Annotated in this window: 45 protein-coding genes and 6 pseudogenes (2 of these 51 running past the window's edge); 26 read left to right on the forward strand and 25 right to left on the reverse strand. The window is 69.1% G+C overall.

The window, feature by feature from the left end:
* A protein-coding gene (locus IEZ20_RS08720; protein ID WP_189296064.1) for an NAD(P)H-quinone oxidoreductase crosses the window boundary here: on the forward strand, nucleotides 1–329 show its 3' end. 631 nt of this gene lie to the left of the window's left edge; 329 of the gene's 960 nt are visible here — the last part of the coding sequence; its start codon lies off the left edge, out of view; it ends in the stop codon at nucleotides 327–329.
* A 99-nt stretch (nucleotides 330–428) separates the two neighbouring features.
* Here IEZ20_RS08720 and IEZ20_RS08725 read toward each other — a convergent pair whose 3' ends face one another.
* From IEZ20_RS08725 to IEZ20_RS08730, 3 genes are all read right to left on the reverse strand, one after another.
* The gene (locus IEZ20_RS08725) at nucleotides 429–2228 is read right to left on the reverse strand and encodes an alpha-amylase family glycosyl hydrolase (protein WP_229895963.1); all 1800 of its coding nucleotides are present in this window, start codon (nucleotides 2226–2228) and stop codon (nucleotides 429–431) included.
* Complete coding sequence (locus IEZ20_RS39565) at nucleotides 2225–3214, reverse strand: hypothetical protein (protein ID WP_229895964.1); 990 nt, start codon at nucleotides 3212–3214, stop codon at nucleotides 2225–2227. Before IEZ20_RS39565 ends, IEZ20_RS08725 begins: the two co-directional genes overlap by 4 nt.
* A 188-nt stretch (nucleotides 3215–3402) precedes the next feature.
* On the reverse strand, nucleotides 3403–4029 hold the full coding sequence (locus IEZ20_RS08730; protein WP_189296066.1) for a LysE family translocator: 627 nt from the start codon (nucleotides 4027–4029) through the stop codon (nucleotides 3403–3405).
* A 686-nt stretch (nucleotides 4030–4715) separates the two neighbouring features.
* On the opposite strand from IEZ20_RS08730, the gene IEZ20_RS08735 reads away from it, so the two are divergent.
* The 4 genes from IEZ20_RS08735 to IEZ20_RS08750 all read left to right on the forward strand — a co-directional run bounded on the left by IEZ20_RS08735 (nucleotide 4716) and on the right by IEZ20_RS08750 (nucleotide 8412).
* On the forward strand, nucleotides 4716–5258 hold the full coding sequence (locus tag IEZ20_RS08735) for an EF-Tu/IF-2/RF-3 family GTPase (RefSeq protein WP_229895965.1): 543 nt from the start codon (nucleotides 4716–4718) through the stop codon (nucleotides 5256–5258).
* A 239-nt stretch (nucleotides 5259–5497) separates the two neighbouring features.
* Nucleotides 5498–7468 (forward strand): lamin tail domain-containing protein, encoded by a 1971-nt coding sequence (locus IEZ20_RS08740; protein ID WP_189296070.1) that lies wholly within the window; start codon nucleotides 5498–5500, stop codon nucleotides 7466–7468.
* A gap of 231 nt (nucleotides 7469–7699) precedes the next feature.
* On the forward strand, nucleotides 7700–8191 hold the full coding sequence (locus IEZ20_RS08745) for a DUF2975 domain-containing protein (RefSeq protein ID WP_189296072.1): 492 nt from the start codon (nucleotides 7700–7702) through the stop codon (nucleotides 8189–8191).
* Nucleotides 8191–8412 carry a helix-turn-helix domain-containing protein gene (locus IEZ20_RS08750; protein ID WP_189296074.1) on the forward strand — a complete coding sequence of 74 codons (222 nt, stop codon included), beginning with the start codon at nucleotides 8191–8193 and terminating at the stop codon, nucleotides 8410–8412. Before IEZ20_RS08745 ends, IEZ20_RS08750 begins: the two co-directional genes overlap by 1 nt.
* Nucleotides 8413–8571: 159 nt before the next feature.
* Here the strand turns inward: IEZ20_RS08750 and IEZ20_RS08755 are convergent, their stop codons facing one another.
* Entirely contained in the window at nucleotides 8572–9900 is a 1329-nt protein-coding gene (locus IEZ20_RS08755) for an MFS transporter (protein ID WP_189296076.1), read from the reverse strand.
* 85 nt (nucleotides 9901–9985) lie between these two features.
* On the opposite strand from IEZ20_RS08755, the gene IEZ20_RS08760 reads away from it, so the two are divergent.
* A complete protein-coding gene (locus IEZ20_RS08760) occupies nucleotides 9986–10888 on the forward strand; it encodes an ArsR/SmtB family transcription factor (RefSeq protein WP_189296078.1) in 903 nt (300 codons plus the stop codon).
* A 182-nt stretch (nucleotides 10889–11070) separates the two neighbouring features.
* On the opposite strand, the gene IEZ20_RS08765 is transcribed toward IEZ20_RS08760, so the two are convergent.
* Nucleotides 11071–11619, reverse strand: a complete 549-nt coding sequence (locus IEZ20_RS08765; protein ID WP_189296080.1) for a hypothetical protein — start codon at nucleotides 11617–11619, stop codon at nucleotides 11071–11073.
* A 47-nt stretch (nucleotides 11620–11666) separates the two neighbouring features.
* Between IEZ20_RS08765 and IEZ20_RS08770 the strand changes: the two genes are divergently transcribed.
* Entirely contained in the window at nucleotides 11667–12674 is a 1008-nt protein-coding gene (locus tag IEZ20_RS08770; protein WP_189296087.1) for a tetratricopeptide repeat protein, read from the forward strand.
* Between the two features lie 5 nt (nucleotides 12675–12679).
* Here the strand turns inward: IEZ20_RS08770 and IEZ20_RS08775 are convergent, their stop codons facing one another.
* Nucleotides 12680–15070, reverse strand: coding sequence for a hypothetical protein (locus IEZ20_RS08775; protein ID WP_189296089.1), 2391 nt, complete (start codon nucleotides 15068–15070; stop codon nucleotides 12680–12682).
* Between the two features lie 181 nt (nucleotides 15071–15251).
* Between IEZ20_RS08775 and IEZ20_RS08780 the strand changes: the two genes are divergently transcribed.
* Nucleotides 15252–15830 (forward strand): hypothetical protein, encoded by a 579-nt coding sequence (locus IEZ20_RS08780; protein ID WP_189296091.1) that lies wholly within the window; start codon nucleotides 15252–15254, stop codon nucleotides 15828–15830.
* Nucleotides 15831–15873: 43 nt separating this feature from the next.
* Here the strand turns inward: IEZ20_RS08780 and IEZ20_RS08785 are convergent, their stop codons facing one another.
* A complete protein-coding gene (locus IEZ20_RS08785) occupies nucleotides 15874–17334 on the reverse strand; it encodes a serine/threonine-protein kinase (RefSeq protein WP_189296093.1) in 1461 nt (486 codons plus the stop codon).
* Nucleotides 17331–19349, reverse strand: coding sequence for a protein kinase family protein (locus tag IEZ20_RS08790; protein WP_189296095.1), 2019 nt, complete (start codon nucleotides 19347–19349; stop codon nucleotides 17331–17333). Before IEZ20_RS08790 ends, IEZ20_RS08785 begins: the two co-directional genes overlap by 4 nt.
* Nucleotides 19350–19571: 222 nt before the next feature.
* On the opposite strand from IEZ20_RS08790, the pseudogene IEZ20_RS39570 reads away from it, so the two are divergent.
* Nucleotides 19572–19726 (forward strand): annotated as a pseudogene (locus tag IEZ20_RS39570) (IS5/IS1182 family transposase); the annotation flags it as partial.
* 95 nt (nucleotides 19727–19821) lie between these two features.
* Here the strand turns inward: IEZ20_RS39570 and IEZ20_RS08800 are convergent.
* From IEZ20_RS08800 to IEZ20_RS08810, 3 genes are all read right to left on the reverse strand, one after another.
* The gene (locus IEZ20_RS08800) at nucleotides 19822–20868 is read right to left on the reverse strand and encodes a trypsin-like serine peptidase (RefSeq protein ID WP_189296099.1); all 1047 of its coding nucleotides are present in this window, start codon (nucleotides 20866–20868) and stop codon (nucleotides 19822–19824) included.
* Nucleotides 20869–20945: 77 nt separating this feature from the next.
* Nucleotides 20946–21782, reverse strand: coding sequence for a hypothetical protein (locus IEZ20_RS08805; RefSeq protein ID WP_189296101.1), 837 nt, complete (start codon nucleotides 21780–21782; stop codon nucleotides 20946–20948).
* Between the two features lie 34 nt (nucleotides 21783–21816).
* Nucleotides 21817–22911, reverse strand: a complete 1095-nt coding sequence (locus IEZ20_RS08810) for an alpha/beta hydrolase (protein WP_189296103.1) — start codon at nucleotides 22909–22911, stop codon at nucleotides 21817–21819.
* 220 nt (nucleotides 22912–23131) lie between these two features.
* On the opposite strand from IEZ20_RS08810, the gene IEZ20_RS08815 reads away from it, so the two are divergent.
* The 3 genes and pseudogenes from IEZ20_RS08815 to IEZ20_RS08825 form a co-directional block, all read left to right on the forward strand.
* Nucleotides 23132–24103, forward strand: a complete 972-nt coding sequence (locus tag IEZ20_RS08815; protein WP_189296105.1) for a LuxR C-terminal-related transcriptional regulator — start codon at nucleotides 23132–23134, stop codon at nucleotides 24101–24103.
* Nucleotides 24104–24608: 505 nt separating this feature from the next.
* Nucleotides 24609–25592 carry a helix-turn-helix transcriptional regulator gene (locus tag IEZ20_RS08820; protein ID WP_189296107.1) on the forward strand — a complete coding sequence of 328 codons (984 nt, stop codon included), beginning with the start codon at nucleotides 24609–24611 and terminating at the stop codon, nucleotides 25590–25592.
* A gap of 65 nt (nucleotides 25593–25657) precedes the next feature.
* Nucleotides 25658–25880, forward strand: a pseudogene (locus IEZ20_RS08825) (ribose-phosphate diphosphokinase); the annotation flags it as partial.
* A gap of 72 nt (nucleotides 25881–25952) precedes the next feature.
* Here the strand turns inward: IEZ20_RS08825 and IEZ20_RS08830 are convergent.
* The 4 genes from IEZ20_RS08830 to IEZ20_RS08845 all read right to left on the reverse strand — a co-directional run bounded on the left by IEZ20_RS08830 (nucleotide 25953) and on the right by IEZ20_RS08845 (nucleotide 31161).
* On the reverse strand, nucleotides 25953–26375 hold the full coding sequence (locus IEZ20_RS08830) for an RICIN domain-containing protein (RefSeq protein WP_189296109.1): 423 nt from the start codon (nucleotides 26373–26375) through the stop codon (nucleotides 25953–25955).
* A 387-nt stretch (nucleotides 26376–26762) separates the two neighbouring features.
* The gene (locus IEZ20_RS08835; RefSeq protein WP_189296111.1) at nucleotides 26763–27026 is read right to left on the reverse strand and encodes a hypothetical protein; all 264 of its coding nucleotides are present in this window, start codon (nucleotides 27024–27026) and stop codon (nucleotides 26763–26765) included.
* Nucleotides 27027–28319: 1293 nt separating this feature from the next.
* Nucleotides 28320–29567 carry an S-methyl-5-thioribose kinase gene (gene mtnK, locus IEZ20_RS08840; protein WP_189296113.1) on the reverse strand — a complete coding sequence of 416 codons (1248 nt, stop codon included), beginning with the start codon at nucleotides 29565–29567 and terminating at the stop codon, nucleotides 28320–28322.
* Nucleotides 29568–29622: 55 nt separating this feature from the next.
* Complete coding sequence (locus IEZ20_RS08845) at nucleotides 29623–31161, reverse strand: flavin monoamine oxidase family protein (protein WP_308434650.1); 1539 nt, start codon at nucleotides 31159–31161, stop codon at nucleotides 29623–29625.
* Between the two features lie 112 nt (nucleotides 31162–31273).
* On the opposite strand from IEZ20_RS08845, the gene IEZ20_RS08850 reads away from it, so the two are divergent.
* Both IEZ20_RS08850 and IEZ20_RS08855 read left to right on the forward strand, forming a co-directional pair.
* Nucleotides 31274–31942 carry a hypothetical protein gene (locus IEZ20_RS08850; RefSeq protein ID WP_189296116.1) on the forward strand — a complete coding sequence of 223 codons (669 nt, stop codon included), beginning with the start codon at nucleotides 31274–31276 and terminating at the stop codon, nucleotides 31940–31942.
* 38 nt (nucleotides 31943–31980) lie between these two features.
* On the forward strand, nucleotides 31981–33030 hold the full coding sequence (locus tag IEZ20_RS08855) for an acyl-CoA dehydrogenase family protein (protein ID WP_189296118.1): 1050 nt from the start codon (nucleotides 31981–31983) through the stop codon (nucleotides 33028–33030).
* Nucleotides 33031–33087: 57 nt separating this feature from the next.
* On the opposite strand, the gene IEZ20_RS08860 is transcribed toward IEZ20_RS08855, so the two are convergent.
* Nucleotides 33088–34467, reverse strand: a complete 1380-nt coding sequence (locus IEZ20_RS08860; RefSeq protein WP_229895967.1) for an APC family permease — start codon at nucleotides 34465–34467, stop codon at nucleotides 33088–33090.
* A 293-nt stretch (nucleotides 34468–34760) separates the two neighbouring features.
* Here IEZ20_RS08860 and IEZ20_RS08865 point away from each other — a divergent pair, with 293 nt between their 5' ends.
* Together IEZ20_RS08865 and IEZ20_RS08870 are read left to right on the forward strand one after the other, a co-directional pair.
* Nucleotides 34761–35135 carry a hypothetical protein gene (locus tag IEZ20_RS08865; protein ID WP_189296120.1) on the forward strand — a complete coding sequence of 125 codons (375 nt, stop codon included), beginning with the start codon at nucleotides 34761–34763 and terminating at the stop codon, nucleotides 35133–35135.
* A gap of 629 nt (nucleotides 35136–35764) precedes the next feature.
* Nucleotides 35765–36370, forward strand: a complete 606-nt coding sequence (locus IEZ20_RS08870; protein ID WP_189296122.1) for a DJ-1/PfpI family protein — start codon at nucleotides 35765–35767, stop codon at nucleotides 36368–36370.
* A 163-nt stretch (nucleotides 36371–36533) separates the two neighbouring features.
* On the opposite strand, the gene IEZ20_RS08875 is transcribed toward IEZ20_RS08870, so the two are convergent.
* Nucleotides 36534–37262: an SDR family oxidoreductase gene (locus IEZ20_RS08875; protein WP_189296124.1), complete on the reverse strand. Its 729-nt coding sequence runs from the start codon at nucleotides 37260–37262 to the stop codon at nucleotides 36534–36536.
* A gap of 477 nt (nucleotides 37263–37739) precedes the next feature.
* Here IEZ20_RS08875 and IEZ20_RS08880 point away from each other — a divergent pair, with 477 nt between their 5' ends.
* Nucleotides 37740–38861, forward strand: coding sequence for a PP2C family protein-serine/threonine phosphatase (locus tag IEZ20_RS08880; protein WP_189296126.1), 1122 nt, complete (start codon nucleotides 37740–37742; stop codon nucleotides 38859–38861).
* A 481-nt stretch (nucleotides 38862–39342) separates the two neighbouring features.
* Here the strand turns inward: IEZ20_RS08880 and IEZ20_RS08885 are convergent, their stop codons facing one another.
* Nucleotides 39343–39750 carry a hypothetical protein gene (locus IEZ20_RS08885; protein ID WP_189296128.1) on the reverse strand — a complete coding sequence of 136 codons (408 nt, stop codon included), beginning with the start codon at nucleotides 39748–39750 and terminating at the stop codon, nucleotides 39343–39345.
* Between the two features lie 41 nt (nucleotides 39751–39791).
* On the opposite strand from IEZ20_RS08885, the pseudogene IEZ20_RS08890 reads away from it, so the two are divergent.
* Nucleotides 39792–40211, forward strand: a pseudogene (locus IEZ20_RS08890) (nSTAND1 domain-containing NTPase); the annotation flags it as partial.
* Nucleotides 40163–40475 (forward strand): annotated as a pseudogene (locus IEZ20_RS40680) (IS5-like element ISDge16 family transposase); the annotation flags it as partial. The pseudogenes IEZ20_RS08890 and IEZ20_RS40680, both read left to right, overlap by 49 nt.
* Nucleotides 40476–40497: 22 nt before the next feature.
* Here the strand turns inward: IEZ20_RS40680 and IEZ20_RS08895 are convergent.
* Nucleotides 40498–40881: a hypothetical protein gene (locus IEZ20_RS08895; RefSeq protein WP_229895968.1), complete on the reverse strand. Its 384-nt coding sequence runs from the start codon at nucleotides 40879–40881 to the stop codon at nucleotides 40498–40500.
* Between the two features lie 36 nt (nucleotides 40882–40917).
* On the reverse strand, nucleotides 40918–42219 hold the full coding sequence (locus IEZ20_RS08900; protein ID WP_229895969.1) for a phosphatase PAP2 family protein: 1302 nt from the start codon (nucleotides 42217–42219) through the stop codon (nucleotides 40918–40920).
* A gap of 390 nt (nucleotides 42220–42609) precedes the next feature.
* On the opposite strand from IEZ20_RS08900, the gene IEZ20_RS08905 reads away from it, so the two are divergent.
* Complete coding sequence (locus IEZ20_RS08905; RefSeq protein ID WP_189296134.1) at nucleotides 42610–43080, forward strand: hypothetical protein; 471 nt, start codon at nucleotides 42610–42612, stop codon at nucleotides 43078–43080.
* Between the two features lie 54 nt (nucleotides 43081–43134).
* Here the strand turns inward: IEZ20_RS08905 and IEZ20_RS08910 are convergent.
* Nucleotides 43135–43267 (reverse strand): annotated as a pseudogene (locus tag IEZ20_RS08910) (TerB family tellurite resistance protein); the annotation flags it as partial.
* Between the two features lie 109 nt (nucleotides 43268–43376).
* Nucleotides 43377–44477, reverse strand: a complete 1101-nt coding sequence (locus IEZ20_RS08915; RefSeq protein WP_189296136.1) for a hypothetical protein — start codon at nucleotides 44475–44477, stop codon at nucleotides 43377–43379.
* Between the two features lie 1102 nt (nucleotides 44478–45579).
* Here IEZ20_RS08915 and IEZ20_RS40685 point away from each other — a divergent pair.
* A pseudogene (locus IEZ20_RS40685) lies at nucleotides 45580–46269 on the forward strand (patatin-like phospholipase family protein); the annotation flags it as partial.
* 560 nt (nucleotides 46270–46829) lie between these two features.
* Nucleotides 46830–47861 (forward strand): DUF3376 domain-containing protein, encoded by a 1032-nt coding sequence (locus IEZ20_RS39580; RefSeq protein WP_229895970.1) that lies wholly within the window; start codon nucleotides 46830–46832, stop codon nucleotides 47859–47861.
* A 254-nt stretch (nucleotides 47862–48115) separates the two neighbouring features.
* On the opposite strand, the gene IEZ20_RS08930 is transcribed toward IEZ20_RS39580, so the two are convergent.
* Entirely contained in the window at nucleotides 48116–49468 is a 1353-nt protein-coding gene (locus IEZ20_RS08930; RefSeq protein WP_189296140.1) for a WD40 repeat domain-containing protein, read from the reverse strand.
* A 258-nt stretch (nucleotides 49469–49726) separates the two neighbouring features.
* Between IEZ20_RS08930 and IEZ20_RS08935 the strand changes: the two genes are divergently transcribed.
* Genes IEZ20_RS08935 through IEZ20_RS08945 form a run of 3 tightly spaced genes read left to right on the forward strand, consistent with a single transcriptional unit; the run spans nucleotide 49727 to nucleotide 51846 of the window.
* Nucleotides 49727–50089: a MarR family winged helix-turn-helix transcriptional regulator gene (locus tag IEZ20_RS08935; RefSeq protein ID WP_189296274.1), complete on the forward strand. Its 363-nt coding sequence runs from the start codon at nucleotides 49727–49729 to the stop codon at nucleotides 50087–50089.
* Nucleotides 50086–51519, forward strand: a complete 1434-nt coding sequence (locus tag IEZ20_RS08940) for an MFS transporter (protein ID WP_189296142.1) — start codon at nucleotides 50086–50088, stop codon at nucleotides 51517–51519. The genes IEZ20_RS08935 and IEZ20_RS08940 overlap by 4 nt, the downstream gene beginning before the upstream one ends.
* 33 nt (nucleotides 51520–51552) lie before the next feature.
* Complete coding sequence (locus tag IEZ20_RS08945) at nucleotides 51553–51846, forward strand: DUF1330 domain-containing protein (RefSeq protein WP_189296144.1); 294 nt, start codon at nucleotides 51553–51555, stop codon at nucleotides 51844–51846.
* A 408-nt stretch (nucleotides 51847–52254) separates the two neighbouring features.
* Here IEZ20_RS08945 and IEZ20_RS08950 read toward each other — a convergent pair whose 3' ends face one another.
* Together IEZ20_RS08950 and IEZ20_RS08955 are read right to left on the reverse strand one after the other, a co-directional pair.
* The gene (locus IEZ20_RS08950; RefSeq protein WP_189296146.1) at nucleotides 52255–52935 is read right to left on the reverse strand and encodes a class I SAM-dependent methyltransferase; all 681 of its coding nucleotides are present in this window, start codon (nucleotides 52933–52935) and stop codon (nucleotides 52255–52257) included.
* A 309-nt stretch (nucleotides 52936–53244) separates the two neighbouring features.
* Complete coding sequence (locus tag IEZ20_RS08955; protein WP_189296148.1) at nucleotides 53245–54663, reverse strand: hypothetical protein; 1419 nt, start codon at nucleotides 54661–54663, stop codon at nucleotides 53245–53247.
* A 1168-nt stretch (nucleotides 54664–55831) separates the two neighbouring features.
* Here IEZ20_RS08955 and IEZ20_RS08960 point away from each other — a divergent pair.
* Nucleotides 55832–57260, forward strand: the 5' portion of a protein-coding gene (locus IEZ20_RS08960; protein ID WP_229895986.1) for a helix-turn-helix transcriptional regulator. Its footprint extends 1358 nt past the window's final position; 1429 of the gene's 2787 nt are visible here — the first part of the coding sequence; its start codon is at nucleotides 55832–55834; the stop codon falls past the right edge of the window.

Genomic DNA, 57260 nt, shown 5'->3' on the forward strand with positions numbered 1-57260 from the left:
GCGACTACCTCGAACGCAACGTCCGGTCCCTCGCAGCGGACGGGCGTTTGGTCGTCATAGGCCTGCAGAACGGCCTGGAGGGCAACCTCAACCTGGCCGAGCTGGTGTTCAAGCGTATGTCCGTGCACGGCACCACCTTGCGCACCCGGTCCAAGGAGCAGAAGGCGGCCATCGTCGCCGAGGTGCAGAAGAACGTCTGGCCGATGATCGAGAGCGGAGCCGTGCGGCTGGTCGTCGACCGGACCGTGCCGATGGCCGAGGCCGCCGAGGCGCACCGACTCATGGAGGCTGGTGGGCACGTCGGCAAGATCCTGCTGGTGAACAGCTAGAGCGCGAGCAGCTGCCGGGGGAGGGGGCTGAGCCGGGCTTCGGCCATGTTCAGCTGGGAAGGGGGCTCCGCGATCGCGCTTACGGCCGGCGCTGCTTGCTCAGGCGTCCTGCGACAGGGTGACGGCGCTGTAGGGGCCCACGCCGATGACGCCTGACCATGGCTGCCCGTCTTGCGCGATTCCGTCCGTGTGGGTGTCAAGGCTGGGTGCGTTGTCGAACTCCGGGTCGTAGCCCGCCCAGTCGCTGTTGAACCGGACGCGCCAGACTCCTGCACGCGGCAGCCCGATGCGATAGCCGTCGTAGCGGCGATTGCCGAAGTTCAGGACGACGATGGTGCTGTCGCGTGGGCCGCCGTACGCATATCGGTGGAAGGCGACGACCTTGTCGGCGTCGTTGCAGTGGTGCACGTTGACCTGGTCGCCACGCAGGCCGGCGGTGGTGTGGTCGCGATTGCGCCGGAGTGCGATGAGGTCCGTATAGAGCTGGACGATGCCCCGGTGGCGCCGGCGCTTGTCCCAGTCGAGCGGAGTGCGGTCGTCGAATGGCTGGTCTTCCAGGAACTCCTGTCCCTGGAAGAGCATCGGTATCCCTGGTGCGGTCAGCAACGCCGCGGCGCCGAGTGTGGAGCGCTTCTTGGCGTACCAACTCGTGGCGTTGCCTGGCCAGATCGCGTGGGGCAGACGCCCCTGGGCATCGGCCGCGGTGTCGTGGGAGTCGGTGTAGACGACCCGGGCCAGAGCCGTGCCGCCGAGCCGGTGCTCGATCGCGGCACGTACCTGGGCCATGCTGCGTTCGTCGTCCTGTACGACGGTGAGTGCCGAGCGGAGAGCGTGGGCGAACCCGGCGTCCCACTGGGAGTCGAAGCCGGCGCCCGTCGGGGTGGCGGCAGTGATGGCGGGGTCGTCCTGCAGGTCCTCCGCGATGCTGATCTTCCATGGCTGGCGGGTGTTGATTTCGTCGTTGACCCAACGCATCAGGGCCCAGCCGTCGGGAAGTTCGACGGGCCCGCCGGCGCCGTCGTCGCTGCGGATGCGCGCGGTGGCGTCCCAGCGCAGGCCGTCCAAACGGTACTCCTCAAGCCAGGACAGTGCGCTGTCGCGCAGATACCGGCGGACTTCGGCCCGGCCGTAGTCGGGGCGCGGACCCCAGCCCGACTCGCGGCGCCGGTCGTTGTAGAAGTAGATGCCGTCGCCGTCGTTCTCGTACCAGCCGTCGAAGCGGCGCAGCCCGTCGTCTAGGTCGTCCGGTCCGAGGTGGTTGTAGACGACATCGACCAGCACGGCCAAGCCGTGCGCGTGGGCCGCCCTGACCAGTGCCTTCAGCTCGCTCGGGCGGCCATAGTCGGCCGCCACCGCACACGCGGACACCGGGTTGTAGCCCCAGGATGACTCGCCGGCGTACTCGGTGATCGGCATCAACTCGATTGCTGTCACTCCGAGCTCGGCCAGCTCATCCAGCCGCTCGACCACGTTGGACAGCCGCCCGGGTGCTCCGCCGGGGCCGCGGCCGAAGGTGCCGACGTGCAGCTCGTAGATGACGAGCTCGTCCCAGCCCGGGCTGTGCCAGGGGTGTGCGCCCCAGTCGAAGTGCGAGAACTCCGTCGTGTCGATCACGGCGTTGCCGACCGAGCTGGTCAGCCTGCGTGCGTACGGGTCGATCTTCCACTTCGCGGCGCCTTGGGCGGGGGTGACGAGGTACTTGTACTCGTCGCCCGGCCGAGCCGCCGACAGATGTGTGGACCAGTAGCCGCCGTTCTCGGCGGTCATCGGATGAACCACGGCCCAACCGTCGAACGATCCGGCGACGCCCACGGCCTCGGCGTGCGGAGCCCAGACCCGGAACCCGGTGCCGTGCGAGAGGACGGTGGCACCCATGCCGGGCGGTGGGCCGGGGCTCATGCGGAGGCGCTCAGCTGCTCAGGGGGCTTCAACTCAGGGGGCTTCAAGTGGTCCGGGGGTCTGCCTTGCAGATCCTCCCAGGAAGGCTCGCTCATCAAGCCGGCTTGGGAAGCGAAGTCCACGATCTCCCGCCAGTCCTTGGCCGGCCCGTAGTGCTTCCCCCCGATCCTCACCTCGCCTGCGGACGTGACGTATATTCTCGGAGCCCAGCTTGCGTAGAGTTCCAGGTACTTCCGACCCAAGGGGGTAATGCGCACATAGTCCCTGAGGTGGAGCTCCGCGCCTTCCCGGTGTTCGAACTTCTCCTTCATGTCTGTTAGCCCCTGCGAACCCTCGCGTGATTTCAGATATCCGAGAGCTCGAAGGTGGTCCAGTTCCCGGTACATCGAATCTCGATACTCTACGTAATCGCCCCTTTCCTCCATTGCCAGTTTCTCCAGATGACTCCGTTCATGGCAGGTGAGGAGGCTGAGGACGGCCAACTGGAGTGATTGCACTCTGGTTTCGAGTTCCTTGATCCGCCATTTTGCTTTGAACGGGCCGAACGAGAGTTCCTCCAGCGCGCCTGGGCTCGCCAGCGCAAGAAATGCCAGAGCCAGGGTGCCGAACACCGCGATGACCGACGCGACCAGGTTCTGGGTGTGTTCTATCGCGCTGACGTAGAAGGTATCCGCGAGCATGGCAAAAAGCAGGACTGCGAACAAGACGGTCAAGGCGCGAAGCACTCTCACGGGGGTGAAAGTGCGCTCCAGAGCTTTTCGGGTGAGACGCAGATCTTGTCTCGTGATACAGAGACGTTTCACCAGCTTGCGCGACTTGCTCTGTGGCTTGGGTGTGCTGTCGGTGATCCGGACGGGCCTCTCGACGAAAAATTGCGCGCGACACATCGTCGACACCCTCCCCTCACTGCCGAGCCGGCGAATCATCAAGGCCGGCAGAAGGATCTTCCAAGATCCAGTATCGCACCTGGGGCCTTCGACAGCCACAGAAGCACCAGCGCCCTAGGGAGCGTATGTGGTTGTGATCAAGGAGTGGTTCGTGTGAGTTCCTCGATCCAGATCGTCGCGGCGCGGAGGTGGGGCCGGCGAGGTAGCTTCCCGGGGTCTCGTAGCGGGTGGCGATGCCTCGCCATGTTCGCCGGCCGGCTTTTGGTGGGGCGTAATGGGCGGGAGCTCTACGAGCGGTCGGCGAGGAGGTCGGCGGCGAAGCCGAAGAAGGCCACGCCGGTGATCTGTTCGAGGCGGCGGCGGAACGCGGGGCGTTGGATGCGTTCGCTCAGCGCCGAGGCGGTACGGGAGAGGAACCAGTACCAGGCAGCCAGCTCGATCACATCAATGGCGGTGAAGAACAGCGCCGCGCTGAACATCTGCGCATCTTGGGGGACGAACTGCGGGATCAGGCTCATGTAGAACACGCCTGCCTTGGGGTTGAGGAGATTTGTTCCCACGCCAGCGCGGAACGCCGCCAGGCGACTGGCCAGGGCGGTGGGCTGCTCGGCCGGTTCGGGTCCGGTCGGCTTTCCGGAACGCCAGAGTGCCGTGGCCCCCAGGACGGCGAGGTACGCGGCGCCGCACACGCGGAGTGTGTCGTAGGCCAGGTGGGATGCGGTCAGCAGGGCCGTCAGGCCCACGGCTGTCGCGATGCCCCAGCCCATGCAGCCGGTGAGGATGCCCAGGGCGGCGGCCCATCCGCCTGTCCTGCCCTGCGTCACGGAGGTTCGGACAACGAGCAGTGTGTCGGGACCGGGTGCCACATTGATGAGCATGGCCACGCTGGCAAAGGCCAGCCCGGCAGTGATCATGGCGTGCGTTCAGGGGCTCCCAAGGGGACGGGGCTCAGGTACGAACGGAGTTCAGAAGACCACGGTCACGAAGAACAGGCAAGCACTTTGCCATCGGCGTCCGAGCCAGGCTCCCAGGGCCGCGATCCCCAGCCCGGCGCCGATCACCTCGGTCGCATCCATGCGTCGCGGCCACGATCCCTCCGGCAGCGGCACGCACCTTTTGGGGGCGGCGGCCGGGAGACGGTGGGCGGCCAGGTCCAGCGCGGCCGGTCCCTGGTGCGGGAGTCCGCCAGGGGCACCGGTAGACCCGCGACCGGGTCGAGCAGCAGGTACTCCTCTTCGACACCGATCGTCGTCATCGATGGCCTCTTGTTCCGCCCCGGCCGTGCTGCCGGACTGGCTCCCGATGTGCCTGGTCGGTACATCGCACGGCCAGGACCGTCGGAAGTGTCACTCGCGGTGCCCGAGTGACCGCACGCACTTCGAGGTGAACGCCGGACAAGAAGATCGGTGACGAGGCCGACATCGCGGTGGAGACCGACGGTACGGGAGGCAATAGCATCCGTACGGGCAGTACGGGCAGTACGCGCTGTTGGCCTGCCATGGGAAGTCGCCGCCGTGGGCAGTCACGTAGGGGGCCATGGGGGCCCGTGAGTGGGACCGTAGGTCTGTCAGTGGTGAATGCGGTGGAGAGGCCATTCCTGATGTCCGTCGAGGACGTCTTTTGCCTGCAACAGGGCAGGATGGTCATGCTGACGGGTCGGATCGAGCGTGGCAGGGTGCGCAAGGGTGACGAGGTGGAGATCGTCGGCCTGGGGGGTGGCGCGACCGCTCGTGTGGCGGGCATCGACGCGAGTCACGTACGCATGGACGAGGCCGGTGTGGACATGAACGTGGGGGTGCTGCTGCGTGGCATTCCAGCGGGCGCGGTCGAACGGGGCCAAGTGCTTGCGGCACCGGGTTCGATCAGTGCCCACGCCTGCTTCACCGCGGACATCACCCTGCTGTCCGAGGAGCAGGGAAGTACGGACGTAGTGTCCGGCGACCGTCTTCGCTTCCACACCCGCAGCGCCGCGGTGTGGGGCACTGTCACGCTTCACGGGGCCGATGTGGTGCGGCCCCTGCACGGGGCTGAAGTGATCGTCACCCTCGAAGAATCCGTCGCTCTTGAAGAAGCCCAGCCTTTCGTGTTCCGTCACCACGGTCGTGCCGCCGGCTCTGGCACCGTGACTCGGCTCCCGCGCTGAGCATCACGAACCGAGCCGGAGCGGGATCGCTGCACACCGTCGAGTGGGACCAGCCTGCACTGGGAAGGGGCCAGGGCCGACAACCCAAACCGTTCCCGGCAGACAAGCAGAACTGGTGAGCCGCCGGGCGGTTTCCACGGCATGCGGCGGCGATGCGCGCCTGGCGTTCCGGTGGTCAGCAGCTGGCATTCAGCCGGAGTACACGCTGCTTCAAAGTCGTTTCACCAGAGTTCCGCCTCGTGCCTACTTCACACTCACGCGTCGGCGTCGCCTCGGGATGCGCCGCGGCTCTGACGTTCTCAGGTCTGGTCGCCACCGGGCTCCTTGCCGCTCAGCCTGCGGCCGCCGCTGACCCGGTCGGCTACCAGAACGTTCGCATCAACGAGGTCACCTCCTCGAACAACGACACGGTGGAGCTGTACAACGCCGGTTCCACCGCGGTGAGTATCAGCGGCTGGAAGATGTCCGACGACAGCTTCTCGCCGCAGCCGTTCTCCCCGTCCTCCAGCACCGTCGGTCCCGGCGGTTTCGTCACCTTCAACTCGCCCAAGGGGCTCGGCGACTCGGACAAGCTGGTGATCTACACGGCCGGCGGCGCGGTGGTCGACCGCGTGGAGTGGGCCACCGACAAGGCGAAGCCGGCGATGGCGCGCTGCGGGGGCGACGGCACCGGCGCGTGGGTGACCACGACCACCGCGTCCACGTTCGGCGCCGCGAACGCCTCCGCCTGCCCGTCGACGCTCCCGTCGACCGGCCAGGTCCGGATCAACGAGGTCACCTCCGACGGCTCGGACACCGTGGAGCTGTACAACGCCGGTACGAGCGCGGTCAGCGTCGGGTCGTGGAAGTACGTCGACAACGACACCAGCCACTCGCCGGTCTCGCTCTCGTCCTCTTCCCCGAGCGCAACGAGCATCCCTGCGGGCGGCTACATCACCTTCGACTCCACGCTCGGTCTGGGCGACAGCGACTCGCTCTTCCTCCTCGACGGCAACGGCAACTCCGTCGACTCGGTGACCTGGGCCACCGACGGCGCCAAGCCGTCGGACGAGCGCTGCACGAACGGCACCGGCTGGTTCCGTACCTCCATGGCCGCGACGCTCGGCAGCGCCAACTCCTGCTCAGGCGGTGGTGGCGGTGGCGGTCAGACCGGGCATCTGTGGGGCGGCGGGGGCTCGCTGACCAGTGGCTGCACTCCCGAGGCACCGTCCGGCACGGGCGCGACCCCGGCGGGCACGTCGGCGTGGCCGGGCGGGCCGGACGTCACGATCACCGACAACGTCTGTGCGTTCACCACGTCCACCGGCCCGGAGGGCCGCGACGTGAGCGGGCTGGCGTTCGACCCGGCGAACCCGTCGGTGCTGTGGGCCGCGAAGAACAAGAACTGGCTGTACAAGTTGGTCAAGAGCAACGGCAAGTGGGTCCCGGACCCGTCGTGGAGCGTGACGGGCAAGCAGATCCGCTTCGCGGGTGGCGCGGGCCAGCCGGATTCCGAGGGCGTGACGGTCGGCGGCAACGGCCACATCTACGTGACGTCGGAGCGTGACAACGCCAACAACACGGTCCCCAAGGACACGATCATGGAGTTCGACCCGGCCGCGACCGGATCGACGCTGACGCCGGTCCACCAGTGGGACATGACCTCGCAGTTCCCCCAGCTCGACACCGGCAGCAAGGACGACGCCAACCTGGGCTTCGAGGGCGTCGGCTACGTGCCCGACAGCTGGCTGACCGCGAACGGCTGGGTCGACCCGCTCACCGGGGCTGCCTACGACCCGGCGAACTACCCGCTGCACGGGTCGGGCCTGTACTTCGCCGGTCTGGAGTGGGACGGCACGCTGCACGTCTACGGCCTGAACTCCGACGGCTCGTTCACCACGTTCGGCACGGTCCCGACCGGCAAGGCGTCCGTGATGGACGTGATGTTCGACGCCGGAACCCAGCGCATCGTCGCGACCTGTGACAACACCTGCGGCGAGACGCACACCTTCATGAAGGTCAACGCCGCCGGCGCGATCGTGCCGGATGTGACCTACACGAACCCGGCCGTCATGCCGATCGACAACCTGGAGGGCTTCGCGATGGCCCCGACGTCGACCTGCGTCAACGGGGCGCGCGAAGCGGTCTGGAGCGATGACGGCATCTACGGCTTCGGTTCCGGAAGCTCCTCCTACGGACACGCCCTCTACAGCGGCACCTTCCCCTGCTGATCCTGTCCCGGGCCCACCGTTTGCGGCAGGGCTTCCGCGTAGTCGGGCGGCGTCCGGGTTTTGCGCAAGTGAGGTCGGCTTCGACAAGAGCAAGAAGGCGTGCGTAACCGCCGCGCCAAGGGCACGGCGACGTCCCGCCCCTGTGAAACTGCCGCCCGCTCGCCGCCCCACCCTTGCTCAACCTATCGAGAAACGATAGATTCCCATCGTGATTCGATGGAAGGGTGGGTCATGGGAAAGCTGACCGTGCGTGCGCTGCGCGCCGTGCTCGTGGTGGTGCTGGCCGGCACCGTGTTCGTGCAGGCAGGGATGGTGTGGACACTGGTCAGCGGGAACGACCCGGAGGACGGGTCGCTCCCGCTGACCGCACTGCGCCTGATCACGATCCTGGGGATGCTGTCGGTCCAGGTCACCGTGGTCTGCGTAGGGCGGCTGGTGACAATGGTGCGACGCGGAACCGTGTTCTCCCACGCCGCCTTCCGGTACGTGGACGGCGTGATCGGCGCGATCGTGGCGGCCGCTCTCCTGTGGTTCGCCGTCACGGGCATCAACGCGCCAGGCCAGCGGGACGACCCGGGCGTCACCGTCATCATGGGCGGGGTTGGCGTGGCCATCCTGGGGGTCGCGCTCATCGTGCTGGTGCTGCGGATGCTGCTCGCCCAGGCCGTCGCGCGCGACGTCGAAGCGGCCCGGATGCAGGCCGAGTTGGACACGGTGATCTGATGCCGATCGCCGTCGACATCGACGTGATGCTGGCCAGGCGGAAGATGTCCGTGGGAGAGCTCGCGGACCGCGTGGGCATCACTCCCGCCAACCTGGCGGTACTCAAGAACGGCCGCGCCAAGGCGGTGCGCTTCGCGACGCTCGCCGCGCTCTGCGAGGTGCTCGAGTGCCAGCCGGGCGACTTGCTGCGCTTCGAGGCCGAGGACGCCGCAGGCGAATGACGGGAAGGCGGGGGTGCAAGTCCCGTCCGGTCTCGAATCTTGCTCTGCTCGGCCCTACCGGCTTGGACCGTGGTCCAGGTGGTCATACCGGACAAGGCAGCGGTCGGGCCGGGCCTGGTCCTGCTGGGCCGCGTGCTCCGGGAACGGTTCCCATGCCGTCTACGGGCCGTCGTGCGAGGGGCCGGTGAGGGCCGTCGGGGCGTCGTCGTCCGCATCCGCCGCCGTGCCGGCCAGTTCACGCATCGTGCGCAGAGGCGAGAGCAGCATCGGCAGGACGGCCAGGAGTTCACCCGAGGCGCCGACCCACATGGCCTGCCGTACACCGATGCTCTGCCCCAGCACACTGCCCGCGAGTGCGCCCAACGGCATCCCTCCCCAGACCACGAACCGGACCGACGCCGTCATCCGGCCGAGCAGCGGTCTCGGGCACAGTTGCTGACGGAACACGACCGAGTTGATCTTGAACGTCATGAACGCGACCCAGCCGAGTCCCTGGAGCACGACTCCGACGGCGAACCGCCAGTCGGACTGGAACATCGGCAGTGCCAGCAACCACAAGACGCCGCTGACGATCACCGAGAGGCACATCGCGGGACCCTGCCCTACTCTGGCCGCGATCCTCGTGGTCAGCATGCTGCCGAGCAGGCCGCCCACCGCCTCCGCGGTGAAGAGCAGACCGCACAGGGACGGCGACAGCCTCAACTCGCCGTTGAGCAGCACCAGCATCATCGACGCGCCGATCATGGCGGCCAGGTTGGAGATCGCGGCGGTCAGGGTGATCGCCCGCAGCAGCGGGTTGCCGAAGACGAACCGCAGCCCCTCGGCGATCTCGGACCCCAGTCCCGCCCCGGGGCGGCGGCCCCGGGGTTCGCTCTCGCTGCTTCGGATCCGTGACAGCAGGAGCGCCGAGGCCACGAAACCGGCCGTGTCGACGACGACAGCCACCGGTGCCGTCAGCGCCCCGACCAGCACACCGCCCACGCCTGGCCCACCGACCTGAGCGATGTTGCGGGTGGCCTCCAGCTTGACGTTGGCCTCCAGCAGCCGGCCGCCGTCCCCGACGAGATGGGGCAGATAGCTCTGGTAGGCCACGTCGAAGAACACCGTGCACACCGAGATGCCCGAGGCGGCGAGGTACAGCTGGCCCATCGTCAGCACGTCCAGCCAGTAGGCGACCGGGATCGAGGCGAGCAGGACCGCCCGGGTCAGAACGCAGGCGGTCATCACCGGACGGCGACGGACCCGGTCCACCCAGGCACCGGCGGGCAGGCCGATGACGAGGAAGGCCAGGTATTCGAAGACGGTCAGCAGACCCGTTTGGAAGGGAGTGGCGTCCAGCGGGCCGATGGCCACCAGGGGGAGGGCGACGAGCGTCACGGCGGCACCGGCCTGGCTGACGGAGTCGGCCATCCAGAACCTGCGGAAGTCGGAGTGGCGGAAAAGGCTGGAACGGGACGGCTCGGAGCCGGGCGACCGGGATGGCGTCATGGCGGAAAGGATCACCAGCGTGCTTCCGCGGCCGCCATTGTTTTAGTCTGGGCGAAATCCTCGGGGACCGGCGGGAGGAAACGGCATGGGGGCCGTGCGGTTCGGCGTGGACGACATCGTCAACGTCAGGTTCGCGATATCACCACTGTGGGAGACGCTCGCCAGCTACCGGGCAGTTCTGGATCCGGGCCTGCACGTGATTCACCTGCCGTGGCTCCGTTCGGCGTCAACCCTGCTGCGGGATGCGGACCTGGCCGAGCGGACCGCACCCCTGAAGTCGCTGGTCCGCACACCGCCGCCGCGCTGTCCGCTCGCCGAGATCGAGGAGGAACTGGCTCTTCTGGCCCCGGCCCCTGGACTTGCGGACGCCGTACGGGCCTGGTGGGCGGCCGGGGTCCAGCCGTACTGGCCGCGCATCCGTGCCGTTCTGGAGGCGGACATCGCCTATCGGGCCCGGCAATTGGCGGAGGACGGCATCCGGGAGGTCTTCGCCGGCCTGAATCCGGCGCTGACCTGGTCCGGGGACACCTTGCTCTCGCCGCACCTGCCTGAGCCCGCCGCCTGCTTGGACGGCGCCGGGATCACGCTGGTGCCCACGGCGTTCGCGGTCGGCTGCCGTTTCCTCACCGGGGACGGCCCGGGTCAGCCCGCCCTCCTCTACCCGACCCGTGCCGTCGGCACCCTGTGGGAGCGGCGGGAGCCGGCCGACGACAGCCTGGCCCGCCTCCTGGGCCGGAGCCGAGCGCGGTTGCTGGCCCTCACCAGCTCGCCCGCCACCACGACCCAGCTGGCCGCTCGTACCGGTCTGAGCCCGGGTGCGGTCTCCCAGCACCTCGCGGTCCTGCGCGCAGCCGGCCTGGTGACCAGCCACCGCTACCGGCGCGAGGTCAACTACGTGGCGAGCGACCTGGCGGTCGCCCTCCTCGAACGGGGTGGAGGTCCCGTTCGAGAAGGGCAGGCTGACCGAGAGGCGACGGGCACGGCGTGAGACGGCGGACAGCCACGAGGCCACCCGCTCCTTCGGCCTAGGCCGTTTCCTTCAGATCATCGGATCGTTGGTTGATGTGTGTCGTTGACTGACGCCCAGTGGCTGAGGATCGAGCCGTTGCCGGTAATTCCCGCACTCGCACAAGCGCACAAGTCGGGCGTGTGCGGACGTCGGGCAGGGCTTCACCGTGGCACTGGGACGCCTTCCAGGAAGAGATCCCGGCCGTCGGGCCAGAACGCACCCCTGAGGTTGAAGGTCAGCGTCCGAGCGCCACCCTCCTGAGGGACCGCGAGTACCTGAGCCTCGGTTCGGCGGTGCATGGGCGGGTCGAAAGTACCCCTGTTCGAGAACGGGTCGAGCCCCAGGAGCCGGTTGCGGTCGTCGAAGACGGTGACCTCCATGTCGCGGTGGTCGTCCTCGGCGAACCGCTCGACCCGCGCGACGACCCGCAGGCACCGACGCCCCTCGTTGGGCCCGAACGGCCCGATCTCGTGTGAGATGCGTACGACGGTGAACTCGTACCCGTAGCCGCGGACTGTCCAGGGGCCCGTGCCGTGTGCGTGCACGGTGATCGCCGTCGGCTGCGGATCCGGGCCGGCCGAGTCACGGGGAGGGCCGTGCAGGTCCGGCAGGTCCAGGTGCATGCCTCTGAGCCAGGGCAGTGCCAGCAGGACGGTCACCACAGCGATGACGACGGCCGTGGTCCGGCCGAGCGGGGTCATGCCTTTCATGGGCGCAAGCCTCCACAACTCCGTCCAACCACCCCATACTTGGAGCCATGGTAGATGTCGGGGACGATGCCTCCTCCCTGTTCGGCCGAGCGAAAGTCCACTTCCACGCCGGGCGTCCCGCCGAGGCCAGAGACCTTCTCGAACGCGCCCACGCCGCAGCCCCCGCCGATCGAGCCGTACGATTCGCCCTCGCGGCCTGTCAGAACGCGCTCGGCGAGTGGGCGGACGCCGAGACCCATCTGCGACTCGTCCTCGACGTCGAGCCGGAGTACCACTTGGCCTGGTACCAGCTGGGCTGCTCGTTACAGGGGCAAGGCCGCCTGGACGAGGCCGCCGCGGCCTACCGCCGAGCGCTCAAGGGGGACAGCATCCCTGATGCCTGGAACCGGCTTCGCACCTGCGAGGCGCCTCACCTCAACACGCCCGCCCCGTCGACGGGGCGTGTTCCCCGGGAGGTGCGGGGGGCCGACGAGCAACAGGTCGCGGAGGTGCTGGTCGGCCAGGCGGTGGCGCCCCCGCCCAGCGGCGGAACACTGGCCCAGCAGATCGATCAGCACGGTGTCGCCGAACCGGGGCACCTGTTCCCGGGCGGACGTCGGCACCTGCTGGCCCGGCACGTCGCCCCACCGGCCGTCGCCGTCACCGTCTTCTTCGTCGTCGTGGCGGCACTTGGCGGCGGTCCGGCCGGGTACGGCCCGCTGGTGATCGCACTGCTCCTCCTCTTCGTGGTCGGAGCCTGGGCTGCCGTCTGGCTCCAGTCCGTCCGCTACCGGTACTTCTTCTACGAACGACGGATGGATCTCCACCTCGGCGCACTCACCCAACGGCGCCGGGCGATCTGGTACTACGAGATCACTGAGGTCAGGTACGTCCAGGGACCGGTCAACGCGCTGACCCACACGGCATCGTTGGAGATCGACTACAAGCCGGGCGACCACGTCCTGACCGAACTTCTACCGGGACTGGGCACCCCCGACGAAGTCCACGCACTGTACGAGATGCTCCAGCCGCCCAGGGTCCGTGAACGCCGCGGCATGAAGGGCATCGTCATCTGACGGTCTCAGAGCCCGGCGGCCGCGGTAACGTGATCCCCGCCGTCCGGACCGTGCTCGGTGGCGGCGGCCGCGTGTCCCGCGTCGAGGAACGACGCCCCCGACCCCGCGGCCGGAGCCATGCTCTCGACCTGCAGCACATGGCTCACCAGCGCCTGAAGAGCCGGGTCGGCCTGGGCTGGATCCGCGTGGGACGGCTCGGCCACGGCCGGTGGTGCGAACCAGTCCCCATGCCCGTGATTTCCGTCCACGGACGTCTCCTGGTGGCTCTCGTTGTAGGTGATCCTGCCTAGTTCGTCTTGGATGGCATACAAGTTCCCGGCGTCATCACGGAATTCCGTCCACGGAACGTGCGTCTGCGCAAACGCAGTCGCAGTGTCGGCTCCGCCGGGATCCGCGGGGAGGATCGGGCCGGCCTCCCCGTCCTGCGCGGCTCCGGGCCCGTCCTGCACAGGTCCGCCTGCACTTCCTGCGGCGCCGCCCGGTTCCCCCGTGTCCGTCCCCGTTCGTGGCTCGTCCGCAAGGGCAGGAACCGGACTCGACGTTACGGCCGTGGACGAGTCGGCAGACGCCGGAGCCGACGGCTGCGGTTCCGTCAAGTGGCCGGGTGCCACCTGTACGAGGGCCGCCTGACCGGCGGCGGTGGTGTCGCCGGGACCATGTGCGGCGGGTGTCGCCAAGTGGGGGTGGATCCCCGTGGCTTCTGCGTGTCCTGGGGCGGTGGACGCCATCGCGTGAGAGTCGTCCGGTGTGGTCCGAACCGAGACTGCCTGGTCCGTGCCCGGGGTGTGTGCGGGCTCCGGTGCAGCGGTCGGAAGCACGGCGGAGGGGTGGTCCGTCGACTGCGCGGAAGCCGCATGGTCGGTTCCCGTGGTACCGGTGTGTTCCGGGAGGGCGGGTCCCGGTCCGTGTGCATCGTCAGATGGTGCCTGGGCGAACGCCGCCGGAGCGCTGTTCGCGAAGACGCCGGATCCTGGCGACAAGAAGTCGGCACCTGAGCCCTGGGCAAGAGCGGCAGGAGTGTCATCGGTGCGGGTGTGGGTGTGCGGGTGGGTGTGGACGTGCTGCGGTGCGGCGTCCTTGTGGGAGCGGCCGCTCGGCCCCGCGGTCGCGTCGTGGACGTGGAGGGCGGCTCGGACGGCGTCGGCGAGTTCCTCGGCCAGGTGTTCGGCGGCCGGGGCTGCTCCGACCACCGCGCGAACACCGGTGCGGCCGGCCGTGGCCGAGCCACGAGCCAGGCCGTTCAGCCTGCTCAGGGTGGCCAGGAGATCCAGAGCTTGTTCGGCCAGCCAGGCCGGGCTGGTGAAGGCGGCCCGCCAGGCGCGCAGCCAGGCGTCGAACGCCTCACCCGGACGGTTCTGATGGACGTGACGCAGGCTGCGCGTGCTCTCGATGTCCCACTCCGACTGCAGATGCTCCATCAGGAAGTCGGCCAGGTCCCGGTGTTGCGCGGAGCTACGGGCGAACTCCTCGACGAGGTGAGGGGCGATCGCCCACTCGTCCACACCGGTCTGCCGGTTGCGGGCCAGGTAGTAGCCCGCCTGCCGGGCACCGGGAGCGGGAACGTACGGCACGAGGTCGTACTGAGGTGTCCGTAGGAAGCCCCGATGGTGCGGGTCGGTGCTGCGCGCCATGCCCCTCGGCAGCTCAGGGGCGATGATCGGCAGCAGTTCGACCTCCCGCCATGCTCCGGTGGCCGGGGGGAGCGCCCGGGTCACGACGTGTTCCGCGCTGCGCCGCAGGGCCTCCTGCTCGAATGCCTCCCTGATCCGTGCCAGCGCCGGGTCCGCAGCCCGCGCGGGGTCGGTCTGCGCATGCCGGCGCAACCGGTAGATCTCCTGATCGAGCAGCCAGCCCCGAAGGCCCGCCGGGTCGATCGACCGCTGCAGACTCAACGGCGCGCTGCACGGGGCGGGTCGACCCGCCGCGGCGTGCGTCCAACGTCCCCGCGGAGCCAGCACGATCGGGTCGGCTGTTCCTGGCCGGACCGTAGGATCGGTCGCGTGTGGTGTCAGGTACACGTGCGGCGTGATCTGGTGGAACCGGAGGAGGTCGGTGATCCGGTCGTCGCAGTTGCGTTGGCTTGCGTCGCCTCCATGAGGCCTGCCGCACGGAGGCCGGTTGACGGCGATGACCGCGTGCCCGCCGCGCGCCTGCTTCAGCGTCAGTTGGTCCAGCGCGTCGATCTCGGCGTGGCGGGTGCCCCCGCGCAGATAGAGCCCCGTCGAGCGGTCGACGAGTCGGCCTTCCGCGTCGTACAGCTCGATGATCGCGTAGGTCGCGTTGTTCCCGACGAAGTTGCCCAGCATCGTGCGTAACTGAGGCAGCTCGTCCTGTTGCCACGCCCGGATCTGCTCGACGAGAGACAGCCCGATGAAGTCCGCCTGCTGGTCGTCCACCCCTTCAGCGTAGGCGCGCACGCCACCGGACAGGGAGGGAGTCGACGGGAACGGCTCCTCCGGGAGGCTCCTGCGGAGGCAGCAGGGTGCTGCACAAGTCAGCGCGGTTGACACCTCTGCGGTGTCCCTGGAGATCGGTTAATGTGCCCACGCTCCTGAGCGTGAACGAGCTGCGGGCAGGATGGCCGGCGTCGGACGGTGTGAGTCGTGGGTGGAACGGGGTGGGATGGACACAGCACTACTCGGGGTGGTCTGCGGCGCCGCCGGAACGGTAGCGGGAGCCGCGGTGGCTTACTTTGGTCCGCTCCAGTTGGAACGACGACGGGAGCGGCGGGAACGCGAGGTCCGGACAGAGGACAGAGCGGCCGCTGACATCGCGCGATACGTCAACGCGCGGACCGCCGCCGACCAGTGGCTGGATCTCCTGCGCAGGGCATACCAGGCCGCGCTCGAGAACCGCCTGGACCTCGCACGGTTCGACGACGACGTCGTGCGTTCCTCCGATGAATTGCGTCTGCGGCTCACCGAACTCGCCCACCTCGGCCTGATCGAGTCGAACACGAACCCCGCGTTCATCGCGTTCCGCCGGACCGCAGTGGAGATCAGGCGACTGGCAGCCGACGGCGACAGGACGGACAGTGACGACAGAGGAAGCGAGGTGCTTCGCTCCTTGGAGGCGTGCGCGGCTGAGCGGACCGACTGGGCCAGGTGCGTGCTGCGCAGGCTCAGTGCACGTACGGGGCTCGACCTCTCTTCCTGAGAACCCCCGGAGTGGAGGGCACGGTTGCGCCACCTGTACGGGGCTACGTGGGGACCTTCGGGAAGACCGACCTCGCGAAGCCTGCCACCCGGTCGCAATCCACACCCAGGAGGACGTTGGGCGGCACGTCCGCGTAGACAGAGGCCCGGCCGAACGAGGTCCGCCAGGTGACCTCGCAGTCACTCGGATACTCGGAGGTGTTGGCGTAGGCCTGTGCTCCCGGGAGGCCGTCCAGGTTGACCGGGTAGCGGCGGCGGTCACGCTGGACCAGTTCCAGAGAGGCGGGGCCGTAGGCGAGGGTGTAATACCCCTGGTAGCCGTCTTCGGTGCTGCCGATCTCGGCCGTGGCCCACTTGCAGGTCCGCACTCGCATGGAACCGCTGTCGTAGCCCCCTGGGCTGCCGATGTCAGTGAGCTGATGCTGCTGGACGATCTCGTTGTCCAGCACGTCGCACGGATCCATGGAACGAGTCGTGGTGGAGTCGCCCCGGCCGTGGCTGTGGTCTGGCCAGGCTGTCGCGGTCCATGCGCCCGCGCCCGCGAGCAGCACTCCGACGGCGCCGATCACAAGGATGCGCTGACGGCGCCCGGCTCCTCCGGGAGGCTCCTGCGGAGGCAGCCGGGCTGCCTGGGCGCGTCGCTGTTCGATCATTACCCTCACGGGGGCGGGGAGCCAGGGGGCGTCTGCGGCAGGCGCGCTGAACGTGGCCAAGGCCTCCTGGACGGTGGGCCGGCGGCTCGGGTCGTGATCCAGGCATCGCGTCAGGAAGGGCAGCAAGTCTTCCGGGACGCCGGTCAGATCGGGTTTCCCGTGGACGGTGCGGTACTGGAGGGCCAGTCCGTTCCCCTCCCCGTAGGGGCTGTGGCCGCTCACCGCGTAGACCAGGACGCAGGCCAGCGCGAAGACGTCGGAGGCGGGTCCGGTCTCCTCGCCCTGGCACTGCTCGGGGGACATGTAGCCGGGTGTGCCCAGGATCGAGGTGGTGGCAGAGGCCCCGTCGAGGGCGCGGGAGATACCGAAGTCGATCACCCGTGGCCCGTCCTCGGCGAGGATCACGTTGCCGGGCTTGAGGTCACGGTGGACCAGCCCGCTGCCGTGGATCGCGGCGAGCCCCTCGGCCAGCCCGGACCCGAGGACTCGTAGTGCGTCCGCCGGGAGCGGGCCGTGTTCCTGCACGGCCTGCTGCAGGGAGGGGCCGGGGATGTACGCGGTGACCAGCCAGGGCCGTGCGTCTTCCGGCCCTGCGTCGACCACTTGGGCGGTGTAGAAGCCACCGACGAGGCGGGCCGCCTCGGCTTCCAGGGCGAAGCGACGGCGAAACTCCGGGTCGTCGGCCAGTTCTGGCGCGACCACTTTCACCGCGACCGGCCGCCCGCCCGGCGAACGAGCCAGATAGACCTGTCCCATTCCGCCCCGGCCCAGCCTTGCCACCGTCCGGTACGAGCCGATCCGCCGCGGGTCCCCGGCGCCGAGCCGGGAGTCCGCGTCTTGCCAGTCGCTCATTCCACCGTCCACAGCTGTACGGCGCTGACCATCTTCGACGTGGTCACCGCCCCGGCGAGGATCCGTCCGTCGGGTCGGAACGCAAGGTCGGAGGTGGCGCTGCGGCCGGACGGCACGGTGACCTTTTGCTTCCGGGTATGCAGGTCGTAGAGCGCGATCTCGCCCCCGACGGCATAGCCTCCGCCGCCCAGGGCGACGCTACGGCCGTCCGGACTGACGGCGAGGGTCTGGTTCTGGTCGTCGGCCGTGCCGAACCGAGCGGTCAGCCTCCGCCCGGATACGTCCCACAGCGCCAGCCCGCCGAAAGCCCCGACAAGGGTGCTGCCATCGGGGGTGAAGGCCAGCGCAGTCACCCCGAAGGCATCGGTGTTCTTCAGAGGCATCTCCGCAACCTGCTGCCAGTCGCCGGTACGGAAGAGAGTCGCCCCGCCCTCCAGGTTCACGCCCCAGCCGACGGCGAGCACATGCCCGTCGGGGCTGAAGGCGAGGGAACGAGCTGCACTGCTCGTGTTGCCCTTCCCTTTGCCGACCAGCAGGTCTGCCACCCTTCGCCCGCTGCGGACGTCCCACACCTGCGCCTTGCCGATGGCGTCTTTGGCGTTGCGGGCCCCGGCCACAAGCCGTCCGTCGGGACTGAAGGCGACGGCCATCATGCCCTGCAACGGATGGTTCTCGCTGGGCGACTTCAACTGTGCGACGCGCTCCGCCGTGCTGACGCTCGTATCCCAGACAGTGATGCCGCCCTGGTCGGTGTTGGGATCGGACAGGTCGAACTTGCGGTTGTAGCCGAGGGCGAGCAGCCCGCCTCGGCCATAGGCGACGGCGGTAGTGGTCAGGATCTGCTCATCGGTCAGGTCGCTGAGCCGGCGGTTGGTGACGGCATCCCAGACCGTGACCCGGTCCTGCAAGGTGACGGCGAGCCGCTTGCCGTCCGGACTGTACGCAATGCGGTTGCTGTGCTGGGACTTCCCCAGCCCGAGGGTGACCGAGGGGGCCAGCCCGACGGAGCCGGGAGCCCGCGTGCCGTTCTGCTTCTGCTTGCCTCCGGACCCGTCGCCGGAACCGGACAGCAGTACGGCCGCCGTACCCGCGGAGGCGAACACCGCGGTGCCGCCCACGGCGAGCAGGAGGGTCCGTCGCCGGGACCAGTACCGTCCGGCAGGGGCCGCCGCTTGCGCGGCGAGGGGAGGCGGCAGCCAGGCGGTGGCGTTCGGCGTGGTGGGGGCGAGCCGTCCTACGAGGACCTCCGGGCCGGGCCGTTGCTCAGGGTCCTTGGCCAGCGCGGCGGCGATCGTCGAGCGCAACGGTTCCGGTACGGCGCCCAGATCCGGCGGGTCCTCGACGATCGACCGCAGTGTCTCGGCACCCGGCCCGTCCCTGAACGGCGGGCGCCCGGTGACAGCGAAGACCAGCAGTCCAGCCAGCGCGAAGACGTCCGATTCCGGCCCGGCATAGTGCCCACGGGCCTGCTCGGGAGTGAGGAACCGGCCGTCGGCCGCACTCACCGTGCGGGAGGGGTCAGCGGCGACGAACGCACGGGCGGCGGCAAACGGAGTAAGCCTGGGGCCCTCAGAGGCGAGCACAACCTTGTGCGGTTGGAGCACGGTGTGCACCAGCCCGGCGCCATGCAGTGCGGCCAAAGCCCCGGCCAGCCCTGTGCCCAATACCCGTACCGAGTTGGCCGGCAACGGACCATACGTCCGCACCGCTTCCGCAAGGGAGGCACCGGGGACGTACAGGGACGCCACCCAGGGCTGGTCGGCGGCCGGATCGGCGCTCACCGTCTCCGGCAGCCCCGTCCCCGAAGCCCGACCCAGCACGTTCAGTTCCTCGGTGAAGCGCCGTCGGAATCCCTCGTCCCTCGCGAGATGCGGAGCGATCACCTTCACTGCGACCGCGCGGCCGCTCCGGGACCGTCCGAGGAACACCGCACCCGTACCGCCCTGCCCCAGCCGCCCCTCCAGCCGGAACGCACCGATCTGTCGAGGGTCACCCAGACCCAAAGGCTGCCTCATACCTGAAGTCCTGCCTCATTCCCGTTCACCGACACCCAGTTGAAAGGTGTGTATGAGTGTGCTTCGAGCATTGCCGGGATTTCTTTCGGATCATCTGATCGTCGGTTGATGTGTGTCGTTGACTGACGCCCAGTGGGCGAGGATCGAGCTGCCCGAACACTTCGGCTCGTGGAAAGGCGCTCACCGACCACCAAGATCCACCTCGTCGCGGACAGCCGCTGCCGCCCGCCCGCCTTCGACCGCGAGGCGTACAAGCGGCGCAACACCGTCGAGCGGGGCATCAACAAGCTCAAGCAGTGGCGTGGCCTCGCCACCGATATGACAAGACCGCCGCCGACTACCTCGCAGGACTCCACGTCGCCGCCATCTTCATCTGGTCGGCGCGGTGGTCCGGAAGAAGCGCCCTAGGCCACGCCCGCCGCCTGGGCGGCCTCGTAGACCGCCTGTTCCTCGGTGCCCAAGTGGGTGGCACTCATGTTGGGGCCCTGCACCCAGCCGAGCAGGCCGATGATCTGGGCGGGGCGTCGTAGCGGGAGAAGACCCCGACCTGGACGCCCGCGCCGGTGGCAGGGTCGAAGTCCTGCAGCACGGCGCCGCCGCTGCAACCGGGCGACTGCGCGCCGGCCATCACGTCGTTGTAGTAGACCGGGTCGCTCCGGGCCGTTCCCTGGGTGACCATCAGCCTCCGGCCGTCGAAGGTCCGCTGGAGGGCGGTGGGCACGTTGCCGGGGCGGTAGTAGTTGCGCTCGTTGATGGTCGGGTAGCCGAAGATGTGGTCGATCCGGTTCTGCGGCTGGTTGAAGGCGACCTCCTGGCCTCCGGTGACCTCGCCGACGGGGCGCGGATCGTCGGGGTTGTCCACCAGGACGGCGGCCATGTCCCGCCCCAGCAGCCAGTCGGCGCTCTGGCTCCAGGTGTGGGTGATCCACTGACGGGTCACCCCCCAGACCCCGTACGGGGCGATGTCCCTGCCGGGAAGGCTCGTGCCGGAGGGGTCGCGCGGGAGGTTCGTCCCGTCGAAGCCCGGTACGAAGACCATGTTGGTGGCGACGACGTTCCCGAAGCCTATGTCGAGCGGTGTGTGGACGCGCAGGCAGTGGGCGGCGGTCAGCACGACGCTGCGGTTGGCGCTGGTGACCACGTTGCCGGAACACGAGGACGTCGAGACGGCGCCGGTGTCCACGTCCGTGTATTCCATGAACAGCTTGCCGGCGGTGCGTGAGACCAGCCCTTGTCCCCGCGGCCACGGCTTGCTGAGATCGTCCCAGCCGCCGGGAGGCGGGGTGGCGTCCACGTCCTCGTTGTTGAGGCCGGCGTCGGCCATCTTCCCCAGGGTCCAGTAGTCCACCTCCGCCCTGAGCCTGTCCTGATAGCCCGCACCGGCCGGTACCAGCGGGCGGAGCTCGGACGGGGCGACGTCGGCGCGTGCGTCGGCGCGCGCCGGGGACGGCGTGGCGAGCAGTGCGGCCACCAGCGTGAGCAGGCCGATGACCGTGGTGAACGCACGTCGTGAGGGCATGCCGGTGAGCAATGTCTTCCCTTCCTCGGGAGGGGCCGTTCGGACGGACGGAGGGATGTCCGGGCCGACGGCCGGACTCACGGGTTGGTGGTCACCTCGAACCCCGCGCCGTACACGCCTTCGGGGGCGGCGGCGTCCCGGGCACGCAGGTCGGCGAGGATGTTGGCCGAGCTGGTGTACTCGAACGGTGGGAAGGACAGGGTGATCGCCTTGGTGATCCCGGCCCAGGGGCCCGATGCCTGGAAACCGTTGTCCTGGGACGGGAGCTCGCTGCCGGGTACGTGCCAGACGGCTGGCCCGCCCGAGTCGCCCGTCAGGTTCGCGGCCGCCGAGCGGTAGATGCCGCCGGTGTTGTCCATGACGGTGCCGAACCAGACGCCCGTCTGACCCGATACGACGAGTTCGTTGTCACCGGTGGCGAGCAGCCGCTCGGTGTCGAGCGCGGGTCCCGGGGCGTTCGGGCTGGCGGTTCCGCCGGGGACCTTCAGGACACCGGTCTGCTTCAGGTAGGGGCCCTGCGAGGAGAGCGTCACCTGCGGGACCAGTTCGATGATCATGTAGTCCTTGGTCATGTGGCCCGTCTGCGAGCCCTCGGGATCCTTGAAGTAGCGCACGTACCCGATCGGACCGAAGGCGGTGTCCGCGCGGTCGTAGACGGGGGCCACGTCGTCGTGGATCTCGCGGTCCGCGTAGGCGGCGTCCCTGATGCAGTGGCCGGCCGAAATGGCGATCCGGTGCCCGTACTTGTCGGTGCCCACCGCGCCGATCGTGCAGAAGGGATACGTCATGGACGGGCTGAAGACGATCTGCATCGCGTTGTGGACGCGCTTGCCTTCGTCGGCGTGGGCGGCACCGGCCCCGACGGCCCAGAGGACCACGAGGCTCAGCAGCAGAGTGCACAGTCGTCTGTTCATGTACGGTTGCCTGTCTGTCGTAGGACCGTGGGGATCAGGCGGACGCGAACGCCGCCTCAAGACGCGGGACGAAGTCGACGAGGTCCTGCGCCCAGCAGCCGCTGGTGTGGCCGCCGGCGCAGTCGTCGCCCCAGCCGGATCCGTCTCCGTAGTCCACGAAGTGCACCGGGTACCCGAGTGCGTCCAGCCGTTCCTTGGCGTGCTGGGACGCCGACTGGACCCAGAACTCCGGTTCGGCCGGGTCGCCGGCACCGTTTCCGGTGTAGATCGTGACGCCGGTGCCCGCTCGGGCCAGGACGTCCATGTGCGCGACCGGGTCCGCCTCGTCCCAGCGCCAGTCCGCCCCGAAGACCGGGTAGGGCGTGCCGAAGATCGCGTCGCTGGACACCGTGGGACCGAAGTCGAGACTGCACGTGGGGTTCGAACTTCCGCACAGCGGGGCGCCGACGTTCGTGAGCGTGGCGACGACGGCCGCGCGCATGACGGCGTGGCGGATCGAGAGTTCGTTGGCGCCGGACAGAGTGGCGACCTGACCGAACAGGTCGGGATGTCTCTGGGCGTAGTGCAGGGAGCCGAAGCCGCCCATCGAGAGGCCGGCGACGGCCCGCGCCTTCCTGGTGGCATCGGTGCGGAGATTGGCGTCGATGAACGGGATCACCTGGTCGATGTGGAAGTGCTCCCAGTTCTGCGCGCCGGCGGCGGTGCTCTGGTCGAGCCAGTCGGTGTACCAACCCCTTCGGCCCCCGTCCGGGATGACCGTGATCATGGACCGGGCCGCGGTGAGGGCGGGATACGCCACGTTCGGGTTGCCGGGATCGTCGGACGCGCCGTGCAGGAAGTACAGCACCGGGTAGCGCCTGTCGGGATGTTGGGCATAGTCGCTGGGCAGCAGGATGCGGATGTGGTGCTCACCTGCGACCTCGGGCGTGGTCACCGTGATGACGAAGTTGGTGGCGGAGCCGACGGCGTCACCGGTCTGCGTGAGGCCGAAGCCGTCGGTCATCTCCGGCGGGCGCGGAGCCGAGGCCTCGACGGGCGCGAACGACGCGCCCATGAGGAGGATGGTCGCCACCGCGGCGACGCCAGCCGCCCTCCATCGTCTCAGCCGAGCGGGCAGAGCTGGTCTCATCGTGGGTCCTAGGGGGACTGGTCGCCATGGTCGCCATGGGACGGTGGGTCGGCCGGTCACGTGGAATCACATCGCACCACCTGGGCGTGACACCATAGGGACGGTCTGGCGCAGTTGCGCCACTGGCGCCAGTGCGCCGAGCATCCAGTAGGCTCCGGGGACCGGAGGCTGGACGGCCGGGCGGACCTGGACCGTCGCTCCGTGAGGCGAGGGGGCGGTCGTGCACGAGGTGCTGAACCCGGACTCCGACCGTGGCCGGGTCTATCAGTCTTTGGTCCGTCATCCGCGGCAGTCGGCCGGGGAGTTGGCGGCGCGTACCGGACTGGCTGAGGTCGCCGTCCGGGCGGTGCTGGACGAACTCGCCGCCGAGGACGCCGTCGTGACCACCGAACCCGGGAGCGCCGGGGCCGTCTGGGAAGCGGTGCCGCCCACGCAGCTCGTCGAGGCGCTGTTGCGGCGCGATGACGCATTACGGACGGCGCTGCGTCGAACCGGCGCGGAACTGGAGCGGCTCTACCGTTCCGCCAGGCGGGACAGCACCCACTACGACGCGCTGGAGGTCGTCGAAGAACTCGCGCGTGTCCTGGCGATCAGCCGGCAGCTCCAGCAGACGGCGCGCCACCAGCTGCGGAGCATCGACGTGCCACCGTACTCCGGCACGCCCGACTTCTACCTCGCGCAGGAGGCCTTGCAGCGCGAACGCATGGCCGCCGGTGTCACCTACCGCGCCATCTACCCCGGCTCCGCGTTCGACGATCCCATCGCGTGGCCCAACATGGCCCGCATGATCGAGGCCGGGGAACAGGCCCGGACTCTGGACGATCCACCCCTGAAGCTGAGCCTGCGCGACGACGACCTGGCGGTGGTCACCCTCGTTGCCGACGAGCGCCCCGGCGTCGTCTCCCTGGTGATCCGCCCGTCGAGTCTGCTCCAGGCGCTGTCCCATGTCTTTGAGACGCTATGGCGACTGGCCGTCCCCGTGTCGGCGGCGGGCACCGGTACGCAGATCGACGCCCGGGACCGCCAGATCCTCTCCCTCATGGCCAGCGGCGCCACCGACGACGCGATCGCCAGGCACCTGGGGGTGGGGCGCCGCACCGTCGTCCGCCGCGTCTCCGCCCTGCTGACCGGACTGGGCGCCACGACCCGCTTCCAGGCCGGGGTCCAAGCGGCACGACGGGGCTGGCTCTGAAGACGCAGACCCCAGCACCCGGTCTCACCCGGTCCCATCCGGCCGGTCTTCCTCCCGGCACAGGCCCCGGCTTCAGCGGAAATCACCCGCCGGCCGACGGCAGCTCAGGCACGCGAAGAACTGCCCTCACCGCCCTGGTGTGCGACACCACGGAGGAGACCGCGTCGCCATCGATCCGGCCGACGTCCGGGCCGCCGTCACTGTGGACCATCGAGGCGCACCCTCGTCGATCCGACTCCGGGACCTTGGACGGGCCGATCCGGTGGTGCGCCCAGCGAGAGTGCGCGGAGCGAGCGCGTGCTGTGTCCCGTCGAGCTGGGGGAGGACCGGCAGCAGGAGGCTCTGCTCGTGCGGTGCCGGGGCGGAACGGATCGAGTCGCCCGGCCGTATAGCCCGGATCATCTCCGCTGCTCCGCCCCGATCGCGATGTGCGCCCTCATTGGTGTCCGCCAGAGCGGGGTATCTCCGTAGCAGCTGTCAGTACACAAGGAAGGAGGGAGCGCCGATGCTGGCCGAATCGGTGTACCGCAGTGAGGATGTGCCGACTGCGGACAGGTTCGACTGCTGGCGTACGCTCGTTGGCCAGACGCACGTGCCGGTGGAACTGGTCAGCGACCATCAGGAGGATTTCGCGGTCTTCCAGCGCACGTTGAGCCTTGGTGCGGTATCGGTGTGGCCGGCGTCGTTCCAACCGGTGGTCTTTCGCCGTACCCCTCAGCTGATCCGCGAGTCGGACCCCGAGGGGCTGCACCTCACGCTCCCACTCAAGGGGATGCTGCACGTCAGCAGGGAACGGGATGACGCGTCATATGGACCGTACAGCCTGAACGTACTCCGAACGTCTCACCCGTTCGAGATCCGTGCCGTCGAAGGTGCCGACGGTCTGCACACGGGAGTGGGACTGGAAGTACCCGCAGCGCTGCTCCCGATTCCGAGCCGCCGACTCGACCGGTTGACTGGACTGCGATTACCAGCGGGGGAAGGATTTGGTGCCCTGCTGGCGCAGTTGCTCACTCAGCTGGCGAACGGTACCCATGCGTACCAGCTCTCCGACGGTCCCCGTTTGGAGACGGTCGTGGTGGACCTGCTGTCCGCACTGTTGGCTCACGCCCTCGACGCCGACACCCTCCTCCCCCCGGCAACTCACCAGCAGGCCCTCGTCTTGCGCATCCGTGCCTTCGTCCAAGGGCACCTGCATGATCCGCAACTGACGCCGCCCGCCGTCGCCGCCGCACACCACATATCCACCAGCTACCTGCACCGCCTCTTCCAGCGCGAAGAGGAAACGGTCGCGGCCTGGATCCGTCGGCAACGCCTGCAACGCGCACGCCGCGACCTCGCCGACCCGGCTCAGCGCGCCACACCCGTCCACGCCATTGCCGCCCGCTGGGGCTTCCCCCGCGCCGCCGACTTCACCCGCGCTTTCCGCACCGCCTACGGCATTCCGCCCAAGGAGTACCGCCGCCAAGCCCTTCGCACCACCGAGTAGGCGGATTGCCGTGGTGCACTCAGCGGTGGTGCCCCTGCCTCGGCAGATCGGACAGGTGCGCGGCCGTGGTGACGGCCACGCATGGCATCCTCTCGGGTCCCGCGGCCGACCGCCTGAAGAACTCGAGGGCGAGCGAGTTCGTGTTCACGAGACCCTGCCGGCCCCGGGGAGCTCAACCGCGACAAGATCACCGTTCAGTCGATCGCCCCGACGATCGCCCGCCCGTCGCGTGACGTCTTCGAGCACGGCCCGGTGGCCAGCCTCCTCCAGGAGCAGCGGGTGGCATAGGTGCGCGGGCCCCCGACAGACTCGGGGGCCCGCGCCTCGCTCACCGCCATGACTCACTCAGGTCTCGAGTGGTCAGGACCACTCCGATCCGGCCTGGCCGTTGCAGGTCCACTGCTGGGCACGCGCGCCGTTGCGCGCGGAGGAGTTCTCGATCTCCAGGCACTTACCGCTACGGACATTGATGATGTACACGCGGCCACCACCGGCATCGGCGAAGCGCCACTTGGCTCCGGCCTGGCCGTTGCAGGTCCACTGCTGGGCACGGGCGCCGTTACGCTTGGAGGAGTTCGCGATCTCCAGACACTTACCACTGTGGTTGCGGAGGATGACGGCGGCCCTGGCATCGATCGCGCCGTGGGCCGTGCCCGCCAGTTGCGCGCCTGTCATGGAGCGCTCGGGCGCGGCGGCCGGGGCCGCGGCGGCCGGGCCGGGAGCAGTGACTGCGGACAGCACCATCGTGACACCGGCGGCGGCGAGGACACGTGAGAGCTGCATGAACACATTCCCTTTCGTCGGTGTGCTGGTTCATGCCCGACCGGGCCCGCAGCCGTCCCCTGTCACCGTGGCAGCTGCGAGTCGTACGGCCGTGCCCCATCACAGTGGCCCGCCAACCGACTGCCTGTCGCTAGCAGTAAGTCCACACTTCCTTGGCAGCCAGTCCACCGCGTCCACCGCGCCGCAGAGGGCCTGCTGCCGGTATTCACGTGGGCGGCACCCCGCGGCTGCGGTCCGGTTGCCGCCGGTCCGGCGGGTTGGATGCACCTGCAGGGGACCTCTGTGTCCGCTTCTTCTTCCGTCCGTCGTCTGGCCGCCGTTACCGGCGTGGCCGCTGTGGTGGACGCGTGCCGGGGTCCGGAACAGGCGCTCAGGGCTGGAAGAACCTCACCTCGCAACGCCTGTTGTGGCAGATGCCGCAGGAGCGGGCTTCAGATCCGCTCCTGGCTCAGCTGGAGTCGGGGAAGCCGGCAGTAGCAACAGGCCGACACCGGCCACGACCGCCGCCCATGCGGTGATGGCCGGCAGCAGGTCTGCCGGAGCAGAGGCCACTGCCGAGTTGTTGGCTTGACCACGCTTGTAGACCGCCAAAGCAACAAGCGTTGCGATCACCAGGATGAGGACGCGGGTGGCATCCATGTGTACCGTCATTACGGGCCTTCCATGGCTCGCGGCCTGCCCGTCTGCGTCCGCCAAGATCCCGACGGGCAGGCCGTAACTGCACTTCCCACCCATCCACTTCGGGGTGGAGGACTACACGCTATTGGCTGCCACCGCGGCACACAGATGCCTGATACGTCTAAGTGAAACCCCGTCAATGGACGCCGAGTACAAATTCGAGATCCGAACAGGACGAAGTGTTCATGGAGGGTGAGAAAGGCCCGCCTCAGGATGGGATCGTGACCAGACCTGTCGAGGTCAAGGAAGCGTTGCCCGGCGTCAGAGCATGACGATGCGACGTGCCTGACAATCCTTTCTACCAGAGAGCCGCCCGGAGCGCGGCCTGTCGGCCCGCGAGGACGACGCCGGAGGCGGCCGATGACCCGGCAAGTCTCCCGAAGGCGGAGCGGACAGGGCGCCGTGCGAGCCCGGCGACGTGATGCCGCAGGCCTTCAGGGCCTACGGAGGCGTCCTCGAAGTGCGCCTGGTCGTACAGCTCGTGAACAGCTGGGTGACGAGAACTCCGCCGACACCTGGTCGATCAGAGCTTCGTGTTCCTGGCCGTGATCTGGCAGCAGGTCACGGCCCGCGAGAGCGCCCAGGCATTCGCCCGGCGGCTGCTGAAGGAACGCGTGGCCGCCGAACTCGCCGGCCAGGGCCGCGACCCGGCGGCCGAGAAGACCCTGGCTTTCAGGCGCGCGATCCGGGCGGCTACCGCGAGGACCAGGGAACGCGCTTCTGCTGGGCGGCCGGGCGGACTTCGACAAGATGGAAGCCATCCTCGTGGCGCACGAGAAGGTGGACCTGGCCCAGGCCGGAATCACGGACGTACCCGACCCACCCTTGCGTGGTCGCGTGTCGAAGAAGCCACCCGACGACGTCCATCGCCGCCCCGAAGTCGTCCTCGTGGACACACGTCCGGACAGTCAGGGCCCACGGTTCGCTGCCGTCCGGGTTCGGCCTGTCCGTGGCACGGACCAGCAGGGAAACATCGGCCCCGTCGAACGAGTGGCTCGCCGAGCCACCGGCGAAGGCCTGCCAGGGACCACCCCATGACTCCCAGTCGGTCGACTTCAACTCTGTCGGCATGTCCGCCTGCCCCAGGAGCCACCTCAGTTCCACAAGCACCGACCCTCTGCGCATACAACTGCGGCGCCACGGTCCGCGAAGCGCTCGACAAGAAGCGGCTCGACCGCTGGCTGGTCGCCCTCTCCCACATCGAGCTGGGCCCGCGCCTGCCGAACCCGAGGAGGGTTTGCGGCCCGACCGGCGCTGCGGAGCTTGTCAGTAGCTGTCTCGAGCGGCCGCGGTGAGGTCGGTGACGGAGTGGTAGTCGGTCGGCGTGGTCGTCAGGGCTCGGGCCAGTGTGAGCGCTCGCCGCTCGGCTGCGGCGCGTTTGGCGGAGTCGGTGATGGTGGTGAAGTCGGCGGGACGGGCGAATCCTACGATCCGGCGGATTATTTCGGCGCCGCAGAATCCGAGGGAGTCGGTGAACAATGCGCCCATGTAGCGCTGTCGTTCGGCCTCCAGCGCGGCCGTGGCGGCTCCCGTGAACAGGGCGGCCGGGTAACCGTCGCCGTCCGCCTGGTCACGCCACAGTTCGGTGAAGCGGGTCCGGAAGCCGTCCCAGACCTCTTCGACGGCGGACAGCAGCCAGTCCTGCTGGGCGGCCTGGTCCGGCCCGCGCGCGCCGGCGGCGAAGTAGGCGATGAGCAGGTGGGCCAAGAGGGTTCCCACGTCGAAGCCCATGGGGCCGTAGCAGGCGAACTCCTGGTCGATCACGCTGAGAGAATGGTCGGAGATCATGATCGAACCGGTGTGCAGGTCTCCGTGCAGGAGTGCGTCGCGGGAGGTGAGATAGCGCTGCTTCAGCCGGCACACGGCGAGTTTGAGGTCCGTGTCCCGCTGGAGACGTCGTACGTCCTCGTCCAGTTCGGGGCTGGTCCACCGGTTGCGCCGATGGGGCAGGAAGATCTCGGTGAAGACCATGTCCTCCATGATCTGGCACATGGCCGTGTTGGTCTCGAACAGAGACGTCAGTTCCCGTTTGCGTCCGGCGGGCAAGGCGAGGTCGGAGGTGAAGAAGAGGGTGTGTGCAAGATAGTGGGCGGCCTGTTCGGCGAAGTGGGGGTAGCTGGCGCCGGCCGCCAGGCCGCCGCGCAGGACGCTGTGCCCTGCGAGGTACTCCACCGTGAGCAGATGTTCCTCCGGGTCCACGTGCAGGGGTTCGGGAACGTGAGGGCCGGCGTGACGCCGATGCTCGACCAGAGCGCGGTGTTCGAACAGGATCCGTCGGGGTGTCAGAAACCAGCTCGGTCCGGCGGCACGCACGTACGGCGGAGCGTGTTTCACGCACACGGCTCCAGCCGGGCCACGGACGACGAAGACGTGGTTGACGTTGCCGTCGCCGATCTCCCGGGCGGACCACAGATCCCGGGTCCCGCCCAGCCGGTCTGCGAGAGCGGGCTGTCGGGAGAGATGGTCGAGCAGCTTCGTGATGTCGGGTTCCACGACAGGAACGGACGCGGTCATGCTTCCTCCTGGGCTGGGGACCGTGAGTGCCACGGAAGGCGGTAGGTGGGGGAGTTCAGGAAGTCCAGGGCGGCCGGGGCAGAGCGAAGTACTCCTGAAGGACCTGCTCCGCGCAGCCGAGAGTGCCGGGTATCGAACCGGGGTCCACGGTCCAGCAGTCGCTGACGACGTGCAGGGACCCACCGGGCGCGGGGGCGCGCATGCGGGCCGCGACCTCCTCCCTGGCCTGGCCGGCCCGCCACATGTGCCATGCCGCTGAATACGGCGGACGTCCCCAGTCCTGCCAGCAGGCTGCCACCGGCGGGTGCGCCCGCACGCGGTGCATGCGGCACAACAGCTCGTGGGCGTAGTCCACGGCGCCGGCCGGGGCTGCCGGGCCGGCACGGAACGCGCCCATGCCGCCGGGCACCTGATACGACGGTCCCGTGTCGAACCGATCCCAGAACGCTGTGGACGGACCGCTGGGATAGGCGGCCAGCAGCAGCCGGGAAGCACCACCGGGCGCGTACCACAGCTGTCGCAGGGGAAGATCGGTGGTGCTGCGCCCGGTCTCCACGCCGCACGCGCGCCACCACGGCTCGTCGTAGGCCAGGAACAGCTTCACGGCACGCACCGGCTCGACTGCTTCCAGGTCCTCGCGCCAGAAGCGGCTGAAGACTTCGGGACCGGCTTCGATGCGGCGCAGCGGGCCCTGCGGGAGCGCCAGGACCACGGTGTCCGCCTGGATGCGCTTCCGATGCCCGGTGTCCCGGCCCATGCGGTCCTCAAGGGCGAACGTCAGCTCGTACGGCCCTTCGGCCCTCTCGGTGAGAGCGATCCGGCACAGCCGGTGCCCCCAGCGCGTTCGGCCGCCGGCTCCCTCGAAAGCGCTGTGCAACGCCCTGGGCAACGACTGCATGCCGCAGGAGAGCGTGACGTACTCGGCCAGCGGTGGGGTGTGGAAGAGGACATCGATCCATGCGGCCGCCCCACCGGTATGTACGTCGTATCCACCGGTGTCCGCGACGAGCCGCAACGCCTCGCGGTCCAGTGCCGCTGCGAGGACCTGTGGCCAGGAGGCCTTCTCCAGAGGCTCACCCTGGACCATGGCCTTCCTGCATGCTGCCCGGTAGCGGGCCTGCGCCGACACGGCCCCGGCGGGCCGCTGGTCGCGCACGGCACGGTGGTAGATCTCCCGAAGCCGTCCGAAGCCCGGTACCGCCGCCTCCACGGCCTCGAAGCTCAACCCGTCCGCGTCCGTAACGTGACTTCGCTTCCTCACCGCATAGGGAATAGCGCTGGCGTTGGCATAATCTCGCTGGCGGAGAAGACTTCCTCGCGCTCTTACGAAGTTCTCTGACCTGCCGAAATGAAATGGCGTCAGCGCTTCAGTCAAACCCAGATGTCCCAGTAGCTTCATCACTGGCGCAGACTCCCTGTTCAGCCGCATCGCGCCCAGTTCCGCCCACCCTCCGCCGCGCACCGGAACCGACCAAATTCTACCCCCGGCCCGGTATCCGCTTTCGTACAAGGTCACGTTCTGTGAGCCAGTCACCAGCCGAAAGGCGGTATAACAGCCTCCCACACCCGCGCCGATCACGACTACACCGCCCACGCGTCACCCCACCCAGTTCGAGCCAATACGACTTGCCGCTCTTTACCGACCTGCACAGGACATGGAACATCGGGTGAACAACCAAGCGGCCGTCGTGAAAACGGGAGACCACGTGATCTTCAGGACCGACGTACTCGCCCAAGCACCCTCCGCCTACGACACGTTGTCCGAGTACTTCCGAGACATCCGTGCCTTCTACGAAGTGATCAGCGTCCGCTTCGCAATCCCCGAATACGGCGTCCGTCTCACCCCCGTGGCCGGAAACGAACTGCACTCGAACGCCAACAGCTACCTGCTTTCCGACAACAGTTCCTACCCCTTCTACCTCTGGTTGCCCACCTGGCTCGGCCGCTTCTACATCGACCCCCAACTCGTCCCCCCGGACTGTCCCGTGGACGACTGTCCCACCGACAAGGCGGGTCTCATCGCCTTCATCTGGCCATGGCTGGGCTTCAACGACGCCTACGTCAAGGACGCCGACGGACCCGAGTGCTGGTTCGGCGTGGCCGACCCGCGTCCCGACGACCCGCACGAGACGGTACGCGCCACGGCCACCAGCCTGTTCAACTACTTCCGCGTCGAGCGAACCCTGGACGACGAGAAGGACGGCTGGGCCACCGGCGCCTTCGCCGGCCGGGAGATCGGCTGCAACCTGAACGGCCGCTGGCACCTGCGCCGCGCCCCCATGGCCGAGCTGACCAGCTATTACGAGGTGGAACGCAACATCATCAGGCCTCTCGGGGAGAAGTTCGCCACCCTGGCCTCCGCCGCGGACGCCTGATGCCCGGCCCGGCCCTCCCAAGCCTGCACGACACTGAGGTGCTCGCCAGGACCACCCGTGTCGCCGACGAACTGCTGCGCCCCCGTGCGGATCGGACGGCGCGCGAGGGCGTTCCCCGTAGCCACCTGGACGCACTCGCCGCAGCCGGCGCCCTGTCCCTGGCCACCCGCGCCCCGGCCCTGCTCCGACGGGCGACCGAGATCATCGCGGCAGCGGACGGCGCCACCTGGTTCGTCTACGCCCAACACCACCAGCCGGTCCGGGCGGTCGCCGCCAGCGACAACCACACCCTGCGGGACAAGTGGCTCACCCCCCTGCTCACCGGCCGCACCCTCAGCGGCCACGCCATTTCCCACCTCGCCCGCCCGGGACCGCCCGCCATCACCGCCACACCCGGCACCGGAGGCGGCTGGGCGCTGAACGGCCGCATCGCCTGGCTCACCAGTTGGGGACTGGCCGACGTCGTCCTGATCGGCGCGATCGCGCCCGAGGACCGCATCCTGTTCTCCCTGATTCCGGCCGAGGACCTCGACGCGCCCCAGGCCGTGCACCGGCACACCTTGTGGAGCATGCACGCCACCCAAGCCGTCGCCATCGACCTCGGCGACGTACCCGTCGGACCCGACCAGGTCGTGAGCATGCCCCGACACACCGACTGGACTCGCGCGTACCTGAACCACAACGCCAACACCCACCCGGCCGTCTTCGGATTCCTTCAGGCAACCACCCAGTTCCTCGGCCAGTACGAGACGTTCAAAGCCTGGGCCGACGGCGCGAAGCTCGTGGCCGACCAACTACGTCGGCACGCATACACGCTGGCCGACACACAGCCACCCGACGAAGCGATCGACGAACGACTCACCACCCGCGCGGCCGCCGTCGATCTGGCCCTGCGCACCGCCGCCGCCTGCATCACCGCGACAGGGGCCCGCTCCATGTCCTCGGACACCACCGCAGCACGCCTGATGGCAGAGGCATCGTTCCACCTGGTCCACGGCCAGACCCCGCAGGCCAAGGACGCCTACGCACACTTCACAGCGGCGCTGGCCGGCCCCCCGAGACCGCTTGAACGTCATGCAGGGCCGTGATGCAACAGTCTGCAGCCTGCTGGGCACAGGGGAGCAACAACCGTTAGGGCGTTCACCCTACTGACGCCTGCCGCATGCCGCGCGCCCCGGTCGCCGCGCAATGACGTACCCAGTGACGGCGATCAGGCACACAACACCCACAACGAGCAGATCACGGGTGGACTGCTGGGTCAGTGCCACGACCAACCCCCCGACCACGACCAGCGGCGGAACCGGCCACAACGGCATGCGGAACGGCGGCCGGGCCCCCGGATCAGCACGGCGCGCACGCGCCCGGCACACCAGCGCCGACACCGCGACCAGAAGACACACGGTCACGAGCACAACGCCGGTGAAGGTGATCAGATCGTTCAGAGAGCTGAAGATACACAGCAAACCGTTGCCCACGAAGAGGAACACGAAGCCGTACACCGGGACCCGGGAGCGTCGCGAGGTGTGCGCGAAGAACCGCCCCAGCGGCCCGGGCAGCATGCCGTCCCGCGCCGCCGCGTAGTAGACACGCGCGTAGCCCAGGTTGGCCGACAGCCCGGTGTCGAACATCGCCACCACCACTCCCACCAGCAGAATGGTCGCTCCCGTCGACCCCATCACCTGATGGGCGACCAGGGACAGTGGCGAGGCGTCGGCCACGGTCCGGTCGACGTCCCGTACGGCGAACGTGGCCGCCACCACCGCGGACAGCTCCACCGTCACCGACACCCCCGCCGCCCACACCACCGCACGCGGGAGCGTATGCCGCGACCCGCGGGACTCCTCCGCGAAGTACAGCGGCCAGTCGTAGCCGTTGAAGGCGAACAGCGCCGGCACGACCGCAGCGATCAGCCCCGACGCACCCGGGACCACCGGATGGGTGAGCGGGTGGCTGTCCGGAGCGACGTGGGCCAAAGCGCAACCAGTGAAGGCGAGAATCACCACGAGTTCGAGGACCAGCATGGCGCCGGCGACCCAGCTCGCCGGCGCGATCCGTCCCATCGAAAGCGCGGTGCTCGCCGCCAGCATCGTCAGCGCGGTCCAGCCGACCGGCAGCCCACCGGGCACCAGCCCGGACAGATAGGTCGCGGCGGCGGTGAACACCGAAGCCGTGGTGGTCAGTCCCAGCAGCAGGAACAGCACGGCCGCCAAACCGCCCCACACCGGTCCCAGCGCCCGGTGCACGATGGTGTACGTACCGCCTGCGGAAGGGAAGAGCGAACCGGTCTCGGCGTAGCACACCGCCATGGCCAGTACGATCACCGCGGCGATGAGAAAGGCGTAGACGACACCGGTGCCGGCCGAGGCGAGCCCGGTGCCGTAGACGAGGAAGACCGAGGTCGTCGGGGAGATGGCCGAAAGAGCGATCGCGAGCACGTTCAACGGCCGTAGAGCCGAAGCCTCCAGGCCACTCTGCGCCTGTTCATCCGGTCCCTTTTCGGCAATCGCGATCTCGTCCTCGGTCACACCGCTTCCCTGGGCCGTATGTATGTGGGCCACTCTCCGGACCAGTGCATTAAAAGGCTCCCGTGGACTCGCCGTCCACTGCCCGCGCCGAGCTGGCAACCGACCGGATGCAGCCCCGGCGGGCGGTCGCCCGCGGTACCGGGTACGGCCTGGTCGTGCCGGCCCAGCAGCAGACTCCGGGGACGCGCCGGGGTTCCGGTGACCGCGCCGATGACGGCCTCGGTGGTGTCCCGGCGGCGGACTTGTACCTTCTCGGCACCAAGTCAAGCCGAAGCCCCGCGTAGGGTGCCGGCATGATCGTCCGATGTGTTCAAATCATCAGTCCGACGAGCGGAGAGGTGGTGAACGATCACCCAGGAATCAGGGTGGGCGTGGAGTATCCGGTCCTGGAGGTCATCACCACCGCGCGCCGGGTGCTGCTGCGGATTCCTGAGCGGTCCGACGTCTTGGTCGAGCGAGACTCTCCTGGGCTGTGGGATGCCGCCATGTTCACCGTGGTCAGTGGCCGGATGCCGGAGTGTTGGGTTGCAGGGCTGGAGGACGGCCAGGTGACGCTGGCGCCGAAGGAATGGCAGCGGCCAGGCTTCTGGGAGGACTACTTCGACGGCGAGCCGTCTGCTGGAGTCGAGTATGAGCGTTTGCGAGCGGAGGTCATTTCCCAAGGGTGATCTGGCAGTGAGCGCCGTTGACGCTCATGAGGCCTTGATTGGTCATGGGGATCGGGGACGGCAGGTTGGGATACCGAGGGCGACCGGCGACCGCCTGCGTAAGGCGAGCAGCGCCGGTGTGGGGTGGGTGGGGAAACCGCCGTTGACGAAGTCGGTGGCGAAGAGCGTGCGGAAGTCGTGCGGTGTGAACGTCATGCCTGCAAGGCGCTGGTCATCTCGGAGATCCTCTCGCAGATGCGGTGAAGCATCTTGAGGATGGTGCCGGTGGCCATGGCTCCCGGGACGTCTCGACTCCGCTGCCACGACGTTCGCCTCCGGCCGAGGACTTGGCGAGCGCGCTGCGCCGCGCAGCGGCCGCGCACGGGGAGCATGAGGCAGACATCGGTGCGGAGGACCGGAGCTGGCCGGACTGGTACGTCCGGTACATGGTGAGTGAGCAGGCCGGGACCGAAGTGCCGTCGTGACCGCATCGCCCTTCGGCAGACATGCCTCCTCACCTGCTTCGGTACGTGCTCCCCGCGATGGCCGGCAGACCACATGCAGCACATCGGCCCTCGTCTGGTACGGGCGTTTCAGAGAGACTTCAGGGAGACTGCAGGGGCGCGGACGCCGTACTCGAGGGAGTAGCGATGCAGGTAGCAGTGGTCACCTTCGACGGGTTCAACGAACTCGACAGCTTCATGGCTTCGGCGCTGATCAATCGATGCCGCGCGGGTGGCCTGGAGGCTCTCATCACGACGCCGACGCCGGTGGTCACGTCGATGAACGGCGTAGAGGTGACAGGGCAGCGCCCGATGGAGTTCGTCACCGAGGCCGACGTCGTTCTGATCGGTAGCGGCGTGAAGACGCGAGAAGTGGTCGCCGACGACCAGCTGATCTCCAGACTGCGACTCGACCCTTCGCGCCAGCTGATCGGCGCCCAGTGCTCCGGAGCGCTGGTGCTCGCCCGCCTGGGCTTGCTGGACGGCATGCCCGCTTGCACGGACAGGAAGACGCGGCCCTTTGTCGAGGCTTGCGGCATCCCCGTGCTTGACCAGCCGTTCCACGCCGAGGGGAATATCGCCACGGCGGGCGGTTGTCTGGCGTCCCAGTACCTTGCCACGTGGGTGATCACCAGGGTGCTCGGGGAGGAGGCCGCGCGGGGCGTCCTCGACTACGTGGCTCCAGTCGGCGAGAACCAGGAAACAATCGAGCGAGCCCTGCGCGCTGTCCACTCCGCCGAGGTCGCCCTCTGAGCAGGCTGGCCGCCCTCGGGGCGCCGCGACGAGGCTGATCCCCGGCCGTCAGGTCTGCGCCGGGTGACCACTCATGGACCGAAAACGCAAAGCCCGGTCCGCCCACCGGTACCGGTGCGTCCAACGCTGTGCGCCTGCGCTCGAACCAGAGGGTGCGAGCGGGTCAGGAGAGCCAGTCGGTGTAGCGGGTGGGGGCGAGGTGGGCGTGCTCGTCGGTGAGGACGTCGCCCTTGACTGCGGCGAACATGCCGGCGGTGGGGTCGGTGGCCACCGTGCGGTTGTCGCCCTTGTGGGACAGGGTGATGCGGCCCAGCTCGTCCAGGGGGAAGATCTCGGGGCCGGCGATGTTGCGAATGCCGTTCAGCGGGGCGCCTGCGGCGACCTGTGCCACCGCGTCGGCCACGTCCTTGGCGGCGATCGGCTGGATCGGCGTGGCGGGCAACCGGACGGTCTCGCCGTCGGCGGTCCAGGACATGACGGCGTCCATGAACTCCATGAACTGTGTCGCCCGGACGATCGAGTAGGGGATCGGCCCGGCCGCGAGAATCTGCTCTTGGAGCGCCTTGGCCTTGTAGTAGTCCAGCTCCGGCACCCGGTCCACGCCGACGATCGAGAGGATGACGAAGTGACCGACGCCGCCCTTGTGGGCCGCCGCCAGGAGGTTGTCCATCGAGGTCTGGAAGAAGGCCGGGGAGGCTTCGTCGAAGGTCGGGGAGTTCGTCAGGTTGACGACCACGTCGGCTCCCGCCACCGCCTGGTCCAGTCCCTGGCCGCTGATGACGTCCACCCCGGTGGACTTCGAGTGGGGTACCGCCTCGTGCCCGGCGGCGATCAGATCAGTGACGACTTGCGATCCGATCAGCCCGGTACCGCCGATGACAGCGATCTTCATAAGGGGCCTTTCCTTGAGATTACGTGAGTAAATATCACATAGGGGGCATTGTGTCGGTGCTGCAACATGCGTCTCACCCCACCGGGGAGCTTCGGCTACCTCTCGGGAGACCGGTCAGCCGGTGGTGAAGTCCGCCGCCACTGTCTTGCCTGACGTCAGCACCGCCTCTGCCCGGCACCCATGGGGCTGGTGGTGACACCGCATGGCCGCGCCGCCCGCCCGGCACACCTCGTCTGCCAGACGCACGGGCGCCGGCAAGGTCATCGAGCTGCCCGGCGCAGCCCACGTGCTGGTGAGCCACCCGGACACTGCCGGCCGCCTCGTCCGGACCGCCGCCAAGGTCACCTCGTGGAGCGAGCAGCGCAGGTTGCTGTCGGTGACCCGCTCGTCCTGGGCCTCTACGGATTCCGTCTCGCACCGCCACGGTCCCCGGAACGGTGTATCCCCGTATGCGGAGGTCCGTGGAAGGCTTGAGGCATGGCCGATCGATCACCCTCGGAGTTCCGGCGTTCCTGGCGGCCGGGTTACGCACCCGCGCTGGTCGCGGTCCCCCTGGGGCTGATCGGCACGGTCTGTGTGGTCGACGTACTGGCTCCGCAGCATATCCACCTCGGTCCGCTGCTGGTGGCGGCACCCGCCATCACCGTGGCGTTCGCCGGCGCCCGCGTGACAGCGCTGATGGGAGCTCTCGCGGTGGCGGCCCAGATGCTGATCGGCGTGCTCAGGGGGGCTCTGGACACCGCCAACCTCCAGGCCCAGATCGCTGCCCTGATCGTCGTCTCCAGCGTCTGTGTCACCGTCTGCGTGGTGCGCGACCGGCGTGAGCGGCAGCTGCGCCGGGTGCGATCGGTGGCCGAGGCGGCGCAGAGTGTGCTGCTGCAGCCCCTGCCCGCCCGCACCGGCCCGCTGAGGATCGCCGGCCTGTACATCCCCGCCGAGGAAGAAGCCGACCTCGGCGGAGACCTCTACGCCGCCGCTCGGACCGCCCACCACAGCACCCGGCTCCTCATCGGTGACGTCCGCGGCAGCGGCCTGGCCGCGATCAACAACTCGGCCCTGCTGCTCGGCGCCTTCCGCGCTGCCGCCCACCGCCAGGCCACCCTCCCCCGACTCGCCGTCCACCTGGACGCCGCGCTTCGCTGGGACACCAGCCAGTGGCGACCCCAGGCAGAACAGGACACCAACGAGGACTTCGCCACCGCCATCCTGCTCGACATCCCGGATCACGATCCGGTCGTCCACCTCATCTCCTGCGGCCACCCACCGCCGCTCCGCCTGCGCGGCAGCCGACTCACCCCCCTCACGGCCGAGGCGAGTCACCTCCCCCTCGGACTTGGCGGACTCCTCGGCACCACCGCCTACGACGTCCAGACCTTCTCCTTCGAGGTCGGCGACCTCCTGCTCCTCTACACCGACGGCGTCGTCGAGGCACGCAACGCCGACGGAGTCTTCTACCCCTTCACCGAACGGGCGCCCGAATGGGCCAAGGACGACCCCGACGACCTCCTGCGCCATCTCCAGGACGACCTGCTGGCCCACGCCCACGGGCACCTCGACGACGACGCGGCCGTAGTGGCAATCCGCCGCCTGGCGGTCTGAACGCCCCGGCACTCTGAACGCTCGGACGACGTTCCGGCCGCTTATGCGGTGTTGGCGTGGGGGAGGGGGGTCGCTCGAGACGTCAGTTGATCGCGGGGTCCGGTGGTGACGCTGCCCCCGAGGCTGATCAGGGTGCGTGCCGCGTGCAGGGCGTGGCGAGCCGACGCGGTCGGGGCGCGGCCTCCACCGTGGCGGCGGCCTCGGCCATCGCCGTGCGTAGGCTCCGCTTGCCTGGCGCAAGGATCAGGGCGGCCCGGGTGTCGAGGACGTTCCCTGCGGGCAAGCTGCCGCGACGCCTCCGTCGCCCCTCCCCGCCCGACCTCGCGGACACCGACTCCGGGCAGCCGGCCACACCGGCCGTCACTCTCGGCGCACGGCCGCTGTGTCGGTGGCCGCCGGTTCCGCCCTTGTCCCCCTCGGCCGCCGTGGGCGACCGAGGGGGAGGCGACGGTGGCTCGCCGGGCAGGAGTGTGAGCGACGGTCAGACGGTGACGGTCAGGACCTGGGATCCGGTGAGCTGATGGGCGGCGTTCTCGGCGTAGATCTTGACGTACACGGGAGCGGTTTTGGGTGCCTTCTTGAAGGAGAACGAGTTGCCCAGGATGATCTGGGAGGAGATGAAGCAGGGATCCTGGGGTGTCGGCCCGCAGGAGCCCGGGCGGTAGTTGCGGGTGAGGGTGTCCGCCGGGTCCTTCGGGTCCCAGGTGACGGTCACGGTCTGGGTGGCGGCGTCGTAGGTGTAGTCGAGTCCCGTCGGCGCGGGGGCCGCTGTGGTCTGCGCCTGGACGGAGGCTCCGGACCGCTGCGGCTGTGCCGTTGCGGGTGTCGCCAGCGCACCCAGTGACAGAGCCACTCCCACACTCGCCGCGCCGATGCGGATCGTTCGCATCCCGGAACTCATAGGCCCTCCCGTTCGTGTGGCGTGGACCGATGGCGCGTTGGTCGGTCACCGGATGTCCAAGATCGACGGATGCTAGCCGTCGGCACGTGACGTGCAGGAGTCCGGTGGATGATCAGGCTCTGAACATCGCGGGCGCACGTCTCGGCGGCTTCACCCAAGGCGCCGGACTCGAGGAGCGGGGCGCGGGACGGGTGCTGCTGCTCGACGGGCCGGGCGCGCGGCCCTTCCGCACCCTGGTCGAGCGCTGGGCGCGGGCGGTGGACCGACCCTTCGAGGACGTCGAACGGGACCTGGGCTCCGAGCGGTTCGGGACCGGCGGGCCCCAGGTCCTGGTGATCGACCAGCTGGAGGAGCTCATCACCGACTGCTCGGACCCGGAGGAGCGGGAGCTGTTCGTCCGGGCCGTCTCCGGCGCCGGAGCGGCGACCTGGCCGCGGATCGTCCTCGGTCTGCGCGCCGACTTCTACGGGCGCTGCATGCGCGACGCGCGGCTCGCCCGCATGCTCCCGGCAGACGCCGGATCAAGCACACCATGCCCGAGCGGAGGGAGCAGCGGGCCCAAGGAGCGGGCGGTGCCGGCGCCGTAACGAGGTCGAGCGCACCATCAACCGGCTCAAGACTCTCGGGCGGTGGCAACGCGCTACGACAAGCGCGCCTACGTCTTCACCGGCACCGTGACCGTCGCGTCGATCCGCCTGGGGCTGCGGCCGTGACCCGCCGAACGTCGAGCACTCTTCAATCCTTCCAGTCGAGCTGGTGCTCCGGCACGCCCACACTCGCTCCATAGGCAATGGCCTCCGTGCGACGAGGGTCGTCGGCTCCTGCGTAGCGAAAGACACGGCCAGCGAAAACCACCACTCGCTCCTTGTCGCCCACCCGGTAGTCGGCGTACCAGCCCCCGTCAGGGGAAAGGCCGTCCGCCAGCGCCTGAGCCAGCGGAGCGTCGTCCTCCGCGTCACTTTCGAATTCCAGAACCGTCCACACCGGCGGCTGGCTTCCGCGTGCCGAATCAGCCAGATCCATTCGGGTCACCCGGCACACGCGCAGGCCAGTCAGCTCCAGCACCGCGCCCGACCGAAGGCTCTCTCCAATGACGCAGCCCGTGATCACTGTGCCCATCCCCTCGTCGATGTGTCGGCCACCACCGTAGACATCTCAAACCGGCTCTGGCTGCGCTTCCTGCCGTCGTGCCGGTGCGGCCGTCGGTTGCCGAAGTCCGGTGACGCTTACGTAGCCGTAGACCACGGAGGCCATCGCCAACATGAGAAGGGGGCCGCACACCCACGGATGTTCGGCCATCTCCACCGGCAGGTAGCGATACGACACCAAGAGCGTGACGAAGACGATCGCCCCGTAAGTGACGAACCGGATCCCCGACCGGTCCCAGCCGCGGTCGAACGAGCGCAGAGCTGCCTCGATGGTGAGCGCGAACACCACGCCGGCGACCAGATCCGTGCCGTAGTGGTAGCCGAAGCCCAGCGTGGCGCCGAGTGTGGCGACCAGCCAGAACGTGCCCGCGTACCGCAGGATCCGAGGGCCCGTGCGGGTGTGGATGAAGATCGCGGTGGCCCACGCCGTGTGCAGGCTGGGCATGCAGTTGCGGGGGGTGATCTCGTCGTAGGGCATCGGGTGGGGAGCACTGAGGGGTGGCGGGGTGTGCGGCCACAGGTTGGCCACCGCCCACTGCACACCCCCTGTGCCGGAGGCGCCCGGGCCGTAGGCGAAGACGGGTCCCACCACCGGGAAGAGCATGTAAATTCCCGGCCCGAGGAGCCCTATCAGCAGGAAGGTGCGCACCAGATGGTGGCGCGGGAAGCGGCCTTCGGTCCTCACCTTGCGCAACTGGTACAGCATGACGACGATCGCGGCCACCGCGAGCTGCGCGTAGACCACGCCGAGGAGCCAGGTGCCGATCGGGTCGGTGGCCTGGATGATCCTGCCCATCAGCCATGAGGGGTTGCCCAGTGCATGATCGGCGGTTGCCAGGTACTGGTCCAGTACGGTCGGGCGGGTCTTCGATGTGATGAGCAGCCAGGTGTCGCCGGTCTGGCGGCCCATCACCAGCAGCAGGCCCAGTCCGACGCCCTTCAAGAGCAGGACGCGTTCCCGACCGCTGCGGCGCGTGAGGGCGATGACCGCATAGCCCAGCATCACCCACAACGCGCCGTTGCCGAAGCAATGGCCGTCGGCCACCTCGGCGTCGATCGCCCATCGCACCAGTGCGAAGACGACGTCGATGCCGATCGCGACACCTGCCGCGATGAACCGTTGCCGCCAGGTGAGCACCACCATCATCAAGGCCAGACCGCCGTACAGCGGCCCCGGCTTGGGGGCGAATATCGTCTCTTTGGCCTGTTCGGTCAACGGCCCCGGTATGCCGGCGGAGCGACGCGCGACGACCTCCAGTGCGATGAGGCAGCCGAGTGCCACCACTCCAGCCGTGGCCCACAGCGACACGCGTGGTTGACGCCACGGGGCGGGCGTCGTTCTCCCGTTTGTTCGCGAGAACTTCCTGGATGTTCTAGATGTCAATTGTCCGGCCGATTTGTTATGGGGTTGACTGGCACGCTTCTCGCGCTACGCGGCATGGTTTCTGATAGAGGGCGGATAAATGATCGTTGTCGGATCGAACATGCTATCGGGCTGAAGGTGCACGGCAGCCGTCGGGTGGGAGGCGCCGTGATCGGCTGGAGGCGATCGGATACGGAGCCGTGCTGTCGACGGTCGGAGCCGTGCTGTCGACCGTCGTCGCCGCTGCGCTGCGTGCCGCGGTGTCCCGGGGCCGTCGTCCGGTGGTCATCGCTACCGGACGCGCCGGTCACCCTCTTTCCGCGGCGGGCCGGCAGGGTGCGGGATCGGTGCAAAGGCGCTACGTCCGCGGTCTCCGACAGGGAACATCGAGAGGGCACACCGCCCGACGGGGAGAAGCTGGTCGCGCAGGCGGCCGCCGACGCCACCCCGTTCCTGCGGCCGTTGCCGACGGCCGTGGCGTACACCGTCGAGCGGTGGGCGGACGAGAAGGCCGTCCGCATCGTGGGTGACCGGCGGCCGTGGCCCGCCCGAGCCCGCTCGATCGGCAAGGCGGCGCTGGTCTCCCGTGGCGCCCCGTCGCCGACGCTGGCCGGATTCGCCGCAGGGGGACCGGTGCCACGCCGGGGGGGGGCACTGCTGGGCCGGCCCCCGTTGCCCGCACCTGGCCCTCGCTGTTCACCGCCGTCGGCCTGGACGCCGGTCTTCGGTACGGCCGTGTCCGCGATGTCGTCGGCCGACTCCGCGGTCACGATGGTCCTGATCCCGCGCGCGGTGACACCGCTCTGACGCGACCGGGTCCGCGGGCGAGCGGTGACCTGCGCCCGCGGACCCGGACTCCGCTCAGAGGCCGAACTCGTGCGGGGGGAGATCCAGCGCGTAGCACGCCTCGCGGACCACGGCCTGCTCGTCCCTGTCGAAGTCGCCGTCCGCGCCGCCGATGGCGATGCGCCTGGGTGACGGCGCGTGTCTCGGCAGCAGACGACCGCCACACCGAGCAGGCGAAGGCGTTGCCGAGGTGCGGCGACCGGACCGTCACCGAGGCCTGCACGGAGATCGGCTGCACCTCGCTCGGCTCGTTCAGCTCACCGGGCGTGCCGGTAGGCGACCACCTTGTAGTGGTCCAGGTCCTTGTCCGCGTCGTCGGCGTTGTAGAGGAAGAGGCCGTATCCGGCGAAGTCACTGAACGGCGTCACCTCGTACCGGTCGGCCCTGACCTTTCCGGTGGCGATGTCCACGACCACCGGGGAACGTTCCTCCGAGCCGTCCACCGGGCGGGTGCTGCCGAAGGCGGTACCGTCGTCGGTCACGCCGTCGAAATCGACGGCCTTGGTCTGCGCGGTGTCCCCGAAGCAGCGGCCGGTGCCCTTCTCCAGGTCGAAGGCGGCGTCGTCCTGGACGAGGTAGCGCCCGTTCGCGGACAGCGACGCGCTCTTGGCGGCGTCCTCGTTCCGTTGGAACGCGTCCGCCGTGCAGTCCACCTTCGCCCGCACCTTGCCGGTCGCGGGGTCCAGGACGGCGAGGGTGTCCCGCGCGGCCCCGTCGTCGTGCCACAGGGCGAACAGGGCGGTGCGGACCGGGGTCATGAAGAGCTTGTTCTCGGAATCGGTGGTCAGGGCGCCGCCCGACCAGACGCCGGGAACCCAGTAGTGGGCCTTGGGCTGCTCGTCCGTGGCGAGCAGCGGTCCACGCGAGGTCACCGCGAGGGCCTTGGTCGACGCGAAGCACAGATGACACTCGCCGGCCGGGGGCTTCATCTTCGTCAGGTCGAAGGACTTCGTCGCCCCGGTGGCCGGATCCACCGTCGCGATGGTCTCGTCGCCGAACCGCACCAGCAGGCCGCCGCCCCCGTCGGTGACGGTGCCTTCACCCGGCAGTTCGAGATGGTGCACCAGCGTGACAGCTCCGGAGTCCGCGTCCTTGGCGCTGAAGATGTCGAGGGTGGTGACGTCCCGGCCCTTTTTGACCGCGTCCTCGCCCGTCGTGCCGGACGACGTGGCCACGAGATAGTCCTGGCCCTGCTCGGTCGTCACGAGGGCCGACATCATGCCGACGCCTTTGACCTTCCTCGTCCACCTCGTCGCCCCGGTGGCCGCGTCCATGACGGTGAAGTCGCCGTTGTTCGCGGCCGGCTGGAAGACGGCGACGGCCTTGGAGTGCGGGAGGAAGAGATGGGTCCCCATCATGTCCGATTCCCAACCGTGGGAGGTGTCGTACACGCTGGGCACGGACAGGCGGTCATGGGGCGCGGACTGACCGTGGGGCACGGATCCGGTCTTTCCCGCGCCGACCGGAGGCTTGTGGGTCTCTCCCGTTCGGTCGTCGTGCCCCGAGCCGCCGGTGCAAGAGCTGAGCAGACTCGCTGCGACGACTCCCGCGAGGACGTACCTGAGCCGTTGCATAAAGATTCCCCGTTCGACATACGGCGTGACATGTCCTACGGGAGCAGGAGTATCCCCGACGCTCCCGTGGCCGGCACAGCGCCGGACCGTGATCCCGCGATTTCCGGCCATTCCACGTCGATCAGGAAGGTACGCCCCAGCTCCCGACTCCCCGCGGCAGCGTGAGACGTACCCGGCTCGACGCCTGGCCCGCCTCGGCTGTGTGCGCCGACGCCACGGTCTGCGTCGCCACACGCAATGCGGTGGCCGCCACAAGACGAAGGGGGACGCGGCGGACTGCATGATGACCGAGCGCGGCTCCCACGCCGACGGCTGCGGGCGGAAGGACAGGCCACCGGCCGGGTGCGGCCCCCAGCGAGAAGGTGCAGGGCGTCGATGCCGGCTCGCTCGCCTCCCCGGAGGCAAACGCGGCGCCGCCACCCCGGCCCGGCTGCGCGAACAGACCCCGCTCTACCACAGCCGATGGCCCGCCGCCCTTGGGCACCTGGCCGGCCAGGGACAGCCCTGCACGGGGCCCCGACCAGACAGCCCTGGTCGGCACGGTGCGGCCCCCGGAAGGGTGCGACCTGTCGTCCGGACGGCACCCCCCGGTGGCGTCTGTCCCGGGACGAAGCAAGGCTGGGGGCGGCATCCTGCCCGAAGGGGGGTTTGCCTGGCCGGACGGTTCGGCGTCGTGGGAGGACATCGCATGCCCGACCAGAAGCGTACGGGGCTCTCCGCGAGCGTCCGCCGTGCCCGCGACCGGGCGTTTCGGCACGTCGGCTCCGGCACGACCAGCACAGGTGCCTCGGCCTTGCCCTGCGCCCGGGGCGAGTCGCAGGGTGTACCGAAGATCGAGTACCGGATCGCACTGGTGATGAACGGCGGTGTCAGTCTCGCCGTGTGGATGGGCGGCGTCACCCACGAACTCGACCTGCTACGGCGGGCATCCCGCGGAGATCACTTCGACACCGTCCCGGAGAAGGACCGCAAGGTTTTCAAGCTGTGGCAGGAGGTGGCGGAGAAGGCCGGGGTCGAGGTGAAGATCGACATCGTCTCCGGCACGTCCGCCGGCGGTCTCAACGGTCTGCTCCTGGCCACCAGCATCGCCCGGGGATCGCAGTCGCTGGATCTTCGCGACTTGTGGAGCAATGTGGCCTCGCTGGACAAGCTGTGCCGCAAGCGTCGCCCGCCCCGCAAGACGCTGCTCGACGGGGACTGGTTCAAGGGCCAGGTGAAGAAGGTCCTCGACGGCATGCTGCGAGGACCGGAAAGTCAGGAGCGCGTCACCCTCTTCGTCACCGCCACCGCCCTGGACGGCCGTCACCGGGACTACCAGGACGCCGCCGGCAGCGCCTTCAGCGTGCGGGACCACCGCCGCATGTACCGGTTCCGCAACGAACCCGGGACTTTCCGCTATGTGGACAAGGGGACCAGGTGGAAGCTCGAGAACCGGGCCATCAGGGAGTTCGCCGAAGCCCATAACGAGGCCCTGGTCACAGCGGCGCGCGCCACGGCCAGCTATCCGGTGGCCTTCCAGCCGGTCAGCGAGCATCCGCTTCTCACCTACCGGGTCCACCCGGACAAGGAACTCGACGTCCCCGCGAGCTGTGTGATGGACGGCGGAGTTCTGAACAACGCTCCCTTCACCCCCGTTCTCGACGAAATCACCAAACGCCGTGGCGGCCCGGCCGAGCGCGTCGTCATGTTCGTTGCTCCTTCCGGGGGAGTGCTGGCCGACGAGGCGGTCAAGGACCGTCGGTGCGACGACGTCGGCACGGGGACGGCTGCTTGGAGCGCGCTGAACTACCCCCAGGAGGTCGACTTCCGCTCCGGAATCGAGGACGTGCAATTCCGCCTGGAGATCAGCGGACCCAGATCCCGGGACGAACTGCTCTGCCGGCTCCTGGAGTACGGACACGATGAGCAGCAGCGCATGCAGCTGGCGGCACAGGCCCTGTACGACGAGTACCGAAGGAGCCGGCTCCTGGCCGTGCGGAAGCGGCTCGCTGTCACCAATGCGCGGGTGACGGCACTCAAGACCGCGGACGAGCCTGCGGAAGAGATCCTCAGGCAGGTCCTCGCGCGAGAGGACCTGATGTGGCTTCCGCCCGCCACGGTGCGGAGCCTCACCGCGCCCCGCCTGGAAGAGTGGCGTTGGGGATCACCCCGGCGGAGCGTCTGCTGCAGAACCTCCTTGTCGTGCTTCACCAACTGCTCCGGGACGCCCGGGAGGCCCGGGACAGCACGAGGGTGCGACGGATTTCCGATGCGATCCCCTTCGTCAACGACAGTCTCCTCAAGGTTCTGGCCATCAACGAGGTCGTCCGCAAGAAGACGCAGTGGGACGAGTGTCCTCCCGGTCTCTGCGACGAGGCGATCAAGCTCAATGACGTCTTCACCGACCTCTCGGTGCCTTCGGAGGTCGGCCGCCTGGTGGGTGCCGCCGCGCGCTGCTTCCTGTCCGTGGCCCACGAAAGCGACAATCTGCGGCACTGGGAGAAAGCGGAAGACGTCGTTGCCGCCATGCTGCTGGTGGAGGTCCTCACACAGAGCTTCGTGCCGTCCGCGCGTGCCATGGAAAAGCTCACCCCCGAGTTCCGGTTCCTGCGGCTCGGCCCGGATCACATGGGGCCGCTGTTCCATGAGGACTGGTCTGTGGACCTGGGCCCCAGGAAGCTGTACGGCCTGCGCTGTTACCACTTCGCCGCGTTCCTGAGCGAGGACTGGCGTCGTCACGACTTCGCATGGGGGCGCCTCGACGCCGCCCACCACCTGCTGTCTCTCCTGTCAGGGCAACGGGACGGCGGGGAGTCGGAACGCAGCCTCCACACGGCGATCCTCCAGGCGGAGGATCTGCCCGGGGAGGGCGACGATCCCATCGAGCGCATGAGAACGCGTCTGAAGCAACTCGCGAACATGACGGACGACGAGGTACTGGCACACGACCTGACTGCGAAGTCACGGCGGAATCTGCTGCTGCCGCTGGGACGTTGGCGATGGCTTGCCCGGCCCTTGGCCTGGGGATATCAGTGGTATCTGAAGTGGCGGAGCCATCGGCGGTCGAGGCGGGCCCGTCCGCGGACGGAATCGCTCGCGACCTTTGTCGTACTGGCCGTGTACGTCATCCTGTCGCTCGCGACCATTGGTTTGGGGTTCGGGGTCCACTGGCTGATCGAGATCCTGTGATCCTGTGAGGTTCCACCCTGCGGGCGGCCCCGCAACTCGTGGCGCTGCTCGACCATGACACCGCACCTGCGCGCGGACCCCCTGCTGACCGAGCCGCGCGTCGATCATCTGCCGGTGATCCTGTCACCTCCCGCCCGCCCGCCCGCCCGCCCCGCTTCGGTGTCCGGTCCGGCGACAACGGCTCGATGCGGGCCCACGGGGCGTCAGTCAACGACACACATCGACCAACGATCCGATGATCTGAAGGAAACGGCCTATGTGGTCACGCAGGGTGGGTCGTACGGCAGTTGTGGAACGTACCGGCTCCATTGCTGCCGGCTCAAGGCGCCGGAGCTGTCGGCGCAGATACGGCTGATGGCGGACTCGACGTCCAGGTCCCAGAGCGTGGCCACGCCGTCGTCGGTGGTGGCGGCCAGGGTGTGACCGTCCGGGCTGAACGCCACCGACATGACGGGCTGGGCGGGCCCCGTCAGCGGCTTGCCCAGGGCGGCGGGGTGGCCGGGGTCCACGACCTCCCACAGGCCGACCGTGCCCACCTTGGTTCCGACGGCCAGAGTGCCGCTGTCGGGACTGAACGCCAGGGAGATGACGCGATGCCCGGTCTTCAGGGAAGGGATGCGGCGGGGGTGGGCCGGGTCGGTGGTGTTCCACAGGCTGAGGGTGCCGGCGTCGTCCTCGCATGCGGCGGCCAGGGTGTGGCCGGTGGGGCTGAACGCGACGCGACCGGAGAAGACGTCGGGGCAGTCGAGGTTCAGGGGCGCTCCGGAGGGGGCGACGTCGTCGGGGCGGGTGACGTCCCACAGGCTGACGAGTCCGGCGTGCCGGCCGACGGCCAGAGTACGGCCGTCGGGACTGAACGCCAGGGATTCGACGGAGGCCAGGGCGTCCCAGCCCTGAACGGCGGGACTCTTCAGTCGGCCGAGCAGGACGGGATGGCTGGGGCTGGTCAGGCTCCACAGATCGGCGAATCCGCCGGAACCGGCTTCGCCGTTGTGGCTGGTGTGGCCGCCGACGGCCAGCACCCGGCCGTCCGGGCTGAACGCGAGCGACAGGATCGAGTTGACGGAACGGTCCACGGGCACGGGTTTGCCGAGCGCCAGCGGACGGCTGGGATCGGAGACGTCCCACAGCCGGACGAGGTTCTGGCCGACGTTCCCGGCCGCCAGCATGTGCCCGTCGGGGCTGTATGCCACGGTGTACACCGCGCCCCGCGGACCGGGAAGCCGGGTGTCCAGCGGTGTGTTCGCTGCCGAGATGAGCCGGGACGCCGCATCCCGGGTCGGGTCCATGCGGTAGGCGGTCAGCGCGAGTTGAGCGGACAGCGAGGGATCGGTCGGTGCCAGTTGCACGGCCGCGGAGGTGACGGCGGCGTTGACGGCCTGGTCTCGGGAGCGCAGGGCCGCGGCAGCGGCGTCCCGGGCCTGGGACTCCTGCCGGAAGGCGAATACCGCGGCCAGCGAGGCGAGCACGGCCAGGACGGTGATGGTGGCGACCGCGGCGCGCCGGAGCCGTTGCCCGCGCCGCTGGTGGTGGCGGGCGGCCGCCAGGAATGCCCGGGCCGCGCCGCTGAGTTCCGGCCCGTGCGTCTCGCTGTGGCTGCGCGGCACCGGCCGGTCGGCACCCTCCCGCTCCAACCCACTGCGCGAGGGCCGCCAGACCCCGCTGGAGCGCCTGCTGCGCCTTGCTCGGGCCCTTCGTCGCGCCTGACCGCCGGGGTGGGAGAAGCCTATTTCCATAAACTATGAATATAAAAATGCTATGCTTCACGCATGAGTCCTCAAGACACGCCTGTTGGCTCGTTCGCCGCCATCGGGGAAGCCCTCTACAACCTGGCCACCAGGGCCGCGAGACGCCTGCCCCGGGACATGAGCCTGACGTCCGCAGCCACCCTGGCCACCCTGGACCGGACCGGCCCGCGGCGCATCACCGATCTGGCCGCGGTCGAGGGCGTAACCCAGCCCGCGATGACCGCCCTGATCCGGGTGATGGAGGAGTCCGGCCTGGTCGAGCGGCGGGGCGACGCGTCCGACAAGCGGGTCACGCTGGTGTGCCTGACCGAGGCCGGCGCCACCTATGTCCGGACGCGGCGCCAGGCGGGCGTCCACGCGTTCGAGCGGTTGATCGGCGGGCTCACCGGCGACGAGGTCGAGGCGCTGGTGGCGGCCCTTCCGGCGCTGAAGCATCTGGCAGAGCTCGAAAGCCAGGACCGCGAAGGGCCGAAGCCGTGACCGGGCAACCGGTGGGCGGGGTCGCGGGGAAGGCGTTCCCGGTGGCGCGTTCCGAAGCGCGGCTCCTGGTTCCCGCCCTGATGTTCATCGCTCTGGTCGTGGCGGCGGTCGGCAGCCTCGGCACGCCGCTCATCACCAGCGTGGCGACCTCGTTCCACGTCTCGCTCGGCAGCGCGCAGTGGACGCTGACCGTCGCGCTGCTCAGCGGAGCCGTCGCCACGCCGGTTCTGGGCCGGCTCGGAGCCGGCCCGCACCGGCGGGCCACGATCCTCGCCACGCTGGCGGTCGTCGTCGCCGGCGGTGCGCTCACCGTGCTGCCGCTGCCGTTCGCGTGGCTGCTGGCCGGCAGGGCGGCCCAGGGTGTCGGGCTCGGGCTGACGGCGCTGATGATGGGCGTGGCCCGGGACCACCTCCCCGAGGAGCGCAGCGCGGCCGTGATCGCCCTGATCTCGGTGGTCTCGATCATCGGGGCCGGCGTCGGCTACCCGCTGGCCGCACTGCTCGCCGAACTCGGTGGGGTACGGGCCGCCTACGGCCTCGGTCTGGTCGTCACCGCCGCCGCCCTCCTGATCGCGTGGCGCTCCCTTCCCGAAGCCCCCGAAGGCCGCTCCGCCCACGTGGACGTGGCAGGCGCGGTCGTCCTGGCCGCTGCGCTGCTCCTGGTGCTGTTCCTCGCCGGCGAACGGAATCTGTGGAGCCGGCACCTCGCCGTGGCGGCGGGCCTCGCCGTGGTCGCGGTGGTGCTGCTCTGCGTCTGGGCCGTCATCGAGCTGCGCAGTACGACGCCCCTGGTCGATGTGCGGGCGATGCGGCACCCGGCGGTCGCCGGGGCGAACCTCGCCATGTTCGTCGGCGGGATCGGCATGTACCTCCTGCTCACGCTCGTCACCCGGTACGCGCAGACGCCGCACGGCGCCGGCTACGGCTTCGGGCTGACGACCTTCGTCGCCGGGCTGGTCCTCGTCCCGTTCTCGGTGCTGGGGTTCGTCGCCGGCAAGCTGGCGCCGCGGGTCCGGACGCGGATCGCCGACCCCCTGCTCCTGGCCGGCAGCGCCGTCGTGGTCGGCGGCGGGTTCGCCCTGTTCGCGGCGGCCCGGTCGGACCTGGCCGAACTGTTCGCGGCGATGGGCGTGCTCGGTTTCGGCGTCGGCGGCTTCTCGGCCGCGATGCCCGGCGTCATCCTGGCCGTCACCCCCAAGAGCGAGACGTCGAGCGCCATGAGCTTCAACTACGTCGTCCGCAGCGTCGGGTACTCCCTGGGCAGCGCCATCGGCGGCCTGATCCTCGCCGCGGGCACCGGCCCCGGCCACCTCTTCCCCGACGACAGTGCCTACACCACCGCGGCGCTGGTCGGCATCGGCGCCATGGCGATGACGACGCTGACAAGCCTCGCTCTCGTCCTCCGACGCCCGTCCGGGACCAATCCGTAAGTCGGATGCACTCATCCCCACACTGGAGGTTCCATGCCTAAGGGCTACTGGGTCAGCGTCTACCGCACCATTGCGGACCCTGAGAAGCTGGCTGCTTACAACAGGCTGGCCGCTCCGGCCGTCGCGGCCGGGGGCGGTCGGACCATCGTCCGCGGCGGTCGGGTCGTGGCGTACGACGCCGGAATCGCCGAGCGCACCGTCCTGGTCGAGTTCGACAGCTTCGAGCAGGCCGTCGCGGCGCGCGAGAGTGCGGCCTACCAGGAGGCGCTGGCCGCCCTCTCCGACGGCGTCGAGCGCGACTTCCGCATCGTCGAAGGCATCGACTGACCGAGGTGCAGTCGGATCCTCACTGAAGATCCACCATGTTCGTCAGGACCAGCAGGGCACGGAGCAGGCTGGTGGCGCGGGCGGGACTCGTGCGCGGTTCGGACGCCGATCCTGATGGCGTGATCGCTCGTCGAGTCGTGCATGACGGATCTGGTGCAGTGGTGGGCGCCGGACGAGTTGTGGACGCTGTTTCGGCGGGTGGTCCCGCCGAGGGAGGTCATAACGCCCGCTGGGCGGCGGGCGTTATGACCGGCCGGGACCGTGAACGCCTGGCAGCGATCATCCTCGTGGCCACCTTGGGCCGCACCTGGCGGTAGCGGAGACTGCCAGCTGTGAGCCCGGTGACCTGTGACAGCGAACCTTGACCGTTTGCCGTCGAAGGTTGACCACTGCTCAGCCCTGCCGGGCTCAGCGCAGCCGTCGCGCACGCAGCACCAGGTCGTCGGTATGGTGCGCGCCGGCGCCGCCGTCGGGTGCCATGCGGGGGCGCTGCTCGTTCACCTCCACCTTCCAGTCGTCGGTGAGCAGGGCGGCGACCATCGATGGCCAGACGTAGTCAGCCGGGTCGAAGCCGCTGTCGTGCGCCTGCCGGGTGTCCATCCCCGCGTGGTGGACGAGCAGCAGCACGCCGCCGGGCGCGACGGCCGCGAGCAGCGCTCGCTCGGCTGCGGCGTCGGGGGTGCGCAGCAGGGCTGGATACTGCGCGGAGACCAGGTCGAAGGAGGCAGGCGGGAGCGCTGCTTCCGTCAGCGCGGCGTGTACCCAGCGAACGGCGACGCCTGCGTCCCGCGCGTGCCCGGCCGCCCGCTCCAGCGCCACGCCCGAGACCTCGAGCGCGGTCACGTCCCAGCCGCCGCGCGCGAGCCAGACGGCGTCCGCGCCCTCGCCGCAGCCGACGTCGAGCACCCGCCCGGGCGTGAGCCCGGCGACCTCGGCCACGAGCGCACCGTTGGGCCGGCCGCTCCACAACTGTTGTCGGTCGGCGTATCGGTTGTCCCACTCCGCCCGCACCGCGGGGTCTCCGACGTATCCGTCGTCAGGCAAAGAAGTGTCAGCCGCAGGCGATCCCGCTGTGATGTCGTCGGTCACGGGCCCAACGTCACCCATCGTGGTCCGGTCACGCCACTCCTGTTGCCACTCCGGCAAAACGGCGTCCAAGGGGCGAGGAAGGCCGTGAGGCCCGGGATAGCCCTCCCCAACGAGTCAAAGAACGTATGTTCCGTCGCTGGGGAGGCAGGGAGGCGCCGTGGTGCGAGGGCGAGCGCTTCTCACTGGCCCGTCGTACCCCAGGTCGGTCGCCGAAGCCGCCGAGAGCAAGATCGGCGACGATGGTGGCATCGCGCCGGATCCGCAGTACGCGGGGGTCGGCGAAGGAGCCGTTCAGAGCCTTCGTGTGCTTCAGCGGCGGAATCCGCGTTCCGGCGAGCGCGGGTTCACGTTGAGGAAATCCTCGAACCACTCGTCCGGTTGCAGGGCGGCTGGGATGGGGCAGGACTCCTGCGAGCTCACCGTGGCTTCCGGGGTGTCGCTGTGTCGGCGGTCGTACAGGCGCAGTACGTCGTGGTCGGGGAAGAACAGCTCCGAGCAGGCATCGAAGTCGTAGTCGTCGCGGTGTGTGGGCAGTGTCGTGTGGGACGGGGAGTCCTCTGCGAACTCCGCGCCGTCGGGTGCGTCGTCGAGAGCGAGATGCAGAACCATCTCCTCGGCCGCACAGGTGGGCTGAGGCCACTGGCCGCGGGCGAGGTCGCCCGCCAGGTCGTCGCAGGCGCGGGCCACGCCGCGCCGCCACTGACGACCCTGGTGCCAGGTCACGCGCGGCAGACGGGAGAAGAAGCCCCAGGTGCCGTCGTCCTCATCGATGACGGGCCGGTCCCGCAGCTCTGCCACGTCGTCGTAGGCCGTGTCCGCCAGCCAGGCGAGCGCGCAGAAGAGCCGGTCGGCCGTGCGCGGGGTGAGCCACCAGCTGCACTTCTCGCAGTCGTCCTTCTCGCAGCCGCAGGCGGCGGGGCGCGGGAAGAGGGAGGCGAAGTCCGGCTGCGGCTCCTTGCACGCGGGCGGTGCGTCGGCCGTGCGCTGCACTGCGGCGTGAGGGTTGGGGACCTGGCGAAGCCGCCAGCCTGCCCCGAAGTCGGCGCGGACGGGCTCGGCGGACCAGTCGGCCACTTCGTCTCCTCGTGCGGACAGCAGCAGGTGGCCCTCCTGTGCGTCGGTCAGGCAGTCCGTCCCGGGGAGCTCGCCGGTCGTCTCCGCGGCGAACATGACGGCGCCCACCAGGTCGTCCGGATCATCCTCGCCCAGTTCCTCGTCCGGCAGCGGCTGCCAGCCGCAGGCTGCTGCGGCGTTGAGTGCCTTGGCCTGGTCGTACACGTGGAACTCGCGTAGCTGCACCACCCGGACGACCGGACCGGGCAGGTCGGCCAGCCGGGCATCGCCCGGCGAGCGGGTCCCGGAAACGGGCACCTCCTCCTCCTGCCCGTCCTCATGCACCCGGTCGAGAGGATCGTCGGCGGGCCAGGTGAATATCGCCGAGGCGTTGGTGGGCCATACGCCTGCCCGAGCCCGCTCAAGAGCCTGCCGGAAGGAGGCGGCGGGGGCGTCCGGCAGCGCCGTGACGACCTTGTGTGCCGTGGCCTGCTGACGCGGGGTGAGGGCACCATGGAGGGCGGAGAGGGAGAGCAGGAGCGCAGCATGCTGGGCCAGGAGCGCGTCGCGGCAGGTCAGGACGGTCTGCAGGCAGGTGGGCCCGGCCGGGTGCGCCAGCAGGACGAGTACCCGGCTCTTGCTGCGCGAGTGCTCGCAGAAGAAGTCGCGTGGCACGGCAGATACGGATGCCTGGGCGGCGGTCATAGGGAAGCTCCAACGGTGCGCGGTCAGCCGAAGTTGACGGCAGACGAGGAGGGGAGCTGCTGGTGGGCGCGGTGCAATCGCATCCCCGGACAGCGTGGAAGCCTGATTCGACTGGTGTCATCGCTACGAGCGACGACCCGGGTCCGAACACCGACTCTAACGCGTGGCTTCGTGTGTGTGCAGGCGGTTTCGGCCAATCACTGTTGTCTGAGGTGCGGGTGTTCCGGCGACTCGCGAGGGCGTCGGCGGCCATGACCTGTCACCTGCTCACGGCCTGAGCGCAGTGCGTGGCACCCGGGCGGCTCAGCCCGCCCGCGGGTGAGCGGTACCCGTTCCCGGGTGACAGAGGTTTCCGGAGAAACGAGGCGACGGCCAAGCCCGGGGAGACTGTGCTCATGTGGGCCATCTGGTGGTCGCCATGGGGATGGTTAGGCAGCGGGGCGGAACTCGGCGGGCGTCTGAGCGGGTTCCCGCCGTCGTTCCCCGCTACGTCGAGGTGGTAGATCAGTGGGAGGACCCCCCGAACCCCGGCACCACGCCACAGCACCCGGGTGCAGGGCCCGGCCCGTCGCCGGCCGCGCTGAAGAGCGTCTCGTTCCGTCCGGGGGCGGGCTGGTCATGGGGCGGTCGCGGCCCTCGCGTCTCATTCTGAAATGATCAGCAAGCGATTGAAAATAGGCATCCCGGGCCCCGAAACCGCGTCGAAACATTTCGATCTTGATCGTTTCCTGGGCATTATTTCCCCATGATTCATTTCGTCGTCGGCTCCTCCATCCCGCGCACCATCGTCCGAAAACACCCCGTCAATCTCGTTGAAAAATGGAGCGCGATGGTGTCCCTGGGTGTCTGACCGGGGTCGGAGTGCGACGATCGGTGCAGCTGGGCCTGTCTTATGTGATCGTTGTGCGTACAAAATGCGTCACTATCGAAAAGGTAGTTGATCGGGTTAATGTGGCTCCTGGAACAGCGTGAACAGTCACTCAGGGAGATGCATGAACTCCTTATCCGTGTTATCCGCTCCGGCGGTGCGGAATGCTGGCAGTCCGAATGTGGTGCGGGAGGGGGCATGATGAAGGGGATGCCGCCGGTGGCCCCGCCTGCTGGTTCCGGTTCGTACGGAACGCGGCGAACCGTGCTGATGGAACGCGAGGAACAACTCGACCGCGTCCGGGCGTGGTTGGCCGACCCGCAGCCGACAGGGCAGGTGTTCCTGGTGGAGGGGACGGTGGGTGCGGGCAAGACGGAGTTCCTGCGCGAAGTCACGGAGTACGCCCAGTCCGTCGAGGTCATCCCGCTGAACGCCGTCTGCTCCTTCGAGGAGCGGGATCTGCCGTTCGGGGCCCTCGGTCAACTGTTCGACAGTCCGGCGCTCCCCACGGAACTGCGCAGCCGCATCTCACCGGTGCTGCGCCGGCTCATGGGGTCGACCCGGCCCGAGAGCATGCACGAGACCGTGGAGCGCAACAGGGCCGACATCTGGTACGACCTCTTCCTGCCCGTCATCGAACTGGCCGCCACCACACCGGTCGTGGTGTGCGTGGATGATGTCGACCACATGGACGCCGCGTCGCAGCAGTGCCTGTTGTACCTGGTCCGCCGGCTGAGCTCGGCACCGCTTCTGATGGTGTTGACCGAGCGCGCCGAGCCGTGCGGGACGCACCGTCCGTTCCATGCCGAACTCCTGCGCCAGTCCTCCGTCGTGTCCGCCCGGCTCACACCGCTCTCCCCGGAAGCCGTGCGCACCCTGATCGGTCTGCGCCTCGGCACGGGGGCCGCCCGCGAGCTGAGCGATACGTTCCTCACCTACAGCGGCGGCAACCCCCTGCTGCTCGACGCCCTGATCCACGACGAGCACATAGGCGGCGGGGACCGCCAACAGGGCTACCGGCGTGCACTGCTGAACTGTCTGCACCGCAGCGAACCCCACACCCTGCGGGTGGCTCGCGCCATGGCGGTCTACGGCGACGACGCCTCACCGCAGGACCTCGGGGCACTGGTCGACACGGACGCGGGCACCATCGAGCGGACGCAGCGCGCCATGACCGAGGCCGGGCTGCTGTGGGCAGGCCGGTTCCGGCACGCGCTGGCCGCGCGCACCGTGCTCGACGACCTGGCCCCCGGGGACCGGGAGCAACTGCACCACCGGGCCGCGCGACTGCTCTACGACCAGGGTGCTCCGGCGGCCGACGCCGCGCACCATCTGGCCGAGGCCGGTCGGGTGTCGGAGCCCTGGGCGCTGCGTGTGCTGCTGGAGGCGTCTTCGGAGGCACTGCTGCACGGCGAGGTGCAACGCACCCTGCGCTACCTGAACTCGGCACAACAGTCGTGCACGAACGAGAGGGACCGCTGGGAGGTCCGGGCCAGGCTCGCCCAGGCCGAATGGCAACTCAGCCCCCCGGCCTCGCTGCGGCACCTGATCGCGCTCACCGAGGCCGTTCGCAACGATCAACTGGATCCCCACGAGACGATGCTGCTCGTACGGCAACTGCTGTGGCTGCACCGTACGCAGGAGGCCGCCGAGATCCTCGCGCTGCTCCGCAAGCGGGCGACGCGCCCACCGTCCGCGG

Source organism: Streptomyces cinerochromogenes, assembly GCF_014648635.1.
Classification (GTDB): Bacteria; Actinomycetota; Actinomycetes; order Streptomycetales; family Streptomycetaceae; genus Streptomyces; species Streptomyces cinerochromogenes.

Excerpts from the sequence above, each read along its gene's own strand:
- IEZ20_RS08790 (WP_189296095.1), bottom strand. The coding sequence starts at position 19,349 with ATGAGGCAGCCTTTGGGTCTGGGTGACCCTCGACAGATCGGTGCGTTC.
- IEZ20_RS08935 (WP_189296274.1), top strand. The coding sequence starts at position 49,727 with ATGAGCCTGACGTCCGCAGCCACCCTGGCCACCCTGGACCGGACCGGC.
- IEZ20_RS08800 (WP_189296099.1), bottom strand. The coding sequence starts at position 20,868 with ATGCCCTCACGACGTGCGTTCACCACGGTCATCGGCCTGCTCACGCTG.
- IEZ20_RS08885 (WP_189296128.1), bottom strand. The coding sequence starts at position 39,750 with ATGCGAACGATCCGCATCGGCGCGGCGAGTGTGGGAGTGGCTCTGTCA.
- IEZ20_RS08745 (WP_189296072.1), top strand. The coding sequence starts at position 7,700 with ATGGGAAAGCTGACCGTGCGTGCGCTGCGCGCCGTGCTCGTGGTGGTG.
- IEZ20_RS08755 (WP_189296076.1), bottom strand. The coding sequence starts at position 9,900 with ATGACGCCATCCCGGTCGCCCGGCTCCGAGCCGTCCCGTTCCAGCCTT.
- IEZ20_RS08875 (WP_189296124.1), bottom strand. The coding sequence starts at position 37,262 with ATGAAGATCGCTGTCATCGGCGGTACCGGGCTGATCGGATCGCAAGTC.
- IEZ20_RS08785 (WP_189296093.1), bottom strand. The coding sequence starts at position 17,334 with ATGAGCGACTGGCAAGACGCGGACTCCCGGCTCGGCGCCGGGGACCCG.
- IEZ20_RS08895 (WP_229895968.1), bottom strand. The coding sequence starts at position 40,881 with ATGGGCACAGTGATCACGGGCTGCGTCATTGGAGAGAGCCTTCGGTCG.
- IEZ20_RS08865 (WP_189296120.1), top strand. The coding sequence starts at position 34,761 with ATGATCGTCCGATGTGTTCAAATCATCAGTCCGACGAGCGGAGAGGTG.
- IEZ20_RS08805 (WP_189296101.1), bottom strand. The coding sequence starts at position 21,782 with ATGAACAGACGACTGTGCACTCTGCTGCTGAGCCTCGTGGTCCTCTGG.
- IEZ20_RS08870 (WP_189296122.1), top strand. The coding sequence starts at position 35,765 with ATGCAGGTAGCAGTGGTCACCTTCGACGGGTTCAACGAACTCGACAGC.
- IEZ20_RS08735 (WP_229895965.1), top strand. The coding sequence starts at position 4,716 with ATGTCCGTCGAGGACGTCTTTTGCCTGCAACAGGGCAGGATGGTCATG.
- IEZ20_RS08915 (WP_189296136.1), bottom strand. The coding sequence starts at position 44,477 with ATGATGGGGACCCATCTCTTCCTCCCGCACTCCAAGGCCGTCGCCGTC.
- IEZ20_RS08770 (WP_189296087.1), top strand. The coding sequence starts at position 11,667 with ATGGTAGATGTCGGGGACGATGCCTCCTCCCTGTTCGGCCGAGCGAAA.
- IEZ20_RS08810 (WP_189296103.1), bottom strand. The coding sequence starts at position 22,911 with ATGAGACCAGCTCTGCCCGCTCGGCTGAGACGATGGAGGGCGGCTGGC.
- IEZ20_RS08880 (WP_189296126.1), top strand. The coding sequence starts at position 37,740 with ATGGCCGATCGATCACCCTCGGAGTTCCGGCGTTCCTGGCGGCCGGGT.
- IEZ20_RS08780 (WP_189296091.1), top strand. The coding sequence starts at position 15,252 with ATGGCCGGCGTCGGACGGTGTGAGTCGTGGGTGGAACGGGGTGGGATG.
- IEZ20_RS08830 (WP_189296109.1), bottom strand. The coding sequence starts at position 26,375 with ATGCAGCTCTCACGTGTCCTCGCCGCCGCCGGTGTCACGATGGTGCTG.
- IEZ20_RS08730 (WP_189296066.1), bottom strand. The coding sequence starts at position 4,029 with ATGATCACTGCCGGGCTGGCCTTTGCCAGCGTGGCCATGCTCATCAAT.
- IEZ20_RS08765 (WP_189296080.1), bottom strand. The coding sequence starts at position 11,619 with ATGAAAGGCATGACCCCGCTCGGCCGGACCACGGCCGTCGTCATCGCT.
- mtnK (WP_189296113.1), bottom strand. The coding sequence starts at position 29,567 with ATGACCGCGTCCGTTCCTGTCGTGGAACCCGACATCACGAAGCTGCTC.
- IEZ20_RS08725 (WP_229895963.1), bottom strand. The coding sequence starts at position 2,228 with ATGAGCCCCGGCCCACCGCCCGGCATGGGTGCCACCGTCCTCTCGCAC.
- IEZ20_RS08835 (WP_189296111.1), bottom strand. The coding sequence starts at position 27,026 with ATGACGGTACACATGGATGCCACCCGCGTCCTCATCCTGGTGATCGCA.
- IEZ20_RS08750 (WP_189296074.1), top strand. The coding sequence starts at position 8,191 with ATGCCGATCGCCGTCGACATCGACGTGATGCTGGCCAGGCGGAAGATG.
- IEZ20_RS08945 (WP_189296144.1), top strand. The coding sequence starts at position 51,553 with ATGCCTAAGGGCTACTGGGTCAGCGTCTACCGCACCATTGCGGACCCT.
- IEZ20_RS08820 (WP_189296107.1), top strand. The coding sequence starts at position 24,609 with ATGCTGGCCGAATCGGTGTACCGCAGTGAGGATGTGCCGACTGCGGAC.
- IEZ20_RS08760 (WP_189296078.1), top strand. The coding sequence starts at position 9,986 with ATGGGGGCCGTGCGGTTCGGCGTGGACGACATCGTCAACGTCAGGTTC.